Origin of the sequence: Dermacoccus sp. PE3 (assembly GCF_001021715.1) — a bacterium.
GTDB lineage: Bacteria > Actinomycetota > Actinomycetes > Actinomycetales > Dermatophilaceae > Dermacoccus > Dermacoccus abyssi.
Genome location: NZ_LDCM01000004.1, coordinates 1 through 56,824 on the forward strand (window position 1 = coordinate 1; position 56,824 = coordinate 56,824).

The 56,824-nt window shown below is 68.0% G+C and carries 52 protein-coding genes, 3 tRNA genes and 1 pseudogene (1 of these 56 cut by a window edge); 21 read left to right on the plus strand and 35 right to left on the minus strand.

Features of this window, described 5'->3' with window-relative positions:
• The first annotated feature begins 500 nt into the window (after positions 1–500).
• Complete coding sequence (locus AA983_RS10365; protein ID WP_047312236.1) at positions 501–1,724, plus strand: acetyl-CoA C-acetyltransferase; 1,224 nt, start codon at positions 501–503, stop codon at positions 1,722–1,724.
• A 71-nt stretch (positions 1,725–1,795) separates the two neighbouring features.
• Here AA983_RS10365 and AA983_RS10370 read toward each other — a convergent pair whose 3' ends face one another.
• The 15 genes from AA983_RS10370 to glmU all read right to left on the minus strand — a co-directional run bounded on the left by AA983_RS10370 (position 1,796) and on the right by glmU (position 17,773).
• Positions 1,796–2,218 (minus strand): VOC family protein, encoded by a 423-nt coding sequence (locus AA983_RS10370; RefSeq protein ID WP_047312237.1) that lies wholly within the window; start codon positions 2,216–2,218, stop codon positions 1,796–1,798.
• A gap of 123 nt (positions 2,219–2,341) precedes the next feature.
• The gene (locus AA983_RS10375) at positions 2,342–2,665 is read right to left on the minus strand and encodes a hypothetical protein (protein WP_047312238.1); all 324 of its coding nucleotides are present in this window, start codon (positions 2,663–2,665) and stop codon (positions 2,342–2,344) included.
• A complete protein-coding gene (locus tag AA983_RS10380) occupies positions 2,658–3,515 on the minus strand; it encodes a Bax inhibitor-1/YccA family protein (RefSeq protein ID WP_047312239.1) in 858 nt (285 codons plus the stop codon). The genes AA983_RS10375 and AA983_RS10380 overlap by 8 nt, the downstream gene beginning before the upstream one ends.
• Positions 3,516–3,538: 23 nt before the next feature.
• A tRNA-Leu gene (locus AA983_RS10385) sits at positions 3,539–3,614 on the minus strand.
• Between the two features lie 130 nt (positions 3,615–3,744).
• Positions 3,745–4,683 carry a Ppx/GppA phosphatase family protein gene (locus AA983_RS10390; RefSeq protein WP_047312240.1) on the minus strand — a complete coding sequence of 313 codons (939 nt, stop codon included), beginning with the start codon at positions 4,681–4,683 and terminating at the stop codon, positions 3,745–3,747.
• Between the two features lie 2 nt (positions 4,684–4,685).
• Positions 4,686–5,210, minus strand: a complete 525-nt coding sequence (locus AA983_RS10395) for a DUF501 domain-containing protein (protein WP_047312241.1) — start codon at positions 5,208–5,210, stop codon at positions 4,686–4,688.
• Positions 5,207–5,653 (minus strand): septum formation initiator family protein, encoded by a 447-nt coding sequence (locus AA983_RS10400; protein ID WP_052947062.1) that lies wholly within the window; start codon positions 5,651–5,653, stop codon positions 5,207–5,209. Before AA983_RS10400 ends, AA983_RS10395 begins: the two co-directional genes overlap by 4 nt.
• Before the next feature lie 140 nt (positions 5,654–5,793).
• Positions 5,794–7,077 (minus strand): phosphopyruvate hydratase, encoded by a 1,284-nt coding sequence (eno, locus tag AA983_RS10405; protein ID WP_047312242.1) that lies wholly within the window; start codon positions 7,075–7,077, stop codon positions 5,794–5,796.
• A 131-nt stretch (positions 7,078–7,208) separates the two neighbouring features.
• On the minus strand, positions 7,209–8,213 hold the full coding sequence (locus AA983_RS10410; RefSeq protein ID WP_231579585.1) for a MazG family protein: 1,005 nt from the start codon (positions 8,211–8,213) through the stop codon (positions 7,209–7,211).
• Positions 8,210–11,836 (minus strand): transcription-repair coupling factor, encoded by a 3,627-nt coding sequence (gene mfd / locus AA983_RS10415; protein ID WP_047312243.1) that lies wholly within the window; start codon positions 11,834–11,836, stop codon positions 8,210–8,212. Before mfd ends, AA983_RS10410 begins: the two co-directional genes overlap by 4 nt.
• Before the next feature lie 137 nt (positions 11,837–11,973).
• A complete protein-coding gene (locus tag AA983_RS10420) occupies positions 11,974–13,554 on the minus strand; it encodes a hypothetical protein (RefSeq protein WP_047312244.1) in 1,581 nt (526 codons plus the stop codon).
• A complete protein-coding gene (pth, locus tag AA983_RS10425; RefSeq protein ID WP_047312245.1) occupies positions 13,544–14,134 on the minus strand; it encodes an aminoacyl-tRNA hydrolase in 591 nt (196 codons plus the stop codon). The genes AA983_RS10420 and pth overlap by 11 nt, the downstream gene beginning before the upstream one ends.
• 113 nt (positions 14,135–14,247) lie before the next feature.
• The gene (locus AA983_RS10430; protein WP_047312246.1) at positions 14,248–14,952 is read right to left on the minus strand and encodes a 50S ribosomal protein L25/general stress protein Ctc; all 705 of its coding nucleotides are present in this window, start codon (positions 14,950–14,952) and stop codon (positions 14,248–14,250) included.
• A gap of 320 nt (positions 14,953–15,272) precedes the next feature.
• Positions 15,273–16,244 carry a ribose-phosphate diphosphokinase gene (locus AA983_RS10435; RefSeq protein WP_047312561.1) on the minus strand — a complete coding sequence of 324 codons (972 nt, stop codon included), beginning with the start codon at positions 16,242–16,244 and terminating at the stop codon, positions 15,273–15,275.
• Between the two features lie 8 nt (positions 16,245–16,252).
• A complete protein-coding gene (gene glmU, locus AA983_RS10440; RefSeq protein ID WP_047312247.1) occupies positions 16,253–17,773 on the minus strand; it encodes a bifunctional UDP-N-acetylglucosamine diphosphorylase/glucosamine-1-phosphate N-acetyltransferase GlmU in 1,521 nt (506 codons plus the stop codon).
• Positions 17,774–18,126: 353 nt separating this feature from the next.
• On the opposite strand from glmU, the gene AA983_RS10445 reads away from it, so the two are divergent.
• The 3 genes from AA983_RS10445 to AA983_RS10455 all read left to right on the plus strand — a co-directional run bounded on the left by AA983_RS10445 (position 18,127) and on the right by AA983_RS10455 (position 20,279).
• The gene (locus AA983_RS10445) at positions 18,127–18,351 is read left to right on the plus strand and encodes a hypothetical protein (protein WP_047312248.1); all 225 of its coding nucleotides are present in this window, start codon (positions 18,127–18,129) and stop codon (positions 18,349–18,351) included.
• A gap of 2 nt (positions 18,352–18,353) precedes the next feature.
• Positions 18,354–19,403: an alpha/beta fold hydrolase gene (locus tag AA983_RS14920; protein ID WP_052947063.1), complete on the plus strand. Its 1,050-nt coding sequence runs from the start codon at positions 18,354–18,356 to the stop codon at positions 19,401–19,403.
• Positions 19,404–19,550: 147 nt separating this feature from the next.
• Positions 19,551–20,279 carry a response regulator transcription factor gene (locus tag AA983_RS10455; protein WP_052947064.1) on the plus strand — a complete coding sequence of 243 codons (729 nt, stop codon included), beginning with the start codon at positions 19,551–19,553 and terminating at the stop codon, positions 20,277–20,279.
• 23 nt (positions 20,280–20,302) lie between these two features.
• On the opposite strand, the gene AA983_RS10460 is transcribed toward AA983_RS10455, so the two are convergent.
• The 3 genes from AA983_RS10460 to AA983_RS10470 all read right to left on the minus strand — a co-directional run bounded on the left by AA983_RS10460 (position 20,303) and on the right by AA983_RS10470 (position 24,298).
• Positions 20,303–22,861 carry a glycogen/starch/alpha-glucan phosphorylase gene (locus tag AA983_RS10460; RefSeq protein WP_047312249.1) on the minus strand — a complete coding sequence of 853 codons (2,559 nt, stop codon included), beginning with the start codon at positions 22,859–22,861 and terminating at the stop codon, positions 20,303–20,305.
• A 220-nt stretch (positions 22,862–23,081) separates the two neighbouring features.
• Positions 23,082–23,447: a GntR family transcriptional regulator gene (locus tag AA983_RS10465; protein WP_047312250.1), complete on the minus strand. Its 366-nt coding sequence runs from the start codon at positions 23,445–23,447 to the stop codon at positions 23,082–23,084.
• On the minus strand, positions 23,444–24,298 hold the full coding sequence (locus AA983_RS10470; protein ID WP_047312251.1) for a hypothetical protein: 855 nt from the start codon (positions 24,296–24,298) through the stop codon (positions 23,444–23,446). Before AA983_RS10470 ends, AA983_RS10465 begins: the two co-directional genes overlap by 4 nt.
• 175 nt (positions 24,299–24,473) lie before the next feature.
• On the opposite strand from AA983_RS10470, the gene AA983_RS10475 reads away from it, so the two are divergent.
• The gene (locus tag AA983_RS10475; RefSeq protein ID WP_047312252.1) at positions 24,474–24,746 is read left to right on the plus strand and encodes a hypothetical protein; all 273 of its coding nucleotides are present in this window, start codon (positions 24,474–24,476) and stop codon (positions 24,744–24,746) included.
• A gap of 215 nt (positions 24,747–24,961) precedes the next feature.
• Here AA983_RS10475 and AA983_RS10480 read toward each other — a convergent pair.
• Positions 24,962–25,040: transfer RNA gene (locus tag AA983_RS10480), tRNA-Gln, on the minus strand.
• A gap of 113 nt (positions 25,041–25,153) precedes the next feature.
• Here AA983_RS10480 and AA983_RS10485 point away from each other — a divergent pair.
• The 3 genes from AA983_RS10485 to AA983_RS10495 all read left to right on the plus strand — a co-directional run bounded on the left by AA983_RS10485 (position 25,154) and on the right by AA983_RS10495 (position 26,875).
• Positions 25,154–25,870 (plus strand): TetR/AcrR family transcriptional regulator, encoded by a 717-nt coding sequence (locus tag AA983_RS10485; RefSeq protein WP_047312253.1) that lies wholly within the window; start codon positions 25,154–25,156, stop codon positions 25,868–25,870.
• Positions 25,871–25,946: 76 nt separating this feature from the next.
• Positions 25,947–26,468 (plus strand): MarR family winged helix-turn-helix transcriptional regulator, encoded by a 522-nt coding sequence (locus AA983_RS10490; RefSeq protein WP_047312254.1) that lies wholly within the window; start codon positions 25,947–25,949, stop codon positions 26,466–26,468.
• Between the two features lie 2 nt (positions 26,469–26,470).
• Positions 26,471–26,875 carry an MmcQ/YjbR family DNA-binding protein gene (locus AA983_RS10495; RefSeq protein ID WP_047312255.1) on the plus strand — a complete coding sequence of 135 codons (405 nt, stop codon included), beginning with the start codon at positions 26,471–26,473 and terminating at the stop codon, positions 26,873–26,875.
• Positions 26,876–26,885: 10 nt separating this feature from the next.
• On the opposite strand, the gene AA983_RS10500 is transcribed toward AA983_RS10495, so the two are convergent.
• From AA983_RS10500 to metG, 8 genes are all read right to left on the minus strand, one after another.
• On the minus strand, positions 26,886–27,815 hold the full coding sequence (locus tag AA983_RS10500) for a TIGR01777 family oxidoreductase (RefSeq protein WP_047312256.1): 930 nt from the start codon (positions 27,813–27,815) through the stop codon (positions 26,886–26,888).
• Entirely contained in the window at positions 27,812–28,477 is a 666-nt protein-coding gene (locus AA983_RS10505; protein ID WP_047312257.1) for a TetR/AcrR family transcriptional regulator, read from the minus strand. Before AA983_RS10505 ends, AA983_RS10500 begins: the two co-directional genes overlap by 4 nt.
• A 109-nt stretch (positions 28,478–28,586) precedes the next feature.
• On the minus strand, positions 28,587–30,410 hold the full coding sequence (locus AA983_RS10510; RefSeq protein ID WP_047312258.1) for an ABC-F family ATP-binding cassette domain-containing protein: 1,824 nt from the start codon (positions 30,408–30,410) through the stop codon (positions 28,587–28,589).
• A gap of 51 nt (positions 30,411–30,461) precedes the next feature.
• Positions 30,462–31,388 carry a 4-(cytidine 5'-diphospho)-2-C-methyl-D-erythritol kinase gene (locus AA983_RS10515; protein ID WP_047312259.1) on the minus strand — a complete coding sequence of 309 codons (927 nt, stop codon included), beginning with the start codon at positions 31,386–31,388 and terminating at the stop codon, positions 30,462–30,464.
• Between the two features lie 9 nt (positions 31,389–31,397).
• On the minus strand, positions 31,398–32,306 hold the full coding sequence (gene rsmA / locus AA983_RS10520; protein ID WP_047312260.1) for a 16S rRNA (adenine(1518)-N(6)/adenine(1519)-N(6))-dimethyltransferase RsmA: 909 nt from the start codon (positions 32,304–32,306) through the stop codon (positions 31,398–31,400).
• Positions 32,307–32,383: 77 nt separating this feature from the next.
• Positions 32,384–33,298, minus strand: a complete 915-nt coding sequence (locus AA983_RS15945; RefSeq protein WP_156170348.1) for a resuscitation-promoting factor — start codon at positions 33,296–33,298, stop codon at positions 32,384–32,386.
• A 325-nt stretch (positions 33,299–33,623) separates the two neighbouring features.
• The gene (locus AA983_RS10530) at positions 33,624–34,475 is read right to left on the minus strand and encodes a TatD family hydrolase (RefSeq protein WP_047312261.1); all 852 of its coding nucleotides are present in this window, start codon (positions 34,473–34,475) and stop codon (positions 33,624–33,626) included.
• Positions 34,476–34,506: 31 nt separating this feature from the next.
• Positions 34,507–36,432, minus strand: a complete 1,926-nt coding sequence (gene metG / locus AA983_RS10535; RefSeq protein ID WP_047312262.1) for a methionine--tRNA ligase — start codon at positions 36,430–36,432, stop codon at positions 34,507–34,509.
• 171 nt (positions 36,433–36,603) lie between these two features.
• Here metG and AA983_RS10540 point away from each other — a divergent pair, with 171 nt between their 5' ends.
• On the plus strand, positions 36,604–37,212 hold the full coding sequence (locus AA983_RS10540) for a DUF4126 domain-containing protein (protein ID WP_047312263.1): 609 nt from the start codon (positions 36,604–36,606) through the stop codon (positions 37,210–37,212).
• Between the two features lie 2 nt (positions 37,213–37,214).
• Positions 37,215–37,619, plus strand: coding sequence for a hypothetical protein (locus AA983_RS10545; protein ID WP_047312264.1), 405 nt, complete (start codon positions 37,215–37,217; stop codon positions 37,617–37,619).
• Here the strand turns inward: AA983_RS10545 and rsmI are convergent, their stop codons facing one another.
• Complete coding sequence (rsmI, locus tag AA983_RS10550; protein ID WP_231579605.1) at positions 37,620–38,456, minus strand: 16S rRNA (cytidine(1402)-2'-O)-methyltransferase; 837 nt, start codon at positions 38,454–38,456, stop codon at positions 37,620–37,622.
• Positions 38,457–38,577: 121 nt separating this feature from the next.
• Between rsmI and AA983_RS10555 the strand changes: the two genes are divergently transcribed.
• The 7 genes and pseudogenes from AA983_RS10555 to AA983_RS10590 all read left to right on the plus strand — a co-directional run bounded on the left by AA983_RS10555 (position 38,578) and on the right by AA983_RS10590 (position 47,163).
• The gene (locus tag AA983_RS10555) at positions 38,578–40,269 is read left to right on the plus strand and encodes a dolichyl-phosphate-mannose--protein mannosyltransferase (RefSeq protein ID WP_082128857.1); all 1,692 of its coding nucleotides are present in this window, start codon (positions 38,578–38,580) and stop codon (positions 40,267–40,269) included.
• A gap of 112 nt (positions 40,270–40,381) precedes the next feature.
• Entirely contained in the window at positions 40,382–41,863 is a 1,482-nt protein-coding gene (locus tag AA983_RS10560) for an amino acid permease (protein ID WP_047312265.1), read from the plus strand.
• A gap of 274 nt (positions 41,864–42,137) precedes the next feature.
• Entirely contained in the window at positions 42,138–42,509 is a 372-nt protein-coding gene (locus tag AA983_RS10565; protein ID WP_047312266.1) for a hypothetical protein, read from the plus strand.
• Between the two features lie 80 nt (positions 42,510–42,589).
• Positions 42,590–42,662: transfer RNA gene (locus tag AA983_RS10570), tRNA-Ala, on the plus strand.
• 22 nt (positions 42,663–42,684) lie between these two features.
• The gene (locus AA983_RS10575) at positions 42,685–43,110 is read left to right on the plus strand and encodes a hypothetical protein (RefSeq protein WP_156170350.1); all 426 of its coding nucleotides are present in this window, start codon (positions 42,685–42,687) and stop codon (positions 43,108–43,110) included.
• A gap of 13 nt (positions 43,111–43,123) precedes the next feature.
• Positions 43,124–44,279 (plus strand): annotated as a pseudogene (locus AA983_RS15220) (IS3 family transposase).
• Positions 44,280–44,346: 67 nt separating this feature from the next.
• Complete coding sequence (locus AA983_RS10590) at positions 44,347–47,163, plus strand: TrlF family AAA-like ATPase (RefSeq protein WP_156170352.1); 2,817 nt, start codon at positions 44,347–44,349, stop codon at positions 47,161–47,163.
• A 646-nt stretch (positions 47,164–47,809) separates the two neighbouring features.
• On the opposite strand, the gene AA983_RS10600 is transcribed toward AA983_RS10590, so the two are convergent.
• From AA983_RS10600 to galU, 7 genes are all read right to left on the minus strand, one after another.
• Positions 47,810–48,295 (minus strand): GNAT family N-acetyltransferase, encoded by a 486-nt coding sequence (locus tag AA983_RS10600; protein ID WP_052947065.1) that lies wholly within the window; start codon positions 48,293–48,295, stop codon positions 47,810–47,812.
• A 148-nt stretch (positions 48,296–48,443) separates the two neighbouring features.
• Entirely contained in the window at positions 48,444–49,382 is a 939-nt protein-coding gene (locus AA983_RS10605) for a hypothetical protein (RefSeq protein ID WP_047312269.1), read from the minus strand.
• Positions 49,383–49,466: 84 nt separating this feature from the next.
• Complete coding sequence (locus AA983_RS10610) at positions 49,467–50,048, minus strand: GNAT family N-acetyltransferase (RefSeq protein ID WP_231579586.1); 582 nt, start codon at positions 50,046–50,048, stop codon at positions 49,467–49,469.
• Positions 50,049–50,065: 17 nt separating this feature from the next.
• Entirely contained in the window at positions 50,066–50,560 is a 495-nt protein-coding gene (locus AA983_RS10615; RefSeq protein ID WP_047312271.1) for a molybdenum cofactor biosynthesis protein B, read from the minus strand.
• A complete protein-coding gene (moaC, locus tag AA983_RS10620) occupies positions 50,553–51,020 on the minus strand; it encodes a cyclic pyranopterin monophosphate synthase MoaC (protein ID WP_047312272.1) in 468 nt (155 codons plus the stop codon). Before moaC ends, AA983_RS10615 begins: the two co-directional genes overlap by 8 nt.
• Before the next feature lies 1 nt (position 51,021).
• Positions 51,022–52,230 (minus strand): gephyrin-like molybdotransferase Glp, encoded by a 1,209-nt coding sequence (gene glp, locus AA983_RS10625; RefSeq protein ID WP_047312273.1) that lies wholly within the window; start codon positions 52,228–52,230, stop codon positions 51,022–51,024.
• A 103-nt stretch (positions 52,231–52,333) separates the two neighbouring features.
• Positions 52,334–53,281, minus strand: coding sequence for a UTP--glucose-1-phosphate uridylyltransferase GalU (galU, locus tag AA983_RS10630; RefSeq protein WP_047312274.1), 948 nt, complete (start codon positions 53,279–53,281; stop codon positions 52,334–52,336).
• Between the two features lie 19 nt (positions 53,282–53,300).
• On the opposite strand from galU, the gene AA983_RS10635 reads away from it, so the two are divergent.
• The 4 genes from AA983_RS10635 to AA983_RS10655 all read left to right on the plus strand — a co-directional run.
• Positions 53,301–53,888, plus strand: a complete 588-nt coding sequence (locus AA983_RS10635) for a 5-formyltetrahydrofolate cyclo-ligase (RefSeq protein WP_047312275.1) — start codon at positions 53,301–53,303, stop codon at positions 53,886–53,888.
• 44 nt (positions 53,889–53,932) lie between these two features.
• Positions 53,933–55,492 carry a potassium/proton antiporter gene (locus AA983_RS10640; RefSeq protein WP_047312276.1) on the plus strand — a complete coding sequence of 520 codons (1,560 nt, stop codon included), beginning with the start codon at positions 53,933–53,935 and terminating at the stop codon, positions 55,490–55,492.
• Positions 55,493–55,585: 93 nt separating this feature from the next.
• Entirely contained in the window at positions 55,586–55,804 is a 219-nt protein-coding gene (locus AA983_RS10645) for an FmdB family zinc ribbon protein (RefSeq protein WP_047312570.1), read from the plus strand.
• A 712-nt stretch (positions 55,805–56,516) separates the two neighbouring features.
• On the plus strand, positions 56,517–56,824 hold the 5' portion of the coding sequence (locus tag AA983_RS10655) for an MscL family protein (protein WP_047312278.1). Its footprint extends 52 nt past the window's final position; the window shows 308 of its 360 coding nt (coding positions 1–308); it begins with the start codon at positions 56,517–56,519; the stop codon falls past the right edge of the window.

Consider the following 56,824-nt stretch of genomic DNA (forward strand, 5'->3'; position numbering starts at 1 on the left):
GCCATAAGACCAGCAAAAATTGTTGTTTGGCGATGATCACATCGGCACGCTGTTGAGTTCTCAAAACACCATCACACACCATCAACAAGCCCCACACACTGTGTGGCGGCCCGTTTCCGGGGCAACTTCTCTAACTTAATCCATCCGGCTCTTGGGCGTCAAATCCAACCCGCCACCGCCACAACCGTGACCAGTGAGGATCTTCATCTCGCGCACTTGGCTCCAGACAAATCCATCAAACCCAAGCACCCGACCCGCACACTCAACCACCAACCAAAACAGTCAGTGTGAGCGGCTCCTGCCGCGATGCCCTTCCGGGCTGACTCCGTAAACACTAGGCGACCGAGCCGCGTCTCTGCAAATCGGGTCGGCACAACCCCTCGCGGCACCGTCCGTCCACCTCGTTCGGGCGCCTACGGCGGTGCCAATGCCTACAATCGCGGAGACAGCGCATGCCCGTCAGCGCGCCCTGTGGGGCGCCATGCAAAGGAGCAGTTTTGATGCCCGAAGCAGTGATCGTCTCTGCCGCACGCACCCCGATCGGACGAGCCTTCAAGGGCTCCCTCAAGGACGTCCGCCCGGACGACCTGGCCACGCAGGTCGTCGAGGCTGCCCTGGCCAAGGTTCCCGAACTGGACCGTGCACTCATCGAGGACCTCTACCTCGGCTGCGCCGAGCCGTCGGGCCGCCAGGGCAACAACATGGCGCGCGTCGTCTCCGTTCTCGCCGGAATGGACCACGTTCCCGGCGCCACGGTGAACCGCTTCTGCGCCTCCTCGGTTCAGACGACCCGCATGGCCGCACACGCCATCCGTGCCGGTGAGGGCGATGTCTTCATCTCAGCCGGTGTCGAGTGCGTCTCGCAGTACACGAACTTCTCCGGCGCTGGTGAGTCGGACTCGGGCGACCTCAACCCCAAGTTCGCCGACGCCATGGCCCGCACGGCGGAGACCGCGAAGACGAACGCAACCTGGAGCGACCCGCGCGAGCAGGGTCTCCTGCCCGACGTCTACATCGCCATGGGCCAGACGGCCGAGAACGTTGCCACCTACCGTGGTGTCTCCCGCGCGGAGCAGGACGAGTGGGGCGTCCGCTCGCAGAACCGTGCGGAGAAGGCCATCGCAGACGGTTTCTTCGCCCGGGAGATCGCGCCCGTCACGCTGGCGGACGGCACCGTCGTCTCCACGGACGACGGCCCCCGCGCCGGCGTCACGCTCGAGGCGCTCCAGGGCCTCAACCCCGTCTTCCGCGAGAACGGCACCGTCACTGCGGGCAACTGCTGCCCCCTCAACGACGGTGCTGCCGCCCTCGTCGTCATGAGCGACGTCAAGGCACAGCAGCTCGGCCTCAAGCCGCTCGCCCGCGTCGTCTCCACGGGCGTCTCCGGCCTCTCCCCCGAGATCATGGGCCTCGGCCCGGTTGAGGCGAGCAAGCAGGCACTCGCCCGCGCCGGTATGAGCATCGGTGACATCGACCTCTACGAGATCAACGAGGCCTTCGCCGCCCAGGTTCTGCCGAGCGCCCAGGACCTCGGCATGGACCTCGACAAGCTCAACATCAACGGTGGCGCCATCGCGCTCGGTCACCCCTTCGGTTCGACGGGTGCACGCATCACGACGACGCTGCTCAACGGCCTGCAGGCCCGCGACGGCCAGTTCGGTCTCGAGACGATGTGCGTCGGTGGGGGCCAGGGCATGGCCATCATCTACGAGCGCCTCAACTGATCGCTCTGATACCGACAGAAGCGGCCGGCGTCCCCGATGGGGCGCCGGCCGCTTCTCTCGTGACGTGAGGCTCAGGCTTGGTCGCGGTGCTCGGACGTGGCGATGTTGACCATCCAGCGGGTGCCGAACTTGTCGGTGAACATGCCGAACTCGTCGCCCCACATCTGGACGGCGAGCGGCATCGTCACGTCGCCACCTTCGGAGAGGCCGGCGAAGTAGCGTCGCAACGACTCGGCGTCGTCGCCGGTGAGGCTGATCGAGAAGTTGCCGCCCGGCGTGTACTCCATCTGCTCAGGGGTGTCGGAGCCCATGAGGACGAACTCGTCCGTCGTCGTCAGCATGCCGTGCATGATCTTTTGAGCCTCCTGGCCCTCGACGCCCATGTCGCCGAAGGTGGAGAGCGTGAGGTCTCCACCGAGGACGCCGTGGTAGAACTCCAGCGCCTGACGGGCGGTGTCACGGAACTGCAGGTACGGGCTGAGGCGCGAAGCCATGGTTACTCCTCGAGAGTGCCAAATGGGAACGGCGAGCGCCGTATGGGCCACAGCATAAGCGTGTCGACCCTCGGTCCCCTTGCCCTGGCGAGCCCACGAGAGCCCGCCGATCGGGGACTCGCGTCAGAGCGAGCGTCGGACGGCGGCCAGCTCCGCTGCGAAGCCGTGGATGTCCGTGACCTGCGCAGCGTCGAACGAGACGGCGCGCAGCATCTCGGCGAGGAGGGCAGGGGCCACGTCGGCTCCCCCAGCGCCTGGGACCTCACGACGCTCGATGCCCGCCGCATCTGCGTGGGCATCGCCCAGGCGTTGGACAAGCGAGCCCAGCGAACTCCGCCAAGAGCTGCGCTGCCCAGCCTCGTCACCGGGGCTGAGGGCGCGCAAACGCCGAACGACCCGCTCGAGTTCCACCTCGAACGGGTCGTTCACAGCCTGGGTGTCAGTCACGCAGACGCGCCAGGAGGCGCAGCATCTCGATGTAGAGCCAGACGACACTGACGAGCAGGCCGTAGGCCAGCAGCCAGGAAGTCTTCTCCGGGACGCCGGCGCGCACACCGTCCGAGATGGAGTCGAAGTCGATGGCCAGCGAGTACGACGCGAGAGCCACGGCGAAGATCGAGATCGCGATGCCGAGCGGTCCCGAGCCGCCGATGCCGAAGCCTTCCTGCAGGCCCGTCAGGACGAGCACGAAGTTGACGAGCGCAAAGAGCATGTAACCGATGAGCATGTACATGAAGATGCGGCGGCTTCGAGCCGTGACGCGGATGAGGCCCGTCTTGTAGCCGAGAAGCACACCGGCGAACACACACAGCGTGGCGAGAACGGCCTGGACGACGACGCCCGGGTAAGCCGTGTTGAAGAACGCACTGACGGCACCGACGAACACACCCTCAGCGAGGGTGAAGGCGATGATCAGAGGCACCGAGATCGTCTTGCGGAAGGCGATGATGAGCGACAGGACGAGGCTGACGATGGCGCCGCCGGCCCAGAGGCCGAGCACGGTGGTGTTCTGCTGCGAGTCGATGGCGCGCTGGGCGAACACCCACGAGCCACCTGCCACGACGATGAGCAGACCGAAGAGGGCGATCGACTTCATGACGACGTCGTCCATCGTCATGCTGCGGCCGCTGCTCTGCTGCATCGGCGCCTGCGGCGCGTACTGCTGATCGAAGCCCTGCTGACCGAACGGCTGCTGGCCGTAACCCGGCTGGGCACCCTGCTGCTGGGAGCCGAAGCCGGCGTACTGACCAGAACGCAGGTTCTTGTCGAAGTTGCTGAAAACCGGATTACCGGCCATGTGCCCTCCAGGGACGAAATGGTTGGTGCCCTCGACGGGAGTCGAACCCGCAACACAGCGATTTTAAGTCGCCTGCCTCTGCCGTTGGGCTACGAGGGCACCCCATCGTAGCGAGAGGGTGCTCACCGGCCGCCGGGCGGAGCTGTCGGGCAGTTAGCCGTCGAGATGTTTGACTGCGTCAACGAACGCTGCGAATCGGTTGTTCCCGTTCCGTGCGAGGAATGAGCGCTCAGGCCGTGATGCTGAGGGCGATGCCGTCGAGGATGTCGGTCTCGCTCGTGCGCACCTCGGTGAGGCCTGCTCGTGCAGCAACGCGTTGCACCACGGCTCGCCAGATAAGAGCTCCCGCTCCGATGACGTCGACGCGCCCGGGGTGCATGAATCCGTACGCCGCCCGCTCGTCGCGGCCGGCGCCGAGCAGGGCGTCACACGAGGCGAGCGCCTGCTCGAGCGTGAGTTCCGCTCCGTGGATTCGCGACGAGTCGTACGACGACAGGCCAAGCGCGTGGGCTGTGACGGTCGTGATCGACCCGGCAAGGCCGACCAACGTCTTCGCCGCAGACAGGTCGACGATCTTCTCGGCCTCGTCGAGCGCGGCGTCGATGTCGACCATCGCCGATTCGATCTCTGCGGCAGTCGGTGGGTCGGAACGCAGATGGCGCTCCGTCATGCGCACCGAGCCGATGTCGAGCGAGATCGACTGCGCGACGTCGTCGGTACCGAGCACCAGCTCCGTCGAGCCGCCCCCGAGGTCGACGACGAGGAAGGGCGCATCCGCGTTTTGCGCGCGCAGCGGCCCCGTGGCACCGGTGAAGCTGAGCGATGCCTCCTCGTGCCCCGAGACGACCTCGGGCACGACGTCGTAGGAACCGAACGCCGATCGAACGCCGTCGACGAACTCACCGGCGTTCTCGGCGTCACGCGACGCCGACGTCGCGACGAAGCGCACGGCGTCCACGTTGTGCTCGCGGCAGATCTGGGCGTACTCACGCGCGACGAGCAGGGTGCGCGCCATCGCTTCGTCGGCGATACGCCCGGTCACGTCCACACCCTGGCCGAGGCGAACGATCTCAGTGCGGCGAGCGAGGTACGTGAGGTTCTCACCGTCACGATCGGCGACGAGAAGCCTGATCGAGTTGGTCCCGCAGTCGATCGCACCGACGCGCATCGTCACTTCCCCTCTTCGGCGGGCACTGCGCCGCAGCAGCCGTTCTTCCACCAGTCGTCGCCGAGCAAGGCGATGGCTTCGTCACCCAGCGGATTGATGCCGGGGCCGACGGAGAGCGAGTGCGCCACGAGCACGTGGAGGCACTTGACGCGCGTCGGCATACCGCCAGCGCTGATGCCGTCGATCTCGGGAACCTCGCCGAGCTCGGCGCGGCGCGCCAGGTAGTCCTCGTGCGCGCGGCGGTAGGAGGCCGCAAGTTCCTCGTCCTCGGCAAGACGGTCGGTCATCTCCTTCATGACGCCCTGCGATTCGAGCGTGGAGATGGCACCGGTCAGGCGCGGGCACGTGGCGTAGAAGGAGGTGGGGAACGGGGTTCCGTCCGGCAGCCGCGGCAAGGTGCGCACCACCGTCGGGCAACCGCACGCACAACGCGCCGAGACCTCGACGGTTCCGCGAGGCACACGCCCCAACTGGCGCTCGATGGCCGCGGTGTCGCTGGCGCTCACCGACGAGCTGATCTCACTCATTTCTTCCCCTGCTGACTCTCGTCGGACGACATCTTCACCGAACCCCACAGCTGGCCGTACCAGGGGTGACTCGACAACGTCGTCGCGTTCGCGACGCCCGTGGACTTCGTCACCGCATGCGGCTTGTTGCGGTCGTCGACGTAGACCGTCACCTTCTGCCCCGGCATGGCGTAGCCGAGGCGCTGCGTCACCTGCTTCTTGATGTACGCCGGGTCCTCCCAGCGCTTCTTCTGCGCCTCGAGCGCCTCGACCCGCTTCTGGCCATCGATCTTCTGCTGGCGCAGGTCGGCGATCTCGCTGCGCTGCTGCAGGTAGCTGCGCAGCGTGGGCGTCAGGACGACGAGCATGAGCGCGAAGAGCGCTCCCAGTGCAAGAGCACGGCGGACCGTGCGCGGGTTCGCCCGACGCCGACGCTCGATGGGTGCATCGAACTGCTGACGCATGCTGGGGCGCGTCGAGCCGCTCGGGCGCGAACGGTCACGCCCTGAGCGTGCCGGGCGGCTGTTCGGGGCAGGACGCGCCCCTCCCGTTCCACCGCGTGGGGCGGAACGGGAGGGGCGGGACTTCTTCGGCTTCAAACCGCTCAGTTACCTGCGAAACGCGGGAAGGCGCTGCGACCGGCGTACACCGCGGCGTCGTCGAGTTCCCACTCGATGCGCAGCAGACGGTTGTACTTCGCGACGCGCTCGGAGCGAGCCGGCGCACCCGTCTTGATCTGGCCGCAGTTCGTGGCGACGGCGAGGTCTGCGATCGTCGTGTCCTCCGTCTCACCGGAACGGTGCGACATCATGCAGCGGTAGCCGTTCGTCTGCGCGAGCGTGACGGCGTCGAGCGTCTCGGTGAGCGAACCGATCTGGTTGACCTTGACGAGCAGCGCGTTGCCGGTCTTCGTGTCGATACCGCGCTGGAGACGCTCAGGGTTCGTGACAAAGAGGTCGTCACCGACGAGCTGAACCTTGTCACCGAGGGTCTCGGTGATGTGGGCCCAGCCCTCCCAGTCCTCCTCGTCCAGCGGGTCCTCGATGGAGACGAGCGGGTAGGACTTCACGAGGTCGGCGTAGTAGTCCGTCATCCACTTGGCGTCGCGCTTCTTGCCCTCGAAGGTGTACTTGCCCTTCTCGCAGAACTCGGACGCGGCGACGTCGAGCGCGAGCGCAACGTCCTTGCCCGGGACGTAGCCGGCCTTCTTGATGGCGTCGACGATGAGGTCGAGCGCAGCGCGGTTGGAGTCGAGGTCGGGAGCGAAGCCGCCCTCGTCGCCCAGGCCGGTGCTGAGCTTCTTGTCGTGGAGCACGGCCTTGAGCGCGTGGTAGACCTCGGCGCCCATGCGCAGCGCCTCGCTGAACGACTCGGCGCCGATCGGGGCGATCATGAACTCCTGGATGTCGACGTTCGTGTCGGCGTGCGAACCACCGTTGAGGATGTTCATCATCGGAACCGGCAGGACGTGGGCGTTCGGGCCACCGACGTAGCGGTAGAGCGACAGGCCTGCCGACTGGGAGGCCGCGCGGGCCACGGCGAGCGAGACGCCGAGGATGGCGTTCGCGCCGAGCTTGCCCTTGTTGTCCGTGTCGTCGAGAGCGATCATCTCGGCGTCAATGAGGCGCTGGTCGTCGGCCTCGGCGCCGAGGAGCTCGGGCTGGATCTCCTCCATGACCGAGTTGACCGCGTCCTGGACACCCTTGCCGAGGTAGCGGCCCTTGTCGCCGTCACGACGCTCGACGGCCTCGAACTGACCGGTGGAAGCGCCCGAGGGAACGGCCGCCTCACCGACGGAGCCGTCGTCGAGCACGACGACCGTGCTCACTGTCGGGTTGCCGCGCGAGTCGAGAATCTCGAATGCGCCGATGCTTTCAATGGTTGCCACAGAATCTCTCCGATGCAGTGAGGGGAACGGTCACGTCGTTCGACCGCAGGCTGTGTGCGACGCGATGGCCGCTCACCTCCGAGCCTAACGAACCGAGCAGGAACTGGCCGGTAGCAATGCCGTGGTGAAGCTCATGTGGACGGATCGCTGCGTCGAGCGCCCACGCGGGCGTCGAGATCGCTCAACGCCGTGGCCAGGGCCACGCTCGGATCGACGCCGAGTTCGCGAGCCTGAACGACGAGGTCGAGCAGTGCCGGACCGAGGGAGTCGCCGCTCGTCACGTCCGCGACGAGATCGCCGTGGCCGGCCTTCGTCAGGCGGGAGACGTACTTCGTGGCGCGCTCGAGCGGCGGCAACCCGGTCGGGACACCAGCCAGGGGGTCGTCGGCGTCGCGCTCGGGCTTCTCGTCGGCCTTGATGCGGGCCCACTCCGCTTCGACTTCCTCGGGCGAGGACGCGGCGCCGTCGGCGAACACGTGCGGGTGGCGGCGGACGAGCTTGTCCACCAGGCGCCCCGCGACGGCGTCGATGTCGAAGCCCTCATCGGCGCGCTCGGACGCAACGCGCGCGTGGAAGAGCACCTGGAGGAGCACGTCACCGAGCTCCTCCTCGAGGTGTGAACTGTCCTGCTCGCCGATCGCCTCGACGACCTCGAAGGCCTCCTCGACGAGGTACGGCGCGAGGCTCGCGTGCGTCTGCTTCGCGTCCCACGGGCACCCGCCCGGCGAGCGGAGCGTGTCCATGACGGCAACGGCGTCGAGCAGCCGCGCGCCGGGAGCGTCCCACGACCCGACGACGACCTCGACGGGCGGCGGCGAGTCGAGGCGCGTCAGCTCACCGGCGAGCGCGTCGGTGAGCCCTGGGTCGGCGTCCGACGATCCGAGCCATACGACGTCCTGCTCGTCGGCCGCGTCGACGAGGCGCCGGGCCAGATCGGGCGCCGTGACGTCTGCGACGAGTTTGACCTCGAGGCCCGCCTCGGTGACGGCCTCGACAAGCGGCTCCTCCGCGTCACGCCCGAGGACGAGGCCCGCGGACTCGATGCGGCTCCAAGCGTCACGTGTCATGAGCCCGGCCGGCACGCGTGGGCTGACGACGACGAGGCCGATCGATCCGGCGTTCATGTCGGCACTCATCGGCGTCCTCCTCGGGACAGTTCCTGCGCCGCAGCGGCGGCCGCGATGTCGTCGAGCAGCACCGCCTGAACGAGCTGCGTGGCCCACTGCAGGATCGCCTCGTCGCGCAGCGGCTTGCCGCCGACGGGCTTCGTCATGGGCGTGGGCACGAGCAGGCGCTCCTGTGCACTCTTGACGAGGGTGCCCGGGAAGAGCCGCTCGAGGCGCAGCTGCTGAGATTCGCGCAGCTCGGTGACCGGCCCGAAGCGCACGTACTTGCCCTGCACACCGATATCGCTGATGCCCGCCTTGCGCGCGACGGTGCGCAGGCGTGCCACGTCGAAGAGGTTGAGCACCGGCTGCGGCGGCTCGCCGTACCTGTCCTTGAGCTCGGCGATGATCTCGTCGAGAGCTGCCTCGTCCTCGACGCTCGCGAGCTTCTTGTACGCCTCGAGACGCAGACGCTCCCCCGGCACGTACTCGTGCGGCAGGTGCGCGTCGACGGGCAGTTCGATCTTGATCTCGACCGGCATCGCGTTGCCCTCGTCGCCGCGGTAGTCGGCCACGGCCTCGCCCACCATGCGCACGTAGAGGTCGAACCCGACGCCGGCGATGTGACCGGACTGTTCGCCGCCGAGGAGGTTTCCGGCGCCGCGGATCTCGAGGTCCTTCATCGCGATCTGCATGCCCGCCCCGAGGTCGGTGTGGCTCGCGATCGTCTGGAGTCGGTCGTGCGCCGTCTCCGTGAGCGGCTTCTCCGCGGGGAACATGAAGTACGCGTAGGCGCGTTCGCGGCCACGGCCGACACGTCCACGCAGCTGGTGCAGCTGGCTCAGGCCGAGCTGGTCGGCCCGCTCGACGATGAGCGTGTTGGCGTTGCTGATGTCGAGGCCGGTCTCGACGATCGTCGTACAGATAAGCACGTCGAACTTGCGCTCCCAGAAGTCGACGACGACCTCCTCGAGACGGGCCTCGCCCATCTTTCCGTGGGCCGTGGCGACACGCGCCTCAGGCACGAGTTCGCGGATGCGGGCAGCCTGCTTCTCGATGCTGCCGACCTTGTTGTGGACGTAGAAGACCTGACCCTCACGCATCAGCTCGCGCCGGATGGCGGCCGTGATCTGCTTCTCGTCGTACGCGCCGACGAAGGTGAGGACCGGGTGACGCTCCTCCGGCGGCGTGGCCAGCGTCGACATCTCGCGGATGCCGGTGACCGCCATCTCGAGCGTGCGCGGAATCGGCGTGGCCGACATGGCGAGCACGTCGACGGCCGTACGCAGCTGCTTGAGCTGCTCCTTGTGTTCGACACCGAAGCGCTGTTCCTCGTCGACGATGACGAGGCCGAGATCCTTGAACTGGACCTCCTTGCTCAGCAGGCGGTGAGTGCCGATGACGAGATCGATCGAGCCGTCCTTCAGGCCCGCGAGCACCTCGCGCGCCTCCTTGTCGCTCTGGAAGCGCGAGAGCGCACGCACCGTGACGGGGAAGCCCGCGTACCGCTCGGAGAAGGTGGAGAAGTGCTGCTTGACGAGCAGCGTGGTCGGCACGAGAACGGCGACCTGCTTGGAATCCTGAATCGCCTTGAACGCGGCGCGCACGGCGATCTCGGTCTTGCCGTAGCCGACGTCACCGCAGACGAGGCGGTCCATCGGAACCGTCTTCTCCATGTCGGCCTTGACCTCGTCGATACTGCTCAACTGATCCGGCGTCTCGACGTAGGCGAAGGCGTCCTCCAACTCACGCTGCCATGGGGTGTCCGGTGCGAACGCGTGACCGGGCGTGGCCTGGCGCGCGGAGTAGAGGCGGATCAGTTCACCCGCGATCTGCTTGACGTGACGGCGCGCCTTCGACTTCGTGGCGGCCCAGTCGGAACCACCCATCTTCGACAGGGTGGGCATCTCGCCGCCGACGTACCGGGTGACCTGGTCGAGCTGATCGGTGGGGACGAAGAGTCGGTCGCCAGGCTGCCCCCGCTTGCTCGAGGCGTACTCAAGCACGAGGTACTCACGGGTGGCTCCGCCGACGGTGCGCTGCATCATCTCGACGAAGCGGCCGACACCGTGCTGTTCGTGGACGACGTGGTCGCCTGGCTTGAGCTGCAGCGGGTCGACGACGTTGCGGCGGCGCGACGGCATGCGTCGCATGTCCTTCGTGCTCGCCCCGGCCGAACCGGTGAGGTCGGCCTCGGTGAGGACGACGAGACCGAGGTCGGGCATCTCGAAGCCGTGCCCGAGCGCGCCGGTGGCCACCTCGACGCCGGCCTGCACCTGCGTCATCGGGCGCGAGGCCACATCGTGCTCGCCGAGCACCTGCGTTACGCGCTTGGCGAAGCCGGGCCCGTCCGTGACGACGGCGACGGATCGCCCGGCGTCGACGTGGGCTTTGATGTCGGCCGAGGCCTTCTCCGTGTCACCGCGGTAGTTGGGCACGTCCTCCGACGCGATGGTGACGCGGGTGCCGGGCAACTCGTCCTCAAGGAACTCCTGCAGGTCGTTGTCGGCAGCGAAGGAGCTGAACGACCACCACGCGCGCTCGCCGGCGAGCGCCTTGTCGCGCAGATCCGACAGCGCCCAGTAGGAACCGCCGTCGAGGATCGAGCGCAGGTCGACCGGAATGGCGTTGCCAGCAGCCGCGTTGGCCCAACTTGCGTCGAGGAACTCCTGGGAGGTGTTGACGAGGTCGTGGGCGCGGGTGCGCACACGCTCCGGGTCGAGCAGGACGACGTGGGTTCCCGGGCGCACGACGTCGACGAGCGTCTCCATCCCCGCGGGAAGAAGCGCCGGCATGAGGGATTCCATGCCCTCGACGGCGATGCCTTCGGCCACCTTGGAGAGCATGTCGGTGACGCCGGGCAGCGTCGGGGCGAGCTCGGCGGCGCGCTCACGGACCTCGGGCGTCAGCAGCAGCTCACGGCACGGCGGCGCCCACAGCCCGTGCGGGTTGACCTCGAGCGAGCGCTGGTCGGCCACCTTGAACCAGCGGATCTCTTCGACGACGTCGCCCCAGAACTCGAGGCGCACCGGGTGGTCCTCGGTGGGCGGGAAGACGTCGAGGATGCCACCGCGCACGGCGAACTCACCGCGCTTCTCCACCATGTCGACGCGCGTGTACGCAGCACCGACGAGGGCTTCGACGATGTCTTCGAGCGGGCGCTCGTCGCCGGCCGCGAGGCTGACCGGTTCGAGATCACCGAGCCCCTTGGCGAGCGGCTGCATGAGCGCCCGCACGGAGGCGACGACGACCTCGATCGGCCCGTAGGTGCCGCCGGATTCGGGGTGCGCGAGGCGTCGCAGCACCGCCAGGCGCTTGCCGACCGTGTCGGAGCGCGGCGACATCCGCTCGTGCGGGAGCGTCTCCCAGCTCGGGAAGTCGGCGACAGCGTCGTAGTCGAGGAAGCTGCGCAGGACGGCCGTGACGTCGTCGGCCTCACGACCGGTGGCCGTGACGACGAGCAACGGAACGCCACCCTCACCGGGCGCGCAGGCGCCGGCGAGCGCCGCCGCGATCGGTCCGCGCAGGCCGGAGGCGGCCGCAACATCGACGAGGCCCTCCTCGCCGCGCAACGCGAGCAGCCTGCCGACCGAGGCGTCCGCGCACACCCGCTCGAGCAGCGGCATGAGCGGCAGATTGGTGGCCTCGGGCATTCGCGGAACTCCTTCGCGGGCGGTTGGATCAGGGCGCGCAGCCGTGACACCTTCGCGCGCCGCCGGGGCGGACGAAGGCGTGACCTCAGTCTAGGTGCGCTCTGCGACAACCCCGGAACCGCGCGGAATCATCCCGCTCACGGGCGGCCGAACAGTTCGACGTCACGAGCAACCGACGAGCCTTCGAGGCGCAGCAGCGTCCAGCCGTCACCCGACGGCTCGAGGATGACGCGCGGCGTCTCGTCGGGGTGACCCGACGCGTCACCCGGGCCCTTCTCCTCGACGATGCGGCTGTGCAAGTAGGACGACCAGCGCACGCGCACCACGACGTCGCGCCCAGGCTGAACGTTGAGGACGAGGTGCGAGGCGCTCTTGCCGCGCAGCGTGGCGCCGTCACCGATGAGCGGTTTCGTGCCCGAGACCTCGAACAGGCGCCAGTCACGGTTCGACCAGACCTCGCGCCATCCCTCAGGCTGCGCGTTGGCGGTGCGCCACTCCCCCGTGCGCTTGACCGGGTGCCGGTTGAGCGCGACGTACCGGACGCTCGAGTCGCGCAACCAGCCGTTCAGGTGCTCCGGCGAGATGCTCGCCTCCCGGTCGACGAAGGCATCGGAGAGGCTGCGGTCGGCCTGCGTCTCGTAGCCGCGGGCGAGCCAGAAGTCCTTGGCGAGGACGAAGGCCGAGGTGTGCGTGCCGTCGGCGACCACCTCGACGCGGCTCGTCTCGATACCGGGCTGGCGCTTCAGGGCGTCCGCGAGCGGTTGGTACACCGTGACCGACGACGCCGAAGCGCGCGAATCGGCCAGATCGTGCGCGGTGAAGTATGCGGACCAGACGAGTGCCGGGACGACGGCGAGCGCGGTGAAGCGGTTGCTGCGCCGGGCCGTCGCGGCCACTGCTACGGGCAGGACGGCGAACACGAGCCGCGCGAGGTTCGACCCCATCGCGTTGGGCACGGCCGAGAACACGACGATGGCGAACGTCGCGATGACGATGGCGACCTTGACCGGACGCGCCGGGTTCGCGAAGAGGAAGACCGCGAGCAGGACGAGGGAGATGAGCGCGCGAGCCCAGCCGTAGCCTTCGGGGCCGCTGCTGCCCCACAGCCACGACGAAACACCGAGGAAGGCCAGCCCCGCGAGGATCGGCACGATCGACAGGCGTTTGCCGAGGAATCCCGCGCCCAGACCGACGAGCACGAACGCCACGGCCACTGGCGACGCCAGGCCGCTGAGGACGACGAGGAACGACGCGAGCCAGCGCCGATCGCGGATGGCGGCGTCGAGGGCTCCGATGGCGATGACCGCACCGACGAGGAACGTCGTCCGGCCGGCACCGAGGGTGAGGAGGGCGCTGATGGTCGCCACCCAGACAGCGACGATCGGTCGGCGAACCTGGGTCACAGTGAGGGCCACGGCCCACGGAATCGCGAGGGCCGCGAGCGCGACGACGAGGTGCGCACCGAGCAGCGCCGACAGCCACGGCACGATGACCGAGTAGCCGCCGGGCGGATGCGCTCCGGAGTACCAGCTGAACCAGTACCCGAGCGTCACGCCGTCACGAGCGGCCTGGGCGCGTGCGAGGGCGGCCCACATGTCGCCCACTCCGGGCGCGATGAGGACGAAGAGCAGGCCCCCGACGGCAACGACGGCCGTCGCGGACCAGGCGTGCAGCGCGAGACGTCGGCTGACGTGCTCGGTGACGCGTTCAGTGGGCATGCACGATGTTCTGCGCGTCGGTGAGCCCACGGTGGACGAGAGCTTCGACGGCGTCGCCGCCTGCGGGAACGAGAAAGTCGAGTTCCTTGCGTTCGCTCGCGTTGAAATCCTTGAGCACGAAGTCGGCCACGTCCATGCGCCCGGGCGGACGACCGATGCCGAGACGCACGCGCAGGTAGTCCTTCGTGCCGATGCTCTTGCTGATGGAGCGCAGGCCGTTGTGGCCGCCCTCTCCGCCGCCGAGTTTGAGGCGCACCGCGCCGAAGTCGATGTCGAGTTCGTCGTGCAGGACGACGAGACGCTCCGGCGGGATCTTGAAGAACTTCATGAGCGCGCTGACGGGTCCACCCGACTCGTTCATGTAGCTGCTCGGCACCGCAATGACGGCCTTGGGCCCGGGCATGCCGCCCGGCATGGTGCCGAGGCGGATTTCGGCTGCGGCGGCCCGTGCTTTGTGGGCGCGCAGCGTGACGCCTGCGTCAGCTGCCATGCGTTCGACTACCATGGCGCCGACGTTGTGGCGGTTGCCCGCATACTTCGGGCCGGGGTTGCCGAGGCCGACGACGAGCCAGGGGTCCATGGGCGTCCTTTCCACGAGCGACCAGTATGCCGCAGGGCGGTGACGACGAAGGCCCCCCGCCGCCTGCGACGGCGACGAGGGGCCTCGTCAGAGAGTCCTGTTCGGACCGGGGATCACTCCTGCTCGGAGTCGTCACCCTCGGCTGCGTCGCCCTCGGCGGACTCGCCCTCGGCACCTTCGGCTGCCTCGGCCTCAGCGGCCTCCTCGTCGGACTCGTCGTGCTCGATGCCGGCCTCGGCCTCGGCGTCGGCGAGCTCGGCCTCGAGAGCCTCAGCGGAGATCTGCTCGGTGATGTTGACGACGAGCAGCTCCTCGTCGGAGTCGAGCGTGACGCCGTCGGGCAGCGTGATGTCCTTCGCGAGGATCTGCGTGCCGGCCTCGAGGCCCTCGACGGAAACCGTGAAGAACTCGGGGATGTCGGTGGCCGGGGCCTCGACGGACAGCGTCGCGTTCTCCGTCGTGACGACGGTCTCGGGAGCGGCCTCGCCCTCGACGTGGACGGCGACGTCGACGACGACCTTCTCGCCGCGCTTCACGATGACGAGGTCGACGTGCTCGATGTTGCGGCGCAGGATCTCGCGCTGGACGTCGCGGGCGAGCGCCAGCTCTTCCTTGCCGTCGTAGCGGATCGTGAGCAGGTTGTTCGGGTTCTTCACGGCGAGCATCGTGGCGTGGCCCTCGAGCTCGAGGTGAACCGGCTTCTCACCGTGGCCGTAGAGAACGGCGGGGATCTTGTCCTCACGGCGGATGCGGCGGGCAGCGCCCTTGCCGAACTCCGTGCGGATGGTGGCGTCGAGGTAGGTCTTCTCCTGTGCCATGGCTGGCCTCCAAGCGGAAGGGGCTCGCGCTTGCGCGCGAACCGATGTATCGGGTGCGGTGGCCTCGACGCGGGGCGATGTACGGGCACGAGTTCGCGCGGGTACGCCACTTCGTCACACGCTCACACAGAGCGGACGTCGAACGGAGAACCACCGCGTCGATCACGGACCCTGGATCCGAACGGCGACTTTCGTCGCGCGCCCGTGCAGCGTCCCTCGCCGAGGCAACGTCGACCAGTCTAAACGAGCGACGCCACGGACGCGAAACGGCCCCGAACCGCCGCACGTGCGGGGTTCGCGGCCGTCATCGGGCGAGGTGCTTACTGCGCCTCGTCGAACATGCTCGTGACCGAGCCGTCCTCGAAGACCTCACGGATGGCCTGCGACAGCAGCGGCGCGATGGACAGCACCGTCAGCTTGTCGAACTTCTTCTCCGGCGTGATCGGCAGGGTGTCCGTGACGATGACCTCGCGGGCCACCGAGTCGTTCAGGCGCTGAACGGCCGGGTCGGAGAAGATCGCGTGCGTCGAGGCGATGACGACGGACGCGGCGCCGTCGTTCATCAGCGCGTCGGCCGCGTGGCAAATGGTGCCACCCGAGTCGATCATGTCGTCGACGAGCAGGCAGGTGCGGCCTTCGACCGAGCCGACGACGCGGTTGGCGACCGACTGGTTGGGGCGCGTCACGTCGCGCGTCTTGTGGATGAAGGCCAGCGGTGCGCCGTTGAGGCGCTTGCTCCAGGCCTCGGCGACCTTGATGCGGCCGGCGTCCGGCGAGACGACGGCGAGGTTCTCGTTGCCGTACTTGCTCGCGACGTAGTCGGTGATGACCGGCAGGGCCTGCAGGTGGTCGACGGGACCGTCGAAGAAGCCTTGGATCTGGTCGGTGTGCAGGTCGACCGCCATGAGGCGGTTGGCGCCGGCCGTCTTGAACATGTCGGCGACGAGGCGGGCCGAGATCGGCTCGCGGCCGCGCGACTTCTTGTCCTGACGTGCGTAGCCGTAGAACGGCGCGACGACGGTGATGCGCTTGGCCGAGGCGCGCTTGAGCGCGTCGACCATGATGAGCTGCTCCATGATCCACTGGTTCACCGGAGCGGTGTGGCTCTGGATGACGAAGGCGTCGCAACCGCGCACCGACTCGTCGAAGCGCACGTACGTCTCCGAGTTGGCGAAGTCGTAGGCCTGCGTCGGCACGAGCTGGGTGCCGAGCCCCTCAGCCACCGCCTGCGCGAGTTCGGGGTTGGCCCGTCCGGAGAAGACCATGAGGTTCTTCTCGGTCGTGCGCTTCATGGACAGGCTCACTTCGAGGTCCCTTCGTCAGCGGATTCCGGAGCAACAGTAATTGACGGGTCGGCGTTCGTGGTGGCCCGGGTGTTGTTCTGGGCGGCCTCGTGCGTCTTCGTGCCGGAGCGGCGGCGTTCGACCCACCCGTCGATGTTGCGCTGCCGGCCGCGGGCGACCGCGATCTGGCCGGAGTCGACGTCGCCGTCCACGGCGGAACCGGCGGCGACGTACGCGCCGGGCGCAATGGTGACGGGTGCGATGAGCACCGAGTCGGAGCCGACGAAGCTGTGGGCGCCGACGTGCGTCACATGCTTGTTGACGCCGTCGTAGTTGGCGAAGATCGTGCCCGCGCCGATGTTCGCGCCCTCACCGATGACGGCGTCGCCGCAGTAGGTGAGGTGCGGCACCTTGGCGCCGTCGCCGATCTGGGCGTTCTTCGTCTCGACGAAGCCGCCGATCTTGCCCTTGGCGCCGAGCTCGGTGCCGGGGCGCAGGAAGCTGAACGGACCGACCGTCGCTTCGTCGCCGACCTTGGCGAGCTGGGCCTGGGTGCGCACGACGCTCGCGCCGTCGCCGACCTCGGTGTCGACCAGCGTCGTGTCGGGGCCGATCTCGCAGTTCGCGCCGATCGTCGTGGCGCCGCGCAGCTGCGTGTTCGGGTGGACGACGGTGTCGCGCCCGATCGTCACCTCGACGTCGACGAACGTCGTCGCCGGATCGATGACGATGGCGCCGTCACGCATGGCCTGCTCGACGATGCGCTTGTTGAGCTCGCGGCCCATGGCGGCGAGCTGCACCTTGTCGTTGACGCCCTCGGTCTGCATGAGGTCGTCGATCGTGTGCGCCTCGACGCGGCCGCCCGCCTCGCGGGCAAGCCCGAGGACGTCGGTGAGGTACTTCTCGCCCTGGGCGTTGTCGGTGGTCACCTTCGCGAGGCTCTCGCGCAGCACCGCCGCGTCGAACGCGTAGATGCCGGAGTTGATCTCGCGGATCTCGACGGCGTCCTTGTGCTCGGTGCCCTCCTCGCGGGCCTTCAGCGCGTCCTTGTGCTCGATGATGCCCGCGACGGAACCCGCGGCGTCACGCAGGATGCGCCCGTAGCCGGTGGGGTTCGGCACGACGGCGGTGAGCACGGTGACGGCGTTGCCGCCCTGCTCGTGCGCCGTCGTCAGCTCGGTGAGGGTCTGCGTCGCGAGCAGCGGCACGTCGCCGTAGGTGACGAGCACGGTGCCGGAGAGATCGTTCGGCAGCATCTCGAGCGCGCACTCCGCAGCGCGACCGGTGCCCTTGACCTCGTCCTGGTCGGCGATCGTCGCGTCGGGAGCGATCTCTGCGATGTGCGCCGCCACCCGCTCACGCTGATGGCGCACGACGACGGCGAGGTGCGACGGCTCAGTGCCCCGGGCGGCCGCGACGGCGTGCCCGACGAGGGAACGTCCGCCGATCGTGTGCAGCACCTTGGGGATGTCTGACTTCATGCGGGTGCCCTCGCCGGCGGCGAGGACGATGACGGCTGCGGGACGCGGTGCGCTCACGTGTGAAGCTCCCCTGCGATTCGGTGATGTCTGGAAGCTGCGGCCCGCCTCGGATCACGAACGGGCAGCAGTAGCACAGCGACTCTACCGCCCCACTTCCCGCCTCGCCCCGGGGAACGCTTGTCCCGGCCTGGACGCAAGGCGCCATGGGCGTCTTCGCCAGCGTGTCGTGCGGCGCCGTTCCGGCATCCGGGCGGCGCTCGTTGGAGCGCGAGAGGGGGACTCGGCGTCCTTCATACTTGCGGAATGAACGACACCGGCGCGAAGCCCGCCGTCCTGCATCAGCGCGTCGGCTGGCTCGAGCTGCCAAGCCCTCGATCGGTCAGGCCATTGCCGGTGTCTCCCAGGCCCTCGTGTTCTACGTGCCCGTGGCCGTCGTCTGGGTCTTCGGTGACCACTGGGTGCCGTGGATCGTCCTCGTGACGCTGTTCGCCTACGTTGTCGCCAACATCGTTCTGCAGGCCATGGGCACGAGGCGCATCACGGCGTTCGTCGAATCGGGTGGCTTTGAGGAGCGGATGGGCGCGGCGGCCAAGCGCACGACAGAGCCGAGCGTCGGCAACGGCGAGCTCGGCTGAGCATGAGCCACGCGTCTGTTCCCTCGTCGGCCGAACCGGCCGAGCAACCCGTCCGTCGTACGCGTGTGCGCTCCGTCGGCCGCCGGGTGCTGCGCGGCGTGGTCACGACGTTTCTCGTCGTCACGGTGCTGTCGCTGACGTTCAACGCACTCACCACTCCCCCGAAACGCCTCGACGCCCCGACAGGTGCCGACGTCGACGTTCAGCTGCGCGACGGGCGAACCATCAGCGTCCATTACGAACGCTGGGGCGACGCAGCTTCGACGCAGACTCCGCTCGTTCTCGTCCACGGTTTCGCCGAGTCGACCGTGTCGTGGTCTCTCGTCGCACCGCAGCTGGCGAAGGACCGGCCCGTCGTCGCCGTCGACCTCGCGGGCTCGGGGTACTCGCAGTACTCGGGGCGCTACTCGCTCGATGACCAGAGCGACCTCGTCCTCGGCGTCGTCGAGGCGCTGCAGCTCGACAAGCCGACGCTCGTCGGGCACTCACTCGGGGCCGCCGTCGTCGGGGCGGTCGCCCTCGAGCACCCCGATCGGATCTCCGGCATCGTCTTCGCCGACGGTGACGCCCTCCCGTTCGACGGACGCGAGGGCGAACCGCCGGCCGTCGCGTCGTTCATCGCACGCACTCCGTACGCCCTGTCGCTGTACCGCCTCGGCACGCACTGGAACTGGTTCCCTCGGCGCATCTTCGACGCACAGTGCGGAAGTGTCTGCCACGGCCTGCAGGGCGCGAAGGGCGATGCCCTCGTCGACGCGTGGATCCGCCCGCTGCGGCAACGCGTCGCGGAGGAGGCGATGTTCGACACGGCGGATCGACCGATGCTCCACCTCACGCCCGAGCAGGTCCGCGCGATTCGGGTGCCGCGCGCCGTCCTGTGGGGCGAGGAGGACGCCACCGGTGGCGGCTCACGCGAGGGCGCCGAGCGCAACCTCGGCCACCCGCCGTCGGCGACCGTCGCGAACGCCGGGCACCTGTCGATGGTGGCGGACCCGGACGGCTTCGTGCGCGCGCTCAACGGTCTCCTGGGCCGGATGACACCTGCCGGCTGAACTCGTTCCGACAGCCCGGATCACCCTCGCGCGGCAAGCGTGAAATCGACCTTCTACCTGGTCCTGCGCCCGAGCGGTCGGCGCGTCGATAGACTCCCGCGAGAACCATCGTCGGGCCCTCGGGCGAATCGGGTTAAAGGACAACAGGTGTCAACCCAGCACAAGAAACTGCGCGTTGCGCTCATCAACGACTTCGAGATTGTCGTCCAAGGTCTCGACGCTCTCCTCAGGCCGTACGCGGACGAGGTCGAGCTCGTGCCGCAGACCGAGATCAGCCAGGGCGTCGACATTGCGTTGTACGACTGTTTCGCCATGGCCGACCGCGGCTGGTCGACCCTCAACGTCTTGAGCGCCGACGAGAACGTCAAGCGCATCGCCGTGTTCACCAAGAGCATTCCGCAGTCGTTCGTCGACCGGATGCTCGACATGGGGGTCACGGGCGTCCTGTCCAAGGCGCTGGGCGGCGAGGAACTCATGCGATCCCTGCGCGCCATCGACTCCGGCGAGCACGTCGTGTCGGATTCGCTCTCCATCGAGCTCGAGCGCGGCACGTGGCCGGGGCGCCGTCAGGGCCTCACCGAGCGTGAGAGCGAGGTCGTCGCGCTCATCTGCCAGGGGATGCCGAACGACATCATTGCCGTGCACCTGCACCTCACGCTCAACACCCTCAAGAGCTACATCCGCACCGCCTACCGCAAGATGGGCGTCACGACGCGCTCCGAAGCCGTGCTGTGGGGAGTCGGTTACGGCTTCCACATGACGCCGCCGAGCACCCCGGACACGTCCGCAGGCTGCCTGACGCCGCGACCCATCGAGAGCAGCGGGAACGTCACCAACAGCGCCACGCCCGCGTCACCGGCCGAAACGGCCAGGTGACGCGGGCGTCCGCGTTTCGTGCGTCAGCTCTTCGGCATCCAGATGCGGTCGAGGTAGTCGCGCATCGAGCGGTCCGAGGAGAAGAACCCGGAGCGCGCGACGTTGAGCACCGCTGAGCGGGTCCAGCCGTCGACGTCGCGGTAGGCGGCATCCACGCGGGCCTGCGCGTCGAGGTAGGACTGGAAATCGGCGAGCGCCATGAACCTGTCCTTGTAGAGCAGATCATCGACCACCGGCGCCGCGAGCGAGCGGTCGCCACCGGTGAAGTGGCCGCTCGCGAGCAGGTCGATGGCGCGCTTGAGTGCCGGGTTCGACTCGTAGAAGGACGACGGCGTGTAGCCGCGGTCCGCGAGCGCCGCCACCTCGGGCTCGAGCATGCCGAAGAGGAAGAAGTTCTCGTCGCCGACGAGTTCGCGGATCTCGACGTTCGCGCCGTCGTCGGTGCCGATCGTCAGTGCGCCGTTGAGGGCGAACTTCATGTTGCCCGTGCCGGAGGCCTCCTTGCCGGCGAGGGAGATCTGCTCGGAGAGGTCGGCGGCGGGGATGAGCTTGTTCGCGAGCGTCACGTTGTAGTTCGCGGGGAACGCGACGGCCATGAGGTCGGTGACGCGCGGGTCCTGCGCGATCGTCTTCGCCACCGAGTTGATGAGGAAGATGATCTCCTTCGCCATGACGTAGCCCGGCGCCGCCTTGGCGCCGAAGACGAAGGTGCGCGGCACGACGTCCTCGCCGCGCACGCGCCCGCTCGTGATGTCGTCGTACATCGAGACGATGTGCAGCAGCTTGAGCGTCTGACGCTTGTACTCGTGCAGGCGCTTGACCATGACGTCGAGCATCGCGTGCTCGGGCAGTTCGATGCCGTCACGCTGGCTCAGGATCGAGCGCAGGCGATCCTTGTTGGCCTGCTTCACCTGGCGGAAGCTCTCGGTGAACGCGGCGTCGTCGGCGTAGGGCTCGAGTTCGCGCAGACGCTCGAGGTCGGTCTCCCAGCCGGGGCCGATCGTGTCGGTGATGAGAGTGGACAGCTGCTGGTTCGCAAGGCGAATGAAGCGGCGCGGCGTCACGCCGTTCGTCACGTTCGTGAACTTGTTCGGCCACAGGGCCGCGAAATCGGGAAGCAGCTTGTCGCGCAGCAGTTCCGAGTGGAGCGCTGCGACGCCGTTGACCTTGACGCCGGCGACCGTCGCGAGGTTGGCCATGCGGATGGCCCGCTCGGGGTGCTCCTGGATGACCGACATGCGGCGAACGCGCAGTTCGTCACCGGGGAAGGCTTCGCGAACGGTGTCGAGGAACTCCTCGTTGATGCGGTAGATGATCTCCATGTGACGCGGCAGCAGGCGCGTCATGAGCTCCACGGGCCACACCTCGAGGGCCTCGGGCAGCAGGGTGTGGCAGGTGTAGGCGAAGCACTTGCTCGTGACCTCCCACGCTGCGGCCCACTCCATGTCGTGCTCGTCCATGAGCAGACGCATCATCTCCGGAATGGCGATGACGGGGTGGGTGTCGTTGAGCTGGAAGATGATGCGCTCGTCGAGCCTCGCGAGGTCGAAGTCCTCCTCGAGCGTGCGGTCGATGAAGTCCTTGAGCGAGCACGCGACGAAGAAGTACTGCTGCTGCAGGCGCAGTTCGCGACCCTGCGGCGTCGAGTCCTCCGGGTAGAGCACCTTCGAGATGTTCTCGGCGAAGGTCTGGGCGCGCACGGCCTCGGCGTAGTCGCCGGAGTTGAAGATCTTGAGGTCGAACTCCTGCGTGGCGCGGGCGCTCCACAGGCGCAGCGTGTTGACGACGCCGTTCTGGTAGCCGGGAACCATGTAGTGGTACGGGATTGCCTGCACGTTCCAGGCCGGCAGCCAGCGGCGGCGGGTGCGGCCGTCGCCGTCGATGTACTGCTCGGTGGTGCCGCCGAAGTTGACCTGGACGGCGCGGTCGGGGTGCGGGAACTCCCAGGGGGCGCCGAGGGAGAGCCACGCGTCGGGCACCTCGACCTGGCGCCCCTCTTCGAAGGTCTGACGGAAGATGCCGTACTCGTAGCGGATGCCGTAGCCGATGCTCGGCACGTCCATCGACGCGAGCGAGTCGATGAAGCAGGCGGCGAGGCGGCCGAGACCACCGTTGCCGAGGCCGGGCTCGATCTCCTGGGCACGCAGGAGGTTGAAGTCGAGGCCGAGCGACGTCATGGCCTGCTCGGCGATGTCTCCGAGGTCGGTGGCGAGCAGCGAGTTACCCATCTGGCGGCCCAGCAGGTACTCGGCCGAGAGGTAGCCGACCATCTTCGTCGGGTTCTGACGACGACGCTCCGCGGTGCGCAGCCAGTCGGCCATGAGGTAGCCGCGAATGGTGCGGGCCAGCGCGAGGTACTGGTCGGTGGTCGTCGAGCGCTTGAGCGCGACGCCGGCCTCGAAGTTGAGTTCGTCGAGGAACGCCTTGGCGAAGCCGTCGACCGTGCGCTCGGGGCCGACAACGGGCTCGGTGGCCCGGGGGCTCGTGGGCTCGAACGCCGAGCCCTTGACGGAGCTGTCGAGGCGCGGGGTCTCGTCGGCGAGCCAGCCTGCGCTGGGACGATCGGACGGGTCGTGGGACATGAACTCTCCGGGGGAAATCGAGGTCGGTCGGGCCCGCTCGTGCGGCACTTCCGATCCTAGGTCGTGGCTGCTGGGTGCCCGATCCACGCGTGACGGTGGCCGTGATGTCTCGCCGAAATCGATTCTCCGGCAGCACTCCCCCGCGGACAGCTACTCGTCCGTATCGCGGGCGGACAGCAGCAGCCGCGGCATCGCCGCAACCGGGACGCCGGCCAGGCGATCAACTTCTCCTCAGAGCCCTCTCGAGGGAAGCGCGCACGTCGTCGGAGTCGGCGCCCAGCGTCCTCGCGCGAGCGACGAAGCCTTCGGCGAGGGAGTCGAGTTCGCTCGTGTCACTCGGACGTTGTCGAGCCTTCACTCGAGTTCCTGCGGCGCGGCGTGTTTCGACGTAGCCCGCGGCCTCGAGTTCCTTGAACGCCCGCGAGACCGTGCCGGGGGCCACCTGCAGATCGCCCGCGAGTTGTCGCACTGTCGGCAGCCTCTCGCCCTGCCCGAGTTCGCCCGTGTCGATGAGGAGGGCCAGCTGCCGCCGGATCTGTTCGTAGGGCGGGGTGGGGTCGGCAGCGTCGACGCGCAGTGCAGTCATCGCGTGGCCGCCCGAGCGAGCTGGGTGCGCACGCCCACGAGGCAGGCGACGAGCGCGATCAGGAGCCCCGCGACGCCGCACCAGTGCGCCACGGAGACCCAGGTCGGCGCACCAGGCTGGGTCGTTCGGGTGCCGCCCGTCACGAGGAGCGCGACGCCGGCAAGGCTGAGACCGAGCGCCAGGAGGGCAATGCACTGGAGCGAGCGAGCACTGCGGTGACGCAGAGCGTCGTCGCTGACGGCTTCGGCGTGATCGGCGTTGAGTTGCGGACGCGCAGCGGCCGCGCGGAGTCCTACGAGCAGGCCGACGCACAGGACGAGCAGGCTGACTCCGAGCGGCACCCCGTAGTAAGCCCCCGGCCATGGGCTGCGGCCTTCGCCCCCGAGGGCCGTCGCCCATTCGACGGCGCGGCCATCGCGGCCCATGTCGTCCGCCGACGCGGTGAGGCCGGCGAGCACGAGGAGTCCGACCAGCGCCCCGAGCGTGACGAGCATTGTTGTGGCTGCCGCACGCGAGACGAAGTCGGACGGGTTTCGGCGTGCCAGGGACGCCGAACGCTCGACCGCTCCTTCGCGCGGCGCGCTCATTTCGCCGACCGCCATGACGACGGTGGCCACCGCGCCCGCGAGGGCGGGAGCGACGACAAGGCCACGCCCCAGCGAACCGCCGAAGGTCACGCTCCCGGCGAAGGCCGCGACCCCGCAGACTAGAGCGACGAGGCGAGTGGCGCGAAGATGCCGCCCTGCGCTTCGTTCGATGGATGTGCCCGAGTCGTCACCGCGCCGCGCAGAAAGGGCGACAACCACAATGCCGACGACGAGCATGACCGCGCCGATGAACAGAATGGGCATCCCGGACTCCTTGTTTCAAGTGATTGATACAAGGAGTGTGCGACCCGGCAACCATTTGTGTCAATGGCTTGGAACAAGGGTGTGAGACAACGACCCGCCACCTGAAGCTCACGAGCCCTAGGGGCGTCGCACATGCGTCACCAGAACGAGGGAAACCCGCGGCTCCATCCGCGTCATGGGCCAAGCCAAGATGACAATCGCAGTCGGTATCGTCCTGGCCATCATCAACATGCGCATCATCCGCAGCCGCTACGGCTTCGGCCTGGCCGACACCGACATCCCCGAAGTGCCGGTCGCCAAACCCTCACGGCGTAAGGACACCGCCCGCTACAAGCGGCGCTCCAAACCACGCACGACGAACGCGCCACCTGCCAAGCGCGGCGACCACACAGCCCTACCGGCCTCGATGCAACCGCCGACCATCAGCAGGACAACCACACAGCAGTAACCAACAGCGCGAGACACCTCGCGCCCCCGGCCATGCCCCGCTCACACCAGAGCGGGGCATTTCGCATGCTCGGGGCCGGCCCGAACGCTTCGCAAGGCACTGATCCGGGCGTCAGCGAGGCCGATCGGGCGCAGATTCGGATCAAATGGGCTCTCGGAACGCCGAGCACCGAGTTTCACAAACTCGATGCAGGGTGTTGCACAAACAACCCCGGGCTCCCCGGGTTGGAATCGAACCAACGTCGCTAATCCTGATTCAAAGTCAGGCGGCCCCTGCCAGCAGAGCAACCGGGGAACGTCCGCGAACGGACCGCCCCAGAGTAGTTCACCGCCCGCACCTGCGGCACATCGGCGCACGGCCCGACCCGCGAGCGCCGAACTCGCCTGCGAGCAGGGCACAATGAGGGAATGACGACGTCACGGCCGAAGATCCGCATGACCGGCACCGAGCGTCGGGAGCAACTCATCGGCGTCGGGCGACGCGTCTTCGCCGAGCGCGGCGTCGCCGACGCCACCGTCGAGGAGATCGCGGCCGCGGCCGGCGTCACGAAGCCCGTCGTCTACGAGCACTTCGGCGGCAAGGAAGGCCTCTACGCCGTCGTCGTCGACCGCGAGACCCGCGCCCTGCTCGAAAGCATCGCCGACGCCATCACCGAGGACATGAGTCCGCGCGAGTTCTTCGAACGCGCCACCGTCGCCGAACTGCACTACATCAGCACGCGCCCCGACGGCTTCCGCGTCCTCATCCGCGACGCCCCGTCCTGGCACTCCACCGGCCCCCTGTCGAGCCTCATGTCCGACCTCGCAACGCAGATCGAGACCTACCTCGCGCGCGTCATGCGCCGCCGCGAGATCGACGAGCGCTTCGCCCCCATCTACGCGCAGATGTTAGTCGGCATGGTCGCCCTCACCGGCGACTGGTGGCTCGAACACGGCCACGAGTTCACCGCCGAAGAAATCGCCGCGCACATGGTCAACCTCGGCTGGAACGGCCTCACCGGCCTCGAAGCCTCCCCGCGCCTCGAGACCACGGCCATCGACGCCACCGCGCCGCCGCGCGGCAACTCGTCGCTCGTCACGCGTCTCGACGAGGGTGCGGACGGCGCCGCGTCGGCCGACGCCTGAACCGGCGCGAGCTCGGCCGGCACCGGGCCAAAGTCTCTCGACGTCAAGTTTCTTGATGCGTCGGTAGACTGCACGCATGACAGGCCACCGCGAACCCCAGCCCGAGACGCGCGGCGACGAGGTCGACGCGATCGTCACAGCCTGGAACACGGTGCGCCCCGATCTCGATGTCACCCCGCTCGACGTCCTCTCGCGCATCAGCCGCATCGCACGTCGCCTCGACCAGGCCCGCTCCTCGGTCTTCACCGAGCACAAGCTCGAAGGCTGGGAGTTCGACGTCATGTCCGCGCTGCGCCGCGCCGGTGAGCCCTTCCAGCTCTCCCCCGGCGCCCTCGTCCAGCAGACCCTCGTCACCTCGGGCACGATGACGAACCGCGTCGACCGCCTCGAGAAGCGCGGCTACGTCGCCCGCGAGCCCTCCCCCAGCGACCGCCGCGGCGTGCTCGTGCGCCTCACACCCGACGGCCTCACCGTCGTCGACGCCGCCTTCGACGCCCTACTCGCCCACGAGCGGCGCCTCCTGTCCGGCATGGACGAACGGGGCCGCGCCGACCTCGCCGACTCCCTGCGCGCCCTTCTCGCCGCCGTCGAGACCTGACGATGACCGACGACTCCGCGCACCTCCTCGCCCGCGTCCGCGACATCTGCCTCTCGTTCCCCGGCGCCCAGGAGAAGACCTCCCACGGTTCGCCCGTCTTCTACACGATGAAGACGTTCTGCTGGTGGGCCGGCCACGTCCACCGCGACGACCGCGCCCGCGGCGTCCCTGACGACACCCTCGCGCAGGCCATCACGTTCCTGCCCAGCCCCGACGAGCGCGACGCCCTCCTCGCCGACGGCCGCTTCCTCGTCCCCGCCTACCTCGGCACCCGCGGCTGGCTGGCCTACGACCTCAGCGGTCGCCTCGGCGGCCCGGTCGACTGGAGCGAGGTGCACGAGCTGATCGATTCCTCCCACCGCGCGACGGCCGGCAAGCGGCTCATCGCCCAGCTCGACGCCCGCTGACGCGAAGACTTCAGCCGAGCTGCACCCGCAACAGCCCCCTTGGCGTTTCCTTCGCGATGTCGGCGAGCGCCTCATCAAGGCCCGGGAACGCGAACTCGTACCGCGTCGTGGTGAGAACGCCGGGCTCCACCCACCGGCTCTTGAGCACGAGTTCGGGCTCCGTGCGGATGACGCGTCCGCCGAACTCGAGCGACCACCGCGGCAGCGGCGCCCCACGATCGGGAAGTCGACCGGCGAAGTGACGACGCACGGCCGCCGTCAGCGTCCGGTTCGTCACCGGATGCGGCGAGGCCAGGTTCACCGGCCCGGCGATTCGCTCGTCGGCCATGATGTGCCGTACCGCGCCATACACGTCGTCGAGATGGATCCAGCTGAACACCTGGTCGCCGTCACCCTGCGGGCCGCTGAACCCGAGCCGCGCGAGGTTGATGAGCGGGCTGAGGGCACCGCCGTCCGCGCCGAGCACGATCGACGTTCGCAGCGCCACCTTGCGCACGGACGTCGGGGCGTCAAAGAGTTCACGCTCCCAGGCGCGGGCCACCGACACCGAGAATCCCGTGCCGAGCTCGCCGTCGACCTCGTCCTGCGGCCGGTCACGGGCGTCGCGGTAGATCGTGCCCGTGCTGGCGTTCAGCCAGACGCTCGGCGGGTTCGGGCAACGCGCCAGCGCCTCACCGAGGCTGCGCGTCGTCTCCGTGCGCGAGGAGAAGATCTCGTCGGCCGTCTTCTTCGTGTACCGGCAGCTGACGGAGCGACCGGCCAGGTTGAGCAGCGCGTCGGCGCCGTCGAGCACGGGCGCGAGGTCGTCGTCCCACTGCGCGTCGTTCTGCGCGCCGCGCCCGACCGTCCGGACCTCGAACCCGTCATGCCGGAACGCCTCCTGCAGCCGTCGGCCCATGAAGCCCGAGGCCCCCGCCATGACAATCACGCCTGAGTTCATTTCTGCTCCTTCGACAGCCGGGCGATGAGATCGGTGAGGTCGCCCGTCACGCCACGGGCGAAGGGCAAGCGCGCGAGTGACAGCAGCTTGCCCACGATGGGCGGCGCGCCCTCGACGAGGGTCTGCGTCCGCTGCAGACCGGGCGAGTCGTCGACGGCCCAATGGAGCACCACGCCGAGGTACGCCGCCCACAGCAGCACCGGCAACTGCTCGCCGAGCCGCCCCCTCGGCACCTCCGAGGAGATGGCGAGCACGTGGCGCACGAGGGCGATGGCCTCGTCACGCGGCGACGCGGACTCGGCCGAGAACGGACTGACGCCGGCGCCCGGACGCAACGCGACGTGCAGCATCGTCGAACCGAAGTCGTAGTACGGCGCGTTGACCTCGATGCCCGCCTCCCACAGCACCCGCAGGTTCTGCGCCAGCGGCGCCCCCTCGCGCAGGCGCGGCTCCGCGAGGCGGCGGTGCTCGACCTGGATGCGCCGGTACAACTCCTGGACGAAGGCGTCCTTGCCGTCGAAGTAGTAGTACGCGTTGCCCTGCGAGACACCCGCCTCGGTGGCGATGAGGCGCATTGTCGTCTTCTCGTAACCCCGTTCACGGAACAGGCGCAGCGCTGTTTCGACGAGCACCTCCCGTGTGGCTTCCGACTTCGTCGTCATGGGAGGAACACTACGCCTTTTTGAACGTGTTCAAAACTAGTGTGGCCAGATACGCGAACGCCCGGTCGGACCGTGGGGTCCGACCGGGCGTCGTCTTCGTGCGCCGTCGTCAGCTGAGGAGTTCGGCCGCCTCGAGCCACTCGAGCTCGAGGCCCTCCTTCTCGTCGAGCACGGCCTGCAACTTCACGTTGATCTCGGCGGCCCTGCCGTAGTCGCTCGCCGCGGCGGCGAGTTCGTCGTGCAGCTTCGCCTCGCGGTCGGCCACCTTCGCGAGCTGACGCTCGATGCGCGCCACCGTCTTGCGCGCCTCGCGCTCTTCGGCGGCCGAGACCTGGCGCGCCGGAGCGGCGTCGCCCTCAGCGAGCGATGTTGCGTCGACGCCCTTGGCCGCGGCGCCCTGACGCTCGAACGCCGCCTGCGCCTCGAGGTGGTGCTTGCGCAGTTCGAGGTACTGCTCGACGCCACCGACGAGGTCAAGAATCTTGCCGTCGCCGAGCAGCGCGACCTGACGGTCACACATGCGCTCGAGGAGGTACCGGTCGTGCGAGACGACGAGCAGGGTGCCCGCCCAGCCGTCGAGCACGTCCTCCATCGACGTCAGCGTCTCGGTGTCGAGATCGTTCGTCGGCTCGTCGAGCAGCAGGACGTTCGGCTCGGCCATGAGCAGGCGCAGAAACTGCAGACGCCGACGCTCACCACCCGACAGCTCGGAGACGCGCGACTGCTGACGCCCGCCCGAAAACCCGAGCCGCTTCGCCAGCTGCGAGGCGGAGGTCTCCTTGCCGTCGAGCACGATGTAGCTCGCGACGTCGGTGATGGCCTCGATGACGCGCCAGCCCTCGACCGCGTCGAGTTCGCGCACCTCCTGCGTCAGGTACGCGATCTTGACGGTCTTGCCCTCCTTGCGCTTGCCCGCCGACAGCTCCTGCTGCCCGGCGATCGCGCGCAGCAGCGTCGACTTGCCCGCACCGTTCACCCCGACGATGCCCGTGCGCTCACCCGGAGCGAGGCGCCACGTCTGCTTGGCGAGCAGCTCCCGCCCGCCGACGGTGATCGACGCGTCGATGAGGTCGACGACGTCCTTGCCCAGGCGCGTCGTCGCGAAGCGCACGAGTTCGACGTCGTTGCGCGGGTCCGGCTCGTTCTTGATGAGCTCGTTCGCGGCGTCGATGCGGAACTTCGGCTTGCTCGTGCGCGCCGGCGCCCCGCGCTGCAGCCAGGCGAGCTCCTTGCGCAGGAGGTTCTGCCGACGCTCCTCCGTGACGGCGGCGATGCGCGCTCGCTCGGCCTTCGCCAGGACGAAGGCTGCGTACCCGCCCTCGTACTGCTCGACGCGGCCGTCGATGACTTCCCACGTGTTCGTGCTCGTCGCGTCGAGGAACCACCGGTCGTGGGTGATCGTGACGAGCGCCGTACCGGGCCGGTTGCGGCGCGTCGACAGGAACGTGGCGAGCCACTGGACGCCCTCGACGTCGAGGTGGTTGGTGGGCTCGTCGAGCAGAAGGAGGTCGGGGTCGTCGACGAGGAGGCGCGCGAGCGCGATGCGGCGGCGCTCACCACCCGACTTTGGGCCGACGACGTCGGAGAGCTCCATGCCCGGAATGAGTCCGTTGATGACGTCTCGGATGCGCGCGTCACCGGCCCACTCGTGCTCCGCGCGGTCGCCGACGACGGCGTCGAGCACGGTCGATTCCGGCGGAATCGTGTCGGCCTGGGTCAGCATGCCGAGCGTCAGGCCTTTCGTGCGGGTGAGGCGGCCGCCGTCGACGGCGTGCACGCCCGCGAGCACCTTGAGCAGCGTCGACTTGCCTCCACCGTTGCGGCCCACGATGCCGATGCGGTCGCCGCCGGAGATGCCCAGCGACACGTCGTCGAGCAACTGCTGGGTGCCGAGGGCGAGTGAGATCTTCTCAGCGGAGACGAGGTTGACCATGGCCGCGATTCTCCCCCACCGCGGCGGGCCGCCCAAACCTGAGGGCCTGCGTCAGTCGACGACGAGCACCTGGGCGCCGTGGGGCGTCGAACTGGCGTGGACGAAGTCGTCCGCCAGGCCACCGGCTTCCAGCACGCGCCGCAGGGCGACGGCGTCCTGCCGATCCTTGAGCAGGAACGCGACCGTGGGGCCCGAACCGGACACGAGCGCGCACAGCGCCCCCATCTCGAGGCCCATCTCCATGAGCGGGCGCAGTGACGGCATGAGCGACAGGGCGGCCGACTCGAGGTCGTTGTGCATGGCGAGCGCGACGCCGTGCACGTCACCCGAACGCAGGCTCGCGAGCAAACCGTCGGACGGCTGCGGCTCGGGCACGTCCTCACCCTCGCGCAGCCGGTCGCACTCGGCGTACACGGACGGGGTCGAGAGCCCCTCGTGCGTGAGCGCGAACAGCCACTCGAAGGTACCGGTGGCGAGCACCGGGACGATCTGCTCGCCGCGGCCCGTACCGAGCGCGGTGCCCCCGGTGAGGGCGAACGGCACGTCGGATCCGAGCTCGGCGGCGATCTCCTCGAGCTCGTGTCGGCGCAGGTCGAGCCCCCACAGGGTGTCGCACGCGACGAGGGTGGCGGCCGCGTCGGCCGAACCACCGGCCATGCCGCCCGCCACCGGGATGGCCTTGACGATACTGATCGCGCACCGCTCCTCGACGTCGAAGCGCTCGGCGAGCAGCGCCGCCGCGCGGTAGGCGAGGTTGGTCTCGTCGGTGGGCACCTTGTCCTCACCCACGCCCGTGACGCTGACGGAGAACTCGGCGTCCGGCGTGACCGTCACCTCGTCGAAGATGTCGACGGCGTGGAACGTGGTGGCGAGGTCGTGGAAACCGTCGTCGCGCAACGGACCGACCCGCAGCTCGAGATTCACCTTGGCGGGAACCCGAACGACGACCCGGGTGGCACGTGCGATCTCAGCGGTCATGCCCCCACCCTATGCACGCGGCGTGTCGCCAATGGCCTCTCGCGCTGCGGCGATGGCCGCGAACTCCTCGATGCCGAGGCGTTCACCGCGGGTACGCGGGTCGATGCCGGCCGCGACGAGCGCTGCCTCGGCCTTGTCGGCACCGCCGGCCCACCCCGCCAGCGCCGCCCGCAGCGTCTTGCGACGCTGCGCGAATGCCGCGTCGATGCAGGCGAAGACGCTCTCGCGCGACGCGCTCGTCGTCGGCGGATCGCGGCGCGCCATCGCGACGAGACCGGAGTCGACGTTGGGAGCGGGCCAGAAGACGTTGCGTCCGACACGGTCGGCGAGGCGAACGTCGGCGTACCAAGCCGCCTTGACGCTCGGGACACCGTAGACCTTGCTGCCTGGCTCGGCCGCGAGGCGCTGCGCCACCTCCAGCTGCACCATGACGAGCACGCGCTCGAGGGAGGCGAAGAACTCGAGGAAGTTGAGCACCACCGGCACCGACACGTTGTACGGCAGGTTCGCGACGAGCGCCGTCGGCTCGTGCGGCAACGACGTGACCGTGAGCGCGTCGGCTTGGACGAGGGTGAGCTTGTCGGCATCGGCCGGCGCGAACGTCTCGACGGTGGCGGGTAGCTGCGCCGCGAGGTTCGGATCCACCTCGATGGCCGTGACGCCGGCGACCTGCGGCAGCAACGCGAGCGTCAAGGACCCGAGCCCCGGGCCGACCTCGACGACGTGGTCGCCCGGCCCCACCCCGGCGAGGCGCACGATCTTGCGCACCGTGTTCGGGTCGATGACGAAGTTCTGCCCCCACGTCTTCGTCGGGCGAACCCCGAGACGCTCGGCGAGCGCCCGAATGTCAGCGGCCGACAGCAACCCCCGCGTCTCGCCGGGCTCGGTACGTGCAGCCTGCGCGGCGTCGTCAACCATGCGCCCACCCTATCGGGCATGCGAGAAGCGGCCGCCTCCCGAAGGAGACGACCGCTTCGTCACGAACGACCTGTTGGTCAGCGCTTGTGGCAGACCGGCCAAGCGCCCGGGCCCTGCACGGCGAGGACCTTGTCGGCGATCGCCATCTGCTGCGCCGGGGTGGCGAGGTCGGCGCGCGGCGCGTACGCCGTACCGCCGAAGCCGGCCCACGTCTGCTGCGTGAACTGCAGACCACCGTAGAAGCCGTTACCGGTGTTGATGCTCCAGTTGTTGCCCGATTCGCACGAGGCGATGCGGTTCCAGTAGCCGGAGCGCGAGCTGCCGCCGGGAGCCGCGGACTGCTGCTTCTTCGGTGCGGACTGCTGCTTCTTCGGTGCGGACTGCTGCTTCTTCGGTGCGGACTGCTGCGTCACAGCCTGACGGGCCTGCGAGCGCGAGACCTGCTTTTGAGCCTGCGGCTGGGCGGTCTGGGCCTGACCCGTGCCGATCGTGATGACGCGGCGCACGGCGCTCTTGGTCACCTTGGAGTCGATCGACTTCGAGGAGACGACACGCTCGCCCTTCTTGGCGGAGCGGTACGTGACGGTGGCGGCGCCGTCGCGGCCGGCCTGCGTCACCTTGGACGTGCCCTTGGGCATGTCCTTGCTGTAGACGTAAACCGTCTTGTTCGGGACGGCCTCGACCTGGGTCCAGTTCACGTACGTGAGAGCCGGGGCGGCCTGGCGGGCCTGCGAGCGCGAGGCGCGCTTCGAGTCGTTCTTGGTGGCCTGCGTCTGCTTGGACGTGGCGCTCTCCGACGGCTTCGCCGAGGACGTGCTCGGGGACGGCGTGGAGGAGGAGGAGGAGGTGCTCGACGAGCTCGAGCTGATCGTGGGAACGTTGGACGCCGTGTTCGAGTCGGACGTGCCGCAGGCAGCGAGCGTCGAGGCGGCCGCAACAGCAGCGACGGCGGCGAGCGAGCGGGACGTGGTGCGGCTGGTGAGGTTGGTCATCATGCTCCGATGTCGTAGGTCCCGGCACTGGGCGCACGCGCACGCTGCGGTAACAGCGGGAAGGCTGACGTTCCGGATGAGAACGTGGCCGAAGCCCCCTTCGAGGGGCGGCGCGTCCGGTGATCCAGACTCGGGCGAACCCGATACACCTTGCCGAAAGCACGGGCACGGATCAAACCAAGGTAACGAAAATGTAACGCGAGGCAGGCGGGGCTACTCTGAAACACGCGCTATCGCAGGCGAAAAGCCGTGCGTGTGGCGTTCGTCACATCATCGGCTCCTATCGGTGCCTCGAGCGACTCGGGCCTGCCGGGGTACGAGGCGTTCACCACGGTCCGTAGACGCGCTCCGAGTTCTCGCTCAGGGCCGCGCAGAGCGTCGAGACGTCGACGTTCTTGACCTCGGCCAGGGCGCGCACCGTGAGGGGCACGAGCGCGGGGGCGTTCGTCGCGCCGCGGTGCGGCGACGGCGTCAGATACGGAGCGTCCGTCTCGACGAGCAGGTTCTCGAGCGGCACCTGGGCCAGGGCGTCGCGCAGATCGCGCGCGTTCTTGAACGTGACGACGCCCGCCACCGAGACGTAGTACCCGCGCTCGACGCACTCGCGCGCCATCTCGACGTCACCGCTGAAGCAGTGCAGCACCGTGACGTCCGGCGCGCCGTCCTCGGCGAGGATGCGCATGACGTCGTCGTGCGCGTCACGGTCGTGGATCTGCAGTGCCTTGCCGAGCTTCTTCGCGAGGGCGATGTGCCAGCGGAAACCGCTCTGCTGCACGGCGATGCCGTCGGGGCCGGTGCGGAAGTAGTCGAGGCCCGTCTCCCCCACCGCGCGCACCCGGGAGTGCTGGGCGATGCGCTCGATCTCGACGTACGCCGCGTCCAACTCGCCCGCCTCGGCGAGCTTCGGCACCTCGTTGGGGTGCAGCGCGACCGCGCCGAGAAGCTCGGGGTGCTCGTCGATGACGCGTTCGGTGAAGCGCGCTCCGTCGAGATCGCACCCGACCTGGACCATGCGGTCAACGCCGACCGCCACCGCTTCGTCGATCGTGCGGCGAACGTCGGGCGTCGGCGCCCCGTCACGGCTGATGTCGAGGTGCGTGTGGTTGTCGACGACGGCCAGCGGCAACGGTTGAGGCGCCTCCGGCTTGTCGCGGTACGTGCGGTTCTCATCGTTCATCGCCCCTCCTCGCGGGGTGTTCGCCCTCGGCTCAGGCCGAGGCGTTCATCCGCTCGAGTTCCTCGTCGACGACCGACGGGTCGAACTTCTTGAACGCGGGCTTCGGCTTGGCGACCGGCGTGCCCGGCGTGATGTCACGCGGCTGCCAGCACGGCGTGTTCGAGTACTCGCCCGTGATGATGCGGTACGGGCGGCCGTCGTCGAGGTCGGTGACCTCCTTCGCCACCGGCATCGGCATGAACTCGCCCTCGCCGCCCATGACCTCGTGCACGAGGTTGGCCGAGAACGGCACGAACGGCGCCATCATCGTGTTGAGGTCGACGACACACTGAGCCAGCGTGTGCAGCACCGTCGCGAGACGTTCGCGCTGATCGTCGCCCTTGAGCTTGAACGGCTCCGTCACGGTGACGTAGCGGTTGGCCTCACCGACGAGGCGCATCGTCTCCGTGAGCGCCGCCTTGAGTCGGTTGCGCTCGATGAGCGATCCGACGGTGGCGAAGCCGCCGCGCACCTGCTCGAGCACGGCGCGATCGACGTCCTCGAGCTCGCCCGGGGACGGGATCTCACCGAAGTTCTTGTGGATCATGTTCGCCGTGCGGTTGACGAGGTTGCCCCAGCCCGCGACGAGCTCGGAGTTGTTGCGCTGCACGAACTCTGCCCACGTGAAGTCGGCGTCCTGCGCCTCCGGCCCGGCCGCACAGATGAAGTAGCGCAGCGGATCCGGGCCGTAACGCTCCACGACGTCCTTGACGTAGATGACGTGCCCGCGGCTCGTGGAGAACTGCTTGCCCTCCATCGTCATGAACTCGGAACTCACGACCTCGCTGGGCAACTCCAGGCGACCGAACTCGCTCACCGAACCGCCCTTCGAGCCCTCACCGTTCGCGCCGAGAAGCTCCGCGGGCCAGATCTGACTGTGAAAGGTGATGTTGTCCTTCCCCATGAAGTACTTCGAGATGATCGCTCCTTCGTCGCGATCATCGCGAAGTACTTCTGATGTCTTCTGGGCGCCGCTCCTCGCTGCGCTCGTCGCGTCACCGGTGCTCGCTTCGCTCGCGGCCGCGGTCTGGTCGACGAGCTGGCGCGCCACGTCGGCGTTCCACCACTCGCGCCACTTGTCGGGCTCGCCGAGGCGCCGCGCCCACTCGATGGACGCCGACAGGTAGCCGACGACGGCGTCGAACCACACGTAGAGGCGCTTCGTCGGCAGGTCGCGCCAGCCGTCGAGCGGCACCGGGATGCCCCAGTCGATGTCGCGCGTCATGGCGCGCGGACGGATCTCCTTGAGGATGTTCTGGCTGAACTTGATGACGTTCGGGCGCCACGAGCCCGCCGCCTCACGGCCGTCGAGCCACGCCGCGAGGGCGTCGGCGAGCGCCGGAAGGTCGAGGAAGAAGTGTTGCGTCTCGATGAACTCCGGCGTCTCGCCGTTGATCTTCGACTTCGGGTCGATGAGATCGGTGGGGTCGAGCTGGTTACCGCAGTTGTCGCACTGATCGCCGCGCGCCTCGGGGTACTTGCAGATCGGGCAGGTGCCCTCGATGTAGCGGTCGGGCAGCGTGCGGCCGGTCGACGGGCTGATGGCGCCGCTGGTCGTCTGCTCGACCATGTAGCCGTTCTCGTGCAGGGCGAGGAACAGTTTCTGCACGACGTCGTAGTGGTTGGCCGTCGTCGTGCGGGTGAACAGGTCGTACGACAGGCCGAGGCCGACGAGGTCGTCGACGATGATGCTCGCGTTCTCGTCCGCGAACTCCTGCGGGGTCTTGCCCGCCTTCTCCGCCATGATGACGATCGGGGTGCCGTGCTCGTCCGTACCCGACACCATGAGGACGTCGTGGCCGGCCATCCGCATGTAGCGGCTGTAGACATCGGAGGGCACACCGAAACCGGCGACGTGCCCGATGTGACGGGGGCCGTTGGCATACGGCCAGGCAACAGCGGAAAGCACCTTGGTCATGCGGGCCAGTCTAGGAGGCGCCGACAAATCAGCCCCGTGGCGTTCACGACAGGCCGATTCTGTAGACGTTGCACGTCATATATGTCGCCGAACGTCTACAGAATCGGGGAATAGGGGTGCGTGTGCCACAGTTGTCGCAATGTTTTGACGCTTTGACGACAAGGAACGCCCATGTTCGCTGCACTGACCGGTGCGGGACTCTCCGCTGCGGCAGGCCTCAACGCCTACATCCCGTTCCTCCTCGTGGCGCTCCTCGCGCGCTTCACGGACGTCGTCAACCTGCCGGCCGGGTTCGAGTGGGTCGAGAGCACGTGGGCCATCGTCATCGGGGCGGTCCTTCTCATCGGCGAGGTGGTCGTCGACAAGATCCCGGCCCTCGACTCCGTCAATGACGCCCTCGGCACCGTCGTGCGTCCCGCGTCCGGCGCGGTCGTGTTCGCCGCCACCGCCGCGGCCGCCGACCTCGACAGCTCCGCCTGGATGACCGATCACCCGTGGGCCGGCCTCATCGGCGGCGCCATCGTCGCGGGCATCTTCCACACCGGCAAGGCTGCGGCCCGACCCGTCGCGAACGCCGGAACGGCGGGCTTCGCCGCCCCTGTCCTGTCCACCGCCGAGGACGCCGCCGCCGTCACCCTGAGCCTCGCCGCCGTCTTCGCGCCGGTGCTGGCTCTCGTCCTGCTGCTCCTCGTCGCGTGGATGCTCTGGCGCGCGTGGCGCAGCGTCGTGCGCATGCGTGAGCGACGAGCCGATCGGCGCCGCGCCGCCGGGGTGGTCTGACGATGGCCTTCCCCCGACTCGACCTCGACCCGGACATCGAAGGTCGCATCCGAAGCCGTCGGCGTATCCGCAACGTCCTCATCGGAGCCGTCCTGGCGGTCACCGTCATTGCCGGCGTGCAGACGTGGCGCAACGTCACCCACGAGGAGTCGACGGCGCACGTGGCGACGAAGACGGTCACCGTCATCTCCGCCGAGCGCAAGGGCGACGACGTTCACGTCCGCGCCCGCCTCGACGCGCCGTCACCTGCGGGCACCTCGCACGAACTGGAGGGCGTCGTGCCGGCGTCGACGTGGAACCTGACGAAGGTGCTCTGGGCCTGCTACCCGCCGAGCGACCCCGACCGGGGTGAACTGCGCACTCCGCTCGACCCCGACTGCACGAACTTCGTCACAAACCTCGACTGATCAGCGAGCCGCGATGCTCGCGTCGTAGAGCGCCTTCTTCGACAGGCCCGTGGCCTCCGCGACCTGGGCACACGCGTCCTTGAGGCGCACGCCGCCGCTCGCGAGGTCGAGCACGGTGGCGACGCCGTCCTCGAGCGAAACCTCCTTCGCAGCACCGCCTTCGACGACGACGGTGATCTCACCCCGCGCCCCCTCGACGGCCCATTCGGCGAGTTCCGCGAGAGCGCCGCGGCGCACCTCCTCGTACGTCTTCGTCAGCTCACGGCAGACGGCGGCGCGACGCTCGCCGCCGAACGCCTCCGCCATCGCCTCGAGCGTCGCGGCCAACCGGTGCGGCGCCTCGAAGAAGACCATCGTGCGCTGCTCGTCCGCGAGGCCCGCCAGCATGCGCGAACGCTCCCCCGCCTTGCGCGGCGGGAACCCCTCGAAGCAGAACCGGTCGACGGGCAGGCCCGACACCGCGAGCGCCATGAGCACGGCCGACGGCCCGGGCACACACGTCACCGCAAGGTCGCGCTCGACACACGCCGCGACGAGGCGATACCCCGGGTCGGAGACGCTCGGCATACCGGCGTCCGTGACGAGCAGGACGCGCTCGCCCGCAGCGATGCGCTCGACGATCTCCGGCGTGCGTCGGGCCTCGTTGTGCTCGTGGTAACTCAGCATCGTGCCGCTCGGCGTGACGCCGAGGGCGTCGCACAGGCGCTTCGTGCGGCGCGTGTCCTCGGCCAGGACGACCGGCGCATCGGTGAGTTCCTGCGCGAGGCGCGGCGCGGCGTCTGCGGGGTCACCGATCGGGGTGGCGGCCAAGACGAGGGCGCCCTCGGACAACGAGATCTGCTTCACCGGCCCATCGTGTCACGGCTCGTGCACGCGCTCCGGTCGCACCGATTAGGCTCGGGGCGCAAGGTTCCACGCCCGGCGCACGCCGCCGGACGACCTCTGAGGACGGCCCACGGTGAATGCGAGCACGAGCGTCGAGCCCGACGACGAATCGGCGACTGCCGAGCCCGCCACCGACGTTTCGCGCGAAGAACTCGATCTGCGCCGCCGTCTGCTCGGCGAACCGCTCACCGCGAAGGCGAAGCTGTGGGGCTGGATCGGCCCCCTGATCGTCACCGTTCTGGCCGGGTTCCTACGCCTGTGGGATCTCGGGCGACCGCACCAGCTCGTTTTCGACGAGACGTATTACGTCAAGCAGGGCTGGTCGATGATGCTCTACGGGCACGAGCGCAAGGTGCCCGAGAACATGCCCGAGCCCGACGCGTTCTTCACGCACAACCAGGTCGCCACCGTCTACGGGCCGGAGCCGGACTTCATCGTCCACCCGCCGTTCGGCAAGTGGGTCATCGGCGCCGGTGAGCACCTGTTCGGCATCACATCCTCGTTCGGGTGGCGCATCTCCGTCGCGCTCGCCGGCACGCTTGCGGTGCTCCTCGTCGGGCGTGCCGCCTGGCACCTGTTCCGTTCCGCCACCCTCGCGACGATCGCCGCGATCCTCACCGCGTTCGAGGGCATGGAGTTCGTCATGTCGCGCACGTCGGTGCTCGACGGGCTCGTCAGCTTCTGGGCGCTCGCCGCGTTCGTCGCGATCCTCGCCGACCGCGACCGCACCCGTCGCCTTCTCGCCCACAAGGTCGCAACGCTCAAGAACGACGGCACGTGGGACGGCGACGACAAGATCGGCCAGCGGCTGCGCCTCGGCGGGCCGTCGCTCGGTCTGCGTCCGTGGCGTTGGGTCGCCGCCGTCTGCCTGGGCCTCGGCATGGCGACGAAGTGGTCGGACGGCTTCTACCTCGTCGCCCTCGGGCTCGTGAGCGTCTTCTGGGATCTGGGCGCCCGCCGCGCCATCGGGGCGCGCCGCTGGTTCTCGAGCACGATCGTCAAGGACGGCTTCACCGGCGCGCTCATCATGGTGCCCGTGGCCTGCCTGACGTACCTGGTCACCTGGGCCGGCTGGCTGCGCTCCACCGACGGTTGGGGTCGTCACTGGGCCGAACAGAACCCCGCGACGAAGGACACCGGCTTCTCGCCCGACTCGAGCCTCTTCGGGTGGATGCCGGACGCCCTGCGGAGCCTGTGGCAGTACCACATCCAGATGTACGACTCGGCGAAGAGCATCACCTCGCCGCACACCTACCAGTCGAACCCGTGGACCTGGATGGCGCAGACGCGCCCCACGTCGTTCTTCTACGAGAGCCCGGCCAGGGGCGTCGAGGGATGCGGTGTCAACGAGTGCTCGAAGGCCATCACGTCGCTCGGCAACGTGAGCATCTGGTGGGCCGGCATCGGCGCCATCCTCGTGTGCCTGTTCATGTGGGCGTTGCGCCGCGACTGGCGCCCCGGCGTCCTGCTCGCCCTCATCGCGGCCGGCTGGCTGCCCTGGTTCGGCTACCAGGAGCGAACGATCTTCACGTTCTACGCCGTCGTTTTCGCGCCCTACGTCATCCTCGCGGTGACGTACTGTCTCGGCCTCATCCTCGGCCCGGCGCACGCCTCGCTCAAGCGTCGACGTATCGGCGCGGGGGTGGTCGGCGCGTACGTCGTGCTGGCCGTCGGCGTCTTCATCTTCTTCTGGCCGATCTACACGGCCCAGGTCATCCCGCACAGTCACTGGAGCTGGCGGATGTGGCTACCGTCCTGGATCTGACGGGCCCTCGGCGTCTGGGCCCGAGCACGTCAGGTCACGATCCCGGCACGATCGCCGAAACTTCGATTGTGCATATTGCCGTGGGGCAGGTGCCGGGTGCAGAGTGCGACGCATGAACGCACCCCAGCCTGTCTCCGACGGACCGTCAGCCCTGAGCAGCGGCCTCAAGCCGCGGCACGTCACGATGATCTCGATCGCGGGCGTCATCGGCGCCGGCCTCTTCGTCGGTTCGGCCGCAGCCATCAAGCTCGCCGGCCCGTCCGTTCTCATCTCCTACGCGCTCGCCGGGACGCTCGTCGTCCTCGTCATGCGCATGCTCGGCGAGATGGCGACGGCGAACCCCGACTCGGGTTCCTTCTCCGTCTACGCCGACCGCGCGCTGGGGCGCTGGGCCGGGTTCTCGATCGGCTGGCTGTACTGGTGGTTCTGGGTGCTCGTCATCCCGGTCGAGGCCACGGCCGGCGCGAAGATCCTCTCCGGCTGGATCGACTGGCCGCAGTGGGTGTTCGCGCTCATCATCACGGCGTTGCTCACGGTGACGAACCTGTTCTCCGTCGCGAACTACGGCGAGTTCGAGTTCTGGTTCGCGCTCGTCAAGGTGCTCGCCATCGTCGGGTTCATCGGCCTCGGTATGTTTGCGATCCTCGGCCTGCTCCCCGGTTCACACACATCCGGCTTGAGCGGCTTCACCGACTACGGCTTCTTCGCCGACGGCTGGAGTGGCGTGCTCGCGGCCATGCTCACAACGATGTTCACCTTCATGGGCACGGAGATCGTGACGATCGCCGCGGCGGAGTCGAACAACCCCGTCGAGGGCATCCGCAAGGCCGTGAACTCCGTCATCTGGCGTATTTCGCTGTTCTACCTGGGCTCGATCTTCGTCGTCATCGCGCTGACGAAGTGGAACAGCGCTTCGCTGCAGGAGAACGGTTCCTACCAGGAGGCGCTCAACAACATGGGGTTGAGCAAGTTGGCGACGGTGCTCGCGTTCGTCATCCTGACGGCGGTTGCGTCGTGTCTAAACTCGGCGCTCTACACGGCCAGCCGCATGGCCTACAGCCTCGGTCAGCGCGGCGACGCACCGAAGGCCTTCGCCTCGACGAACAAGCGCGGCGTGCCGCAGGTGGCCATCCTGGCGTCCGTGGCGGTGGGCTTCCTCGCGGTGTTCGGCAACTATCTGCTGCCCGAGAAGATCTTCACGTACCTGCTGTCGACGTCTGGCGCGATCGCACTGTTCGTCTACATCGTCATCGCCGTGACGCAGCTGCGCGCACGTGCGGCGATGGACAAGGCGGGCGCGCGCCCGGCCGTTCGCATGTGGGCGTTCCCTGTGCTGACGTACGTGACGATCGCGTTCATCGTGTTCACGCTCGGCGCGATGGCGCTGCGCGAGGACCAGCGCGTCAACCCGTGGCTCACGCTCGGCTTGGCTGCCGTCGTCGTCGGCATCGGCATCGCGAAGCACGGCACGCGTGGCGGAAGTGAGGACGAGATCCTCGACGCGGTCGAGGCCTCCCCGCACGTCGACACCGATTCGCTCGAGACGGCTCCTGTACCGTCCGGCGGCGCGACGTCGCACGGGCCTCGCCCATGATGCTCGGCTGACATCCCCCAGGCCCGCGGTTCCCTCGAGGAGCCGCGGGCCTGCTGCGTGCGCGCCGTCGCAGCCGTCGGTACGGGCTTCGGCGCCCTCGGTCAGCCGGCCGGGCTCACCCTCGCACTCGTTGGCCGCGTTCGATGCGGTCGGTGGCGTTGCAACGCCGCCAACCGCGTCGAACGCGGCCAACGAATCGAACTCCCGGCGCCCGGTTCCGCTCCCTGCCGGCCGGGTGAGCTGACGTGCAGGTTGGATCGTTAGGCTCTCGAACATGCGCCGTCTCGCCGTCCTGACCTCCTGTTCGATGCTCGCCCTCGCCGGGTGCGCCTCGACCAACCATCGCTACGACAGCGCCACCGAGCTGCGCAGCGCGGCCGTGAACAGCGGTCTGCACTGCACCGGCTACGTGCCGTCGACACCTCCCGAAGGTGCCGCTTCGGCCGGCGCGTGCGTCGGCGGGACGAAGGCGACGTTCATCGTCTACACGAAGGACGAGGACGCGAAGAAGGGCATCGCCACGGCACGCGCGGCGGTGCGTTCGGACGAGGCGGTGCTGCACGGGCCCAACTGGTACCTCGTCACGTCCTCGAAGCAGGCGTCCGATCTCGAGGACGCCGTCGGCGGGGACGTCTCGACGAAGTGAGGCCCCCGAGGGCACACGCATCGCACGCTCGCCGGATTGGCCCGGCACGAACCACGGTGGTAACGTGTCATTCGCTTCACGGGGCTATGGCGCAGTTGGTAGCGCGTCTCGTTCGCAATGAGAAGGTCTGGGGTTCGAATCCCCATAGCTCCACGTAAGTAGAGAAAATCGAAACTTGCCCCGCCTGGTAGCGGGGCAGTTTTGTTTCTGCGGTGACGTGCGCCGGGGCGTCGATGCTGGTGTGGGCGAGGACGCTGGCGGTGGTCTCGTCGGGTGTGTAGGTGGCGTTCTCTTCGTCGTCGATGGTGATGCGGGTGAACAGGGCGCGGTTGAGGATGCGTCGTTCGGCTGGTTCGCACTTGTTGTAGAGGTTGTACAGGTCGTCGAGGTCGACGAGGAGTTCGGTGAGCTGGTCCAAGCCTGTTCGGGCCTCGGCGTAGGTGTCGGTGAGGTTGTCCAGCCGGGTGGTGATCTGGTCGAGGCTGACGCGGATGCGGTCTTGTTCGCTCTTGAGGAGGTCGAGGGGGATCGCGTCGGCGTAGTGGGCCTGGACGAGTTTGAGGTGAAGCGCCCTGGGTTTCGTTCCGACTCGCTATCTTAAGGAGGATCGGATCATGCCCCAGAAGTACACCCCCGAGTTCAAGGCTCGTGCCCTCCAGCTCATCGAGGAGAGGATGCAGGCTGAAGCACTGCTCGGCCTGGGTCGCCTGCACCGCCGTGGGCCAGGCCCTGGGCGGCGTGTCACCCCACACCCTGCGGAACTGGTGGAAGCAGCGTCGCGTCGACCGCGGAGAGGCTCCTGGTGTGACGACCCAGGAGTCAGATGAGGTGCGGCGGCTGCGCAGGGAGAACGTCGAGCTGCGCCGCGCCAACGAGATCCTGCGAAAGGCCTCGGCTTTTTTCGCAGCGCAGCCAGGCCGTCCCACGACGAGATGATCCGGTTCATCGACATGCACCGCGATCAGTTCGGGGTCGAGGCCATCTGCCGCACCCTGGGTGCGACGGAGTGTGGGTTCATCACCTCTCGCGGCTACCGCGCCGCCAGGTCCCGCCCGCGCTCGACCAGAGCGTTGCGAGACGAGGTCCTCGTGGAGGAAATCCGGCGGATCCACGCGGAGAGCTACAGCGTCTACGGGGTGCGGAAGATGCACCCCGCCATGGTCCGCGCTGGCTGGGATGTCGGGAGGGACCAGGTCGCCCGGCTCATGCGCGCCGCCGGCCTCGAAGGGGTTCGGCGCGGACGCAAGCCGATCACCACCCGTCCTGCCCAGGCGCCCGATACCCGGCCGGATCTGGTCGAACGCCGCTTCACCGCAGAACGGCCGAACCAGCTGTGGGTAGCTGACATCACCTACGTGCGCACGTTGGTCGGGTTCTGCTACACCGCGTTCATCACCGACGTGTGCACCCGTCTCCACCGGCGCCAGCCGGGGCCAGGAAGGCCTGGTCCACCACAGCGATAGGGGTTCTCAGTACGTCAGCCTGGCCTACTCCGACGCGCTCATCACGGCCGGTGTGGCAGCCTCCGTCGGGACCGTCGGCGATTCGTATGACAACGCCCTGGCCGAGACCGTCAACGGGCTCTACAAGGCCCGGCTCATCCATTCGAAGCGGATATGGGAGTCCACCCAGACCGTCGAGATCGCCACGATGGGTTGGGTCTACTGGTGGAACTCGACACGTCTACATCGGGCCCTGGGCTACCGCACTCCCTCGCAGGCCGAGGCGGCCTACACTCACAACCACGACGTAGCGCCCCTTGCGTCCTGACCACGGAACGAAACCCAGGGCGCTTCAGTTTGGGGGCCTCTGGCCGTCGTAGGAGAATGTCAGCATCATGAGTGAGCGACCACAGGTGGTGACGGCCACCGGTAGGAGGTTTCCGGTGGCATCAGTACCAGTGTCGGTGAGCCCATCTCCCCATCCCGGCGCACGGTGGTGGAAAGTTGACTTCCACGCACACAGCCCTGCGTCGTTTGATTTCGGTGCGGAGGAGGGGAAGTCTGCGGCCACCTCGACCTCGTACAGAGACTGGCTTCTCGCTTACATGAGAAGTGGCGTCGATGCCCTCGTCATCGCGGACCACAACACTCACGAGGGGATAGACAAGGCACGTGCTGAGCTTTCCTCTTTGAGAGATGAGAGCCCCGATGGATTCCGAGAGATCGTCTTGCTCAGCGGCGTGGAGTTCACGGTTGATGGCGGATACCACCTCCTTGGAGTCTTTGACGTGGACACTCAGAGTGAGGTCGTCAATGGACTCCTACACGTATGCGGCTATACCGCCGAACGCGGCAGCAGCCTGGGGACGACGAAGATGTCGTTCGCCCAGGTTGCAGAAGAGATCGTCAAAGCAGGCGGACTGGCTATCCCTGCCCACGCCGACGCCAATAAAGGCCTTTTCGGGCACGATCTCCGAAACCAAGAAGACCTTGGGCAGTCCAAGAACATCGTTGCAGTGGAAGCAGTGACCCCAGAGGGAGCCGGTAAGGCTAACGAACGAGGGTGGATCAGAGTCCTTGGCTCGGATGCTCACCATCTTGACGGCTCAGCATGCCCAGAAGGGATTGAGGCAAAGTACCCCGGGAGCCACTTCACCTGGGTGAAAATGGAGCAGCCGAATCTCTTCGGGATTAAACTGGCCCTCGCTGACGGAGAGCAATCAGTGACTCCGGCACGAGAAGGCGATCCGGACCCGAACGACTTTTCTCATTCAATGATCCAGCATCTGATCGTACGCAAGGGGCAATCAGAAGCAACCTACAGGTTTGGTCCTTGGATGAACACCATCATCGGCGGGCGAGGGGTTGGTAAATCTACGCTCATTGAGTTGGTGCGCCTCGCGATGGGGCGTTTCACCGACCTGCCCAAAGAACTCCAAGACGATAATCAGTGGTTCTCGCCGCAGGGTGGCAGGAACTTGACCCGGTTCTGGAACCGCGACACCCAAATCGAGGTCCACCTCATTCGCCTGGGCCGTACCTACCGAGTCCTATGGGATGGAAGTCAGCCCAACACTGCAAGCATCGAGGCACTTATCGACGACGAATGGCAGCCCGAGGGCGGAGCGCCACGGGATCGTTTTGCCCTGCTTATCAACAGTCAGAAGCAGATTTACGAGACCGCCCGTGATCCACAGAGCTTGCTCAAGGCCATAGACGACCAGCCCTCGATCGATTACGTCACATGGAAAGAAGCCTTCGACGAACTCTGCAGTCAATACCGAACGCAGCGCGCAGAACTCAACGAACTCAACATCAAGATCGCCTCAGAGGATCGGCTAAACGGTGAACTCTCAGACATCCGAACAGAACTCGCTCATGTCGCAAAGCTCAGAAACTCTCCCGAAGCACAAGAGCTAGACCGCCTTACCCACGAGGAGCAGGAGGCTGCAAAATTCGAGTCCGTCGCGGTGAGGCTCGAGGCTGCAGCCGCGCGCTTGACCCAAGACTTCGAGGAGATCCATCCAGAACAAGAGAGTCAGAGTGAGGACACTTCGCCCGAAGAAGAGGCGGAAGGTGCTTGGGAGCCAGAGACAACCCGTCGCCGCGAGATCATCGGTGCATACGACATGCTGGCGAGCGCGTCTCGTGTTCTGAGCGAATCTCGACGGGCCTGGGAAGCGATCGCAGGAGAGTCGCCACGCAAGAAACGCATCGAAGAACTGAACAATCAGCTGAACCCCGCGAGCGATGAATCCGATACGCCGAGCCACGTCGAAGACCCGAACGACGCCAACACTCGACTCGTCACAGCAAAGGGCGAAAGGGAGACAGCTCTCGCAGAGATCGAGCAGGCCAAGAAAAGACGTGACCGTGTAGTCCAAGAAACACAAGACACGCTTACCAGGATCAACGAGCAGCGAGCAGACTTGACCAAGCGGCGAAGCGCACTCGCAGCCAAGTTGAGTGATGGGGACCTCAAAATTCAGGTACTCGCCCAAGCGGACGACACGACTCTTGAAGCCGAGCTCCGAGAGCTGGTGCAGAAGCCTTCTTCATTCGATCCTGTTTTCAGTGACGATGGACTCCCCAAGGTGCTGGCACACCGCTTCCAGCCGAAGCGAGATGAGCGCGTGGCCGAGCTCAAGAGGCTCCTTCTTGAACTTCAAGCGCAGGGCGGAACCGCTCCGTTGCTCAAGAGGCACTCATCGCTCACCTTCGATCAGCGGTTCTTCGCGCACCTGAATTCTCTCGACGCGCATACCTACGAGACCGAGATAAATCTTTGGTTCCCCGAAGATCACCTCAGAGTTCAATATCGACAGGAGTCTGATAATCGCCTCCGCGAGATAGACGAGGGCTCGCCCGGTCAAAAGACCGCTGCGCTACTCGCCGTCGTCCTCCAACTCAGCAATGACCCGCTTCTGCTCGATCAGCCAGAGGATGACTTGGATAACAAGCTGATCTATGAACTCGTGGTCACGACACTGAAGCGCATAAAGACGAATCGCCAAGTGATTGTCGTGACGCACAACGCGAACGTTGTCGTAAACGCGGACGCTGAGCACGTGACGATCTTGCAACACGGTGCCGTGCCAGTGGTCGCGGCTCACGGCTCTATACAGAGCGAAGAAATGAAGAAGTCGATCTGTCTCATCATGGAGGGCGGCAAGACCGCCTTCGAAGCGCGTTACAAGCGGTTGATGGGGTGACGCAGGTCCCTACCGTTCGCGACCGTGGCTGTCGCGGAGCCTCACTCCTGCCGCGATTAGGCAGTTGCGCACCGTTCCGGCATCGAATCCCAGCCTCTCTCCGACAGCCGCCAACGACTCGCCACGCGCATAGCGGCGGCCCATCTCATCCACCTGCCCAGGCGAAGGAGGTTCGCGTCGAATCTTGACGCCTCGATCACGCAGACGCCCCGCGAGGCGCTGGCAGCTCACACCCAGGTCGCGAGCGATCACGCTCAGCGTCTCCTTCGCCTTGTACCGCCGCTCCGCTTCCAGCATCATCGTTTCCGTCAGGCGAGGCACCGGACGCGGCTGCTTCCTACCGCGCGCGGTCGCAGCGGTCGCCTTCGTCAGCGGGCGAACGCGGATAGCGGGGTGGACGAGAACAAGCATTTGGAGGTCTGGGGCGAGGTTCGAACACTGTCGCCCCACTTCCACCAGAAGACAGAAGGGCGGGGCACACATCGTGCCCGGCCTTCTGCTTACGGCGCTTGCCCGATGGAGGAACCTGCGGCGACCGGTCACGAGGCATCGTCGGCTTGCCACCTGCTCACATTCGAGCCGAGGGCAGACGGCCTGCGGCACGTCCAGCAACCGGGGCAACGCCAGGCGCCACTGGGCCCATCACTCAACCACTCTCCAGCGGCAGATCGGCTGCCATGCGCAGGTCGTCCACTCCCGGACGGTTCTCGAACGGGCTGGTGAACCTCGCGACCTCCACGAACCCGAGACACTCGTACAGCCTCACGGCTCGCGCGTTTGAGTCGAGCACCTTGAGCCACACCTGCGCACCACCGGCCGCGCCCGCCTTCGCGCAGGCCGCGCGGATCAAAGCGGTACCGACACCCCGGCCCCCGAAGGCAGCGGCCACGGCGAGCCCGTTGATGCACCAGTCCCCGAACTCCGTGGTAGCCGGCACGATCTTGATGACACCTACGAGATCAGGTCCGACCTCGGCGACGAGGACATCCTGCGGTCGCGTGCCGGTTGGCGGCCCGAAGAACGGTCGCTCGATCGACCAGTGCTCGCTGGGGTCGCTCAGAGGCGACCACGAGGCGTGGTCGATGGCAGCCAGAATCGCGTCATCGTCGAGCCTTCCTGCGCGAATGTTCACCGGGGTGCTCCTCTCACGTGACGGCGACGCGGACGGGTTGCCCACCTATGTCACCTGCATGGCACGGCGAGGGTGATCCCTGTCGAATGCAACGATGCCCGCCACCTCGAATGAGAGTGGCGGGCATCGAGATGACGTGAGGCCGGAGTCAGCCGGCCTTGTAGACCTCGGGCAGCTCGTCGTAGTCCTCGTCGAGGGCCATGCCGTCGAACGGGATCTCGTCGACGGGGGCGTTCTCGTAGCGTGCGGCGAGCGGACGGGTGTCGGTCTCGTCGACCGTGGACGCGGGAACGACCTCCTCGCGCTCGGCCTTCGCCTTCATCGTGTATGTCGGACGCGGGACGTCGACCGGCGCCCAGCGGCGCGCGTCGAACACCTCGGCCTCGGCCTTCGCGACCGCGTCGGTGTGCGTCTCGGTCTCGACGACCTCGACCGCTTCCTCGTGCTCGACCTGCTCGGCGACCAGCGGCGAACGCTTCGTCGCCGGGGCGGACGGCGCCTTGGCAACCGGAGCCGCCGCGACCGACTTGTTCTCGTCCGCACCGGCGGCGCGCGGCGCGCGCACCGGACGAGCGGCCGGCGCGACCCGGCGAGCCTGACGGGACGCGATGGCGCTGCGACGCAGCCAGACGACGACACCACCGACAGCAGCGAGACCGAGCAGCGGCGTCCATGCCGGCACGACACCGAACGGCGCGAGCACCACGCTGAGGACGAAGAGGACCAGGGCGCCCAGGAGCGCACCGGCTTTCACCTCCGGGGAAGAGAGGGAAAGCCCGCCCATGCGCTTCGTCGTCTCCGCAGCACGAGCAACCGGAGCAGCAGCGGCGGTCGATCCGGTGCCTGCCGTCGGCTTGACACCCTTGACCGAGACCTGGGGACGGAGCAACGTCGGCTTCGGCTCCTCGTCGCGGCGAACTGCTTGTGCCTTCACCGGCGTTCGTCGTTCGAGCATCCTCATCGCCTCCGAGAAACGGTCGACGGTGCGAGCCGTCGCGAGGTCTTCGCGGCGGCGCACCCAGTGTTGGAGCATGTAGGCAGCCCACACGGCAAAGATGACGAAGAAAATCAGGCTGCTGGATCTCACGTCACAAAGGCTATGGCTCGAACACATCACAACGAGTGAGACACGCCGGGCGTGTCGCGCCTCGTTCCTGACGGGTTTCGGGTATCAGCCCGAAAGTCGCCCCACGAGACCGCCCGCACCGACCTCGTCGGCCGTCACTGCGAAGGTGCGGTGATCACGCCACTCCCCCGCGATGTGGAGGAATGAACGGCGCACGCCCTCGTCGCGGAGGCCGAGTTTCTCCACCACCCGAAGCGAATTCACGTTCTCGGGGCGCACGTTGATCTCGATGCGGTGCAGCCGCTCGACACCGAAGCAGTGGTCGATCGCCATGGCCACCGCGGCCGGCGTGATGCCCCGGCCCGCGTATCGCTCGGCAATCCAGTACCCGATGGTGCCGCCTTGCTGGGCGCCGCGCACGATGCTGAACACGTGCACCTGCCCCGCCAGGCGCCCGTCGACGGTGAGGACCCACGGCAGCAGACGTCCCGCGCGCCCTTCGGCGTCCTGGAAGGCGATGGCCTTGCGGTAAGTCAACGCCTCCTGCGGATAGGGGTTCGTCGAATCCCACGGCCCCGTCCACGCGCTGCTCTCGCGGCGCAACGCGCTCCACTCCTCGCGGTCACGACGAGGATGCAGGGGCCGCAACTCGATGCGCGAACCGCTCCAGGCGCCACCGATCGTCACAGGCCACGGACGTCGGCTCAATGCGCACCGCCGTGCAACTGGTCGAGAACGTGGTCGAGGACGCCGTCGAGCACGGCGAGACCGTCCTTCACGCCGCCCTTCGACCCGGGCAGATTGACGACGAGCGCCCGGCCCGTCGCGTTGGCCGACGCGGCAACGCCGGCGAGACCGCGCGACAGCACCGCCGTCGGGATGCCCGCCGCAACACCGCGAGCGCGCACCGCCTCGGCGAGACCGGGAAGGTCGGCCAACAGGTGGGGGCGCGTCTGCTCCGGGGTGGCGTCGCTCGGCGCGACGCCGGTGCCACCCGTGGTGATGACGACGTCGGCACCCACGCCGAGGGCCGCGCCGATCGCGGTGCCCACCGCGTCGCCGTCGGGAACGACCTGGGAGGCGACCTCGAATCCCCGGCCCTCGAGCCAGTTCACGATGGCCGGCCCCGTCTCGTCCTCGTACTGCCCAGCCGCGGCGCGCGTGGAGCACGTCACGACGACAGCGCGGGCGTCACTCATGCCAGTCACCGCTTCGGCCGCCCGACTTCGCGACGACCCGCACGTCCGTGACGCGCGCGTGCTTGTCGACCGCCTTGACCATGTCGATGAGCGCGAGCGCCGCGACGCTGACGCACGTGAGCGCCTCCATCTCGATGCCGGTGCGGTCCGCGGTGACCACGGTGGCGCGGATGTCGACGCCGTCGTCGGCCACGTCCAGATCGACCTCGACGCCGTGCACGGCGATGGGGTGCGCGAGCGGGATGAGCTCCGGGGTGCGCTTGGCCGCCTGAAGGCCCGCGATGCGGGCGACGGCGATGGCGTCACCCTTGGGCACTGCGCCGTCCCGCAGAGCGGCAATGGCGTCGGGGTGCAGGAGCACCCGCCCGGCGGCCGAGGCAGAGCGCTGCGTCACGGCCTTGCCCGCCACGTTGACCATGTGCGCGCTGCCGTCGGCCCGCACGTGCGTGAGATCGCTCATGTCACTCCTTCGTCAGCAGCATCTGGATGTCGAGCTCGTCGTCCGCCTGAACCACGTCGACGTCGGCAGGTACGAGGGCGAGCGCGTTCGCCTCGGCCAGTTCGCCGAGGTGATGCGAGCCCTGGCGTGAGTTCGGGCGGATGACGAGGCGCCCCGAATCGTCACGACGCACCGCGACCCGCGCGAACTGCGCACGCCCGGGCGACGACGTCCAGCCGCGCTCGACCACGGCGCGCTCGCACTCGCGGGGAGGGCGCCCACCCATGGCGTCGAGCGTCGGCAGGACGAAGACGTGGAAGGAGACCAGCGTGCTCATCGGGTTGCCGGGCAGGGTGAAGACGGGCACGCGGCGCCCGCCGAGCAGCCCGAACCCCTGCGGCTTGCCCGGCTGCATCGCGACCTTGTCGAACGTGACGTCGCCGGCGTCGATGAGTGCCTCCTTGACGACGTCGAACGCGCCGGCGCTCACGCCGCCGGTCGTGATGACGACGTCGGCGCTCTCCACGGCCCGCTCGAGCAGTTGCGAGACAGCCCGGGCATCGTCGGGCAGGTGAACCTGTTCGACGAGTTGCGCCCCCGCGGCCTCGACGAGCGCGGCGAGCATCGGGCCGTTGGAGTCGTGGATCTGGCCGTGGGCGAGTTCGCTTCCGGCCGCCCGCAGTTCGTCACCGGTGGAGACGACGACAACGCGCGGCCGCGCGACGACATCGACCTGCGCGACGCCGCTCGATGCGAGCACCGCCACGTGGTGCGGCGCCACGTGCGTACCCCGCGGCAGGAGCAGGTCGCCCACCCGTACGTCCTCGCCGGCATGACGGATGTGGTTGCCCGGCGTGGCCGCCGCCTCGAACCGCACACGCTCCACGCCACCGTCGGTCAGCTCCACCGGCACGACGGCGTCCGCTCCCTCGGGCATGGGTGCGCCCGTCATGATGCGCCAGGTCGAGCCGGGCTCACAGCTCAGGGAGCGAGTGTCTCCGGCAGCGATGTCACCGACGACGGGCAGCTCACAGGGCTCGTTCACGTCGGCGGAGTGCACGGCGTAGCCGTCCATCGCCGAGTTGGTGAACGCCGGGAGCTCGACGGCACTCCTCACGTCCGCAGCGAGCACGCGTCCGAGCAGCGATCCGCCGGACACAGCGAGACGCTCCACCCGCGGCGCAGGCGCCGCCGCGAGGATGCGCGCGAGATGGTCGTCGTGGGAGATCACCCCGACATTGTGCCGCTCATCACCGACAACCGGCCACACGAAGAGATCCGCCCCGGCGGCGTCCCTCGCGGGGGGCGCTGCCGGGGCGGCTCGAAGCAGGGGGTCAGGCGCGCTTCTCGTTGCCCTTGCCCTCGTTCGTGGTGACCCACTCCTGCAGCCACGACCGGAAGTCGTCACCGAAGTCGTGGTGACGAACGCCGAGTCGCACGACGGCCTTGAGGTAGTCGAGACGGTCACCCGTGTCGTAGCGGTTGCCCTTGAACACGACGCCGACCACGCCCGCGCCGTCACCCGTGGCGTTCGCACGCTCCTGCAGAGCGTCGGTGAGCTGGATCTCGCCGCCGCGGCCCGGCTCGGTGCGCTCGAGCACCTCGAAGATCGACGGGTCGAGCACGTACCGGCCGATGATGGCCAGGTTGCTCGGTGCTTCCTCGGGCGAGGGCTTCTCCACGAGGCCCTTGACGCGCACGACGCCCGAGGTCTCACCGTCGATCTGCTCCACCTCGGCACAGCCGTAGAGGTTGATCTGTTCGGCCGGAACCTCCATGAGGGCCACGACGGAACCGCCGTGCTTGAGCTGCGCCTCGATCATCTCCTCGAGGAGGTGATCACCCTCGTCGATGAGGTCGTCACCGAGCAACACGGCGAACGGCTCGTCACCCACGTGGTTCTTGCCGATGAGCACGGCATGGCCCAACCCCTTCGGCTCGCCCTGACGGACGAAGTGCACGTCGCCCAGATCGTTGGACTTGCGCACGCGCTTGAGGCGCTTCTCGTCGCCCTTGCGCTCGAGGGCCTGCTCGAGCTCCCAGTGGCGGTCGAAGTGATCTTCCAGGGAGGCCTTGGAACGGCCGGTGATCGTCACGATGTCGGGCACGCCCGCACGGACGGCTTCTTCCACCACGTACTGGATGGCCGGCTTGTCGACCACCGGCAGCATCTCCTTCGGGATGGCCTTCGTGGCGGGCAGGAAGCGGGTACCGAGGCCGGCGGCCGGGATGACGGCCTTGCGCGCACGGCGTCGGATGGCGGGCGTCGTCGATTCAGTCATGTCTCCTAGGCTACTCGTCATGGGTGACAACGACGCTTCCACGGGGCCGGAGGTGAACGCGGCGTCACGGGAGGCTAAACGTGCCGTCCGGCGCACGTTGCGCGCCGCGCGACGGGCCCGCCGTGACATGGGTGAGACGTCCGAGCGTGAGGCCGACGGGCGGCGATTGCTCCGTCTCGCGGAACCGGCGTTGCGCACCGCGTCGTGCGTCGCCACCTTCGAGCCGCTCGACACCGAGTCGAATCTCGAACCGCTCAACGCGCGCCTGTTGGAGAACGGCCGAGTCATCGTCCCCATCACCCTCGAGGACCTCGATCTGTCGTGGCGCGACCTCGCAACCGGTGAGGATCTCGGCAAGGACGCCATCGCGCTCGCCGACGTCGTCGTGGCACCCGCCCTTGCCATCGGAGCGCGCGGGGAACGGCTCGGGCAAGGAGGCGGCTGCTACGACCGAGCGCTCCCCCGGCGCCGTGAGGGAACGCCCGTCATCGCCGTCGTCTTTCCGGACGAGTTCGGCGTCGACTTCCCCACGCAGGCCCACGACGAGCGCGTCGACGCCGTGCTCACCGTGAACGGGCTCACGTGGTTGCGCGAGCCCCTGAGATAATGCCGAGCGACGACGAACGGTGAGCGGGTAGGAGGGGGCGGCGCATGATTGCATCAGCGGCCGGCACGGGCTTCGGTACCGACGACCTTCCCTTCGTTCTTCTCGTCGGTTCTCTGGTTCTCCTCGTCGCGGTCGCCGCGGTGCGCCTGGCCAACCGCTCCGGGCTGCCGACCCTGCTGATCTACCTCGCGATCGGCGTCGTGCTCGGCGAGGGCGGCTTCGGCATCGACTTCTCCAACGACAACCTCACTCAGGTTCTCGGCTACGCCGCACTCGTGCTCATTCTCATCGAGGGCGGCCTGACGACGGAATGGCGCAGCATCCGCTCGTCCGTGGCCCCGGCACTGCTCCTGTCGACGCTCGGCGTCCTCGTGTCCGTCGGCGTGGTCGGCGCACTCACCCACTGGTTGCTCGACCTGGGGTGGTCGACCTCGCTCCTGCTCGGCGCCGTCGTCAGCTCCACAGACGCCGCGGCCGTCTTCTCCGTGCTGCGCAAGGTCCCTCTCCCGCACCGCCTCACCGGCGTGCTCGAAGCCGAGTCGGGCTTCAACGACGCCCCCGTCGTCCTCCTCGTGGTGGCGCTGGCCAGCGAGGTCGTACCCGGCGGCGAGCACCACACCATTCTCGAACTCGCCGGAACGGCTGTCTTCGAACTCGCTGGCGGCGCGCTCGTCGGCCTGCTCGTCGGCTGGGTGCTGGGCTCACTCTCGCAACGCATCGCGCCGGGCTCGTCCGGCCTGTTCGCCATCGGCGTCGTCGCGGGTGCCGTCTTCGCGTACGCCGCAGCCGCGACGGTCCACACGAGCGGTTTCATCGCCACTTATCTCGCCGCGCTCGTTCTGGGGAACATGAACATCCCACACCGTCAGGCGGTGCGCGGGTTCGGTCAGGCCCTCGGGTGGCTCGCACAGATCGGTCTGTTCGTTCTCCTCGGGTTGCTCGCATCGCCGTCGCGCCTCGCCGACCAGCTCGTGCCGGCAATCGTCGTCGGATTCGTCCTCCTCCTCATCGCGCGCCCGGCGTCTGTTCTCGTGTCAATGACACCGTTCGGCTTCTCGTGGCGTGAGCAGGTCTTCCTGTCCTGGGCCGGACTGCGCGGCGCGGTACCCGTCGTTCTCGCGACCGTGCCGCTGACGCTGGGCGCGTCCGACACGCGATGGATCTTCGACCTCGTCTTCGTGCTCGTCATCGTCTTCACCCTGTTGCAGGCCCCGACCTTGCCGTTCGTCGCCAAACGCCTCGGCATCGACGAGCAGGCCCACACCGTCGAGCTGGAGGTCGAGAACACGCCCCTGACGGACCTCGGTGCCGACATGCTCCAGGTCAAGGTGGGCCCGACCTCACGCCTCATCGGCGTGCGCGTCTACGAACTGCGCCTGCCGGTCGGAGCCAACGTCACCCTCGTCGTCAACGGTGACGAGGGATACGTCCCGAACGAGCGCAGCGTCCTGCGCGCCGGCGACCAACTCCTCGTCGTGACGAAGGAGTCGGTGCGTGGTCTCGCCGCCCAGCGCATCCGTGAGGTGAGCGCGGGTGGCCGCCTGGCCGGTTGGCGTACCGACACCGGCCCGGACACCGAGCATGCCGGGACCGGTCACTCCTGAGCTTCGCGGGGCGAGGGTCGCCGCCCCCGACCCCTGCCCTACGATGACGCTCGAAAGAACGAGCGCCCGCCGTTCGCCCCGTTGGAGGAGACCATGCCCACCTATGTCTACGCCTGCAAGAACTGTGGCCACCGCTTCGAGGAGCGGCAGTCCTTCTCCGACCCGGCGTTGACGACGTGCCCGGTGTGCTCGGGCGACCTGCGCAAGGTGTTCGACGGCGTCGGCGTGACGTTCAAGGGCAGCGGTTTCTACCGCACGGACAGCCGTTCCGGCTCGGCTGACAGTGGTTCGTCGAGTTCGTCCAGCGACTGACTTCTCCCCAACCTTGACGGCCGGTGGGCCTCTTCCACAGGGCACGGGGCGCCTCGCGTGACGCGCAACTGCCACGCGCCTAGCGTCGACATATGCCCAGCCTGCGCGATCTCGACGTCGTCCACCGCCTCAATGCGCCCACCAGAGCCGCCGCCACGAGGCGACGTCGACTCCGCAAACTCGGCGCCTGCGTCTGCCTCGCCGCTGCCGCCCTCGTGGCCACCGGCGGTGGAACCCACGACGTCCCTGCCTCCTCGTCGCCCTCGTCCGGCGCGTCGACAACCGACAACTCCGAACGCCCTGAGCTGCGCGGCCGACAGTTCGTGACGATCGACGCGGACGCCGCCCTAGCGGACCGACTGACTCGCACCTCACGCGTCGACGTCTGGGCACCCGACGGCACGCGCCTCACCTCGGCGGCGCCAGTCGTACCACCATTCGAGACAAAGTCCCGCAGCGCGGACGTGTCGAATCGAGTCGATCGAGCACCTGTTCTCGTGGCCCTCACGCCGCCCGACGTGATGAAAATTGCGCGTCATACCAATGATGGACACTCGTCCTGGTCAGATCTGTTCGTCACGGTCAGTCCTTGACCCGCCCGGTTATCACGAATTCCGACACGCTGGGGGATTCCCGCGTTTCTTTGTGTCTCACCTGGATGGGTACGCTCACCTCGCACCTTTTCACTGGTACTGAGTAGTAAGGAGAAGCCATGAAGGGCTTCAAGGACTTCATCATGCGCGGCAACCTCATCGAGCTTGCCGTCGCGTTCATCATGGCGGGCGCCTTCGCAAAGGTCGTCGAGGCCTTCGTCAACGTCGTCATGAGCCTCATCGGCAAGCTCGGCGGCACGCCGGACTTCAACAACTGGAAGCCGGGCGACGTTCCGGTGGGCGCGTTCCTCACGGTTCTCGTCGCTTTCCTCATCCTCGCTTTCGTCGTGTACTTCTTCATGGTCAAGCCGTACGAGGCTGCCAAGGCCCGCTTCGAGAAGCCGGCCGACGTCGAGGACACGGAGAT

Excerpts from the sequence above, each read along its gene's own strand:
- AA983_RS10395 (WP_047312241.1), bottom strand. The coding sequence starts at position 5,210 with ATGAGTGAGATCAGCTCGTCGGTGAGCGCCAGCGACACCGCGGCCATC.
- AA983_RS10490 (WP_047312254.1), top strand. The coding sequence starts at position 25,947 with ATGACAGGCCACCGCGAACCCCAGCCCGAGACGCGCGGCGACGAGGTC.
- AA983_RS10365 (WP_047312236.1), top strand. The coding sequence starts at position 501 with ATGCCCGAAGCAGTGATCGTCTCTGCCGCACGCACCCCGATCGGACGA.
- AA983_RS10460 (WP_047312249.1), bottom strand. The coding sequence starts at position 22,861 with ATGTCCCACGACCCGTCCGATCGTCCCAGCGCAGGCTGGCTCGCCGAC.
- AA983_RS10470 (WP_047312251.1), bottom strand. The coding sequence starts at position 24,298 with ATGCCCATTCTGTTCATCGGCGCGGTCATGCTCGTCGTCGGCATTGTG.
- AA983_RS10400 (WP_052947062.1), bottom strand. The coding sequence starts at position 5,653 with ATGCGTCAGCAGTTCGATGCACCCATCGAGCGTCGGCGTCGGGCGAAC.
- AA983_RS10615 (WP_047312271.1), bottom strand. The coding sequence starts at position 50,560 with ATGAGTGACGCCCGCGCTGTCGTCGTGACGTGCTCCACGCGCGCCGCG.
- AA983_RS10485 (WP_047312253.1), top strand. The coding sequence starts at position 25,154 with ATGACGACGTCACGGCCGAAGATCCGCATGACCGGCACCGAGCGTCGG.
- AA983_RS10380 (WP_047312239.1), bottom strand. The coding sequence starts at position 3,515 with ATGGCCGGTAATCCGGTTTTCAGCAACTTCGACAAGAACCTGCGTTCT.
- AA983_RS10500 (WP_047312256.1), bottom strand. The coding sequence starts at position 27,815 with ATGAACTCAGGCGTGATTGTCATGGCGGGGGCCTCGGGCTTCATGGGC.
- AA983_RS10635 (WP_047312275.1), top strand. The coding sequence starts at position 53,301 with ATGGGTGACAACGACGCTTCCACGGGGCCGGAGGTGAACGCGGCGTCA.
- AA983_RS14920 (WP_052947063.1), top strand. The coding sequence starts at position 18,354 with ATGAGCCACGCGTCTGTTCCCTCGTCGGCCGAACCGGCCGAGCAACCC.
- AA983_RS10545 (WP_047312264.1), top strand. The coding sequence starts at position 37,215 with ATGGCCTTCCCCCGACTCGACCTCGACCCGGACATCGAAGGTCGCATC.
- AA983_RS10590 (WP_156170352.1), top strand. The coding sequence starts at position 44,347 with ATGAGTGAGCGACCACAGGTGGTGACGGCCACCGGTAGGAGGTTTCCG.
- rsmA (WP_047312260.1), bottom strand. The coding sequence starts at position 32,306 with ATGGTTGACGACGCCGCGCAGGCTGCACGTACCGAGCCCGGCGAGACG.
- AA983_RS10435 (WP_047312561.1), bottom strand. The coding sequence starts at position 16,244 with ATGAAGCGCACGACCGAGAAGAACCTCATGGTCTTCTCCGGACGGGCC.
- AA983_RS10410 (WP_231579585.1), bottom strand. The coding sequence starts at position 8,213 with ATGAGTGCCGACATGAACGCCGGATCGATCGGCCTCGTCGTCGTCAGC.
- pth (WP_047312245.1), bottom strand. The coding sequence starts at position 14,134 with ATGGACCCCTGGCTCGTCGTCGGCCTCGGCAACCCCGGCCCGAAGTAT.
- AA983_RS10505 (WP_047312257.1), bottom strand. The coding sequence starts at position 28,477 with ATGACGACGAAGTCGGAAGCCACACGGGAGGTGCTCGTCGAAACAGCG.
- AA983_RS15945 (WP_156170348.1), bottom strand. The coding sequence starts at position 33,298 with ATGACCAACCTCACCAGCCGCACCACGTCCCGCTCGCTCGCCGCCGTC.
- AA983_RS10645 (WP_047312570.1), top strand. The coding sequence starts at position 55,586 with ATGCCCACCTATGTCTACGCCTGCAAGAACTGTGGCCACCGCTTCGAG.
- moaC (WP_047312272.1), bottom strand. The coding sequence starts at position 51,020 with ATGAGCGATCTCACGCACGTGCGGGCCGACGGCAGCGCGCACATGGTC.
- AA983_RS10495 (WP_047312255.1), top strand. The coding sequence starts at position 26,471 with ATGACCGACGACTCCGCGCACCTCCTCGCCCGCGTCCGCGACATCTGC.
- mfd (WP_047312243.1), bottom strand. The coding sequence starts at position 11,836 with ATGCCCGAGGCCACCAATCTGCCGCTCATGCCGCTGCTCGAGCGGGTG.
- AA983_RS10640 (WP_047312276.1), top strand. The coding sequence starts at position 53,933 with ATGATTGCATCAGCGGCCGGCACGGGCTTCGGTACCGACGACCTTCCC.
- AA983_RS10370 (WP_047312237.1), bottom strand. The coding sequence starts at position 2,218 with ATGGCTTCGCGCCTCAGCCCGTACCTGCAGTTCCGTGACACCGCCCGT.
- AA983_RS10420 (WP_047312244.1), bottom strand. The coding sequence starts at position 13,554 with ATGCCCACTGAACGCGTCACCGAGCACGTCAGCCGACGTCTCGCGCTG.
- AA983_RS10465 (WP_047312250.1), bottom strand. The coding sequence starts at position 23,447 with ATGACTGCACTGCGCGTCGACGCTGCCGACCCCACCCCGCCCTACGAA.
- AA983_RS10540 (WP_047312263.1), top strand. The coding sequence starts at position 36,604 with ATGTTCGCTGCACTGACCGGTGCGGGACTCTCCGCTGCGGCAGGCCTC.
- AA983_RS10475 (WP_047312252.1), top strand. The coding sequence starts at position 24,474 with ATGGGCCAAGCCAAGATGACAATCGCAGTCGGTATCGTCCTGGCCATC.
- metG (WP_047312262.1), bottom strand. The coding sequence starts at position 36,432 with ATGACCAAGGTGCTTTCCGCTGTTGCCTGGCCGTATGCCAACGGCCCC.
- AA983_RS10510 (WP_047312258.1), bottom strand. The coding sequence starts at position 30,410 with ATGGTCAACCTCGTCTCCGCTGAGAAGATCTCACTCGCCCTCGGCACC.
- AA983_RS10515 (WP_047312259.1), bottom strand. The coding sequence starts at position 31,388 with ATGACCGCTGAGATCGCACGTGCCACCCGGGTCGTCGTTCGGGTTCCC.
- AA983_RS10390 (WP_047312240.1), bottom strand. The coding sequence starts at position 4,683 with ATGCGCGTCGGTGCGATCGACTGCGGGACCAACTCGATCAGGCTTCTC.
- AA983_RS10565 (WP_047312266.1), top strand. The coding sequence starts at position 42,138 with ATGCGCCGTCTCGCCGTCCTGACCTCCTGTTCGATGCTCGCCCTCGCC.
- AA983_RS10430 (WP_047312246.1), bottom strand. The coding sequence starts at position 14,952 with ATGGCACAGGAGAAGACCTACCTCGACGCCACCATCCGCACGGAGTTC.
- galU (WP_047312274.1), bottom strand. The coding sequence starts at position 53,281 with ATGACTGAATCGACGACGCCCGCCATCCGACGCCGTGCGCGCAAGGCC.
- AA983_RS10560 (WP_047312265.1), top strand. The coding sequence starts at position 40,382 with ATGAACGCACCCCAGCCTGTCTCCGACGGACCGTCAGCCCTGAGCAGC.
- AA983_RS10530 (WP_047312261.1), bottom strand. The coding sequence starts at position 34,475 with ATGAACGATGAGAACCGCACGTACCGCGACAAGCCGGAGGCGCCTCAA.